At 68.4% G+C, this 57671-nt stretch carries 43 protein-coding genes (2 of these 43 only partly in view); 26 read left to right on the top strand and 17 right to left on the bottom strand.

All coding sequences use genetic code 11. The features are described from left to right. The 10 genes from BLT78_RS05240 to BLT78_RS05285 all read left to right on the top strand — a co-directional run. A protein-coding gene (locus BLT78_RS05240; RefSeq protein WP_090347950.1) for an MFS transporter crosses the window boundary here: on the top strand, window positions 1–85 show its end. Its footprint begins 1247 nt before the window's first position; 85 of the gene's 1332 nt are visible here — the last part of the coding sequence; its start codon lies beyond the left edge, outside the window; the stop codon is at window positions 83–85. Beyond that, on the top strand, window positions 82–741 hold the full coding sequence (locus tag BLT78_RS05245; protein ID WP_090347951.1) for a DsbA family oxidoreductase: 660 nt from the start codon (window positions 82–84) through the stop codon (window positions 739–741). Before BLT78_RS05240 ends, BLT78_RS05245 begins: the two co-directional genes overlap by 4 nt. Continuing rightward, complete coding sequence (locus BLT78_RS05250; RefSeq protein ID WP_090347952.1) at window positions 738–1067, top strand: Rieske (2Fe-2S) protein; 330 nt, start codon at window positions 738–740, stop codon at window positions 1065–1067. The genes BLT78_RS05245 and BLT78_RS05250 overlap by 4 nt, the downstream gene beginning before the upstream one ends. Further along, on the top strand, window positions 1064–2074 hold the full coding sequence (locus BLT78_RS05255; RefSeq protein WP_090347953.1) for a YeiH family protein: 1011 nt from the start codon (window positions 1064–1066) through the stop codon (window positions 2072–2074). The genes BLT78_RS05250 and BLT78_RS05255 overlap by 4 nt, the downstream gene beginning before the upstream one ends. Window positions 2075–2190: 116 nt before the next feature. Further along, window positions 2191–2886, top strand: coding sequence for a CoA transferase subunit A (locus tag BLT78_RS05260; RefSeq protein WP_090347954.1), 696 nt, complete (start codon window positions 2191–2193; stop codon window positions 2884–2886). 2 nt (window positions 2887–2888) lie between these two features. Then, entirely contained in the window at window positions 2889–3518 is a 630-nt protein-coding gene (locus tag BLT78_RS05265; RefSeq protein ID WP_090347955.1) for a CoA transferase subunit B, read from the top strand. 293 nt (window positions 3519–3811) lie between these two features. Continuing rightward, window positions 3812–4558 carry a hypothetical protein gene (locus tag BLT78_RS05270; RefSeq protein WP_090347956.1) on the top strand — a complete coding sequence of 249 codons (747 nt, stop codon included), beginning with the start codon at window positions 3812–3814 and terminating at the stop codon, window positions 4556–4558. Window positions 4559–4655: 97 nt separating this feature from the next. After that, window positions 4656–5867 carry a multidrug effflux MFS transporter gene (locus BLT78_RS05275; RefSeq protein WP_090347957.1) on the top strand — a complete coding sequence of 404 codons (1212 nt, stop codon included), beginning with the start codon at window positions 4656–4658 and terminating at the stop codon, window positions 5865–5867. Further along, a complete protein-coding gene (locus BLT78_RS05280; RefSeq protein WP_090347958.1) occupies window positions 5864–6700 on the top strand; it encodes an SDR family oxidoreductase in 837 nt (278 codons plus the stop codon). The genes BLT78_RS05275 and BLT78_RS05280 overlap by 4 nt, the downstream gene beginning before the upstream one ends. Before the next feature lie 109 nt (window positions 6701–6809). After that, on the top strand, window positions 6810–9314 hold the full coding sequence (locus tag BLT78_RS05285) for a bifunctional diguanylate cyclase/phosphodiesterase (RefSeq protein WP_090352155.1): 2505 nt from the start codon (window positions 6810–6812) through the stop codon (window positions 9312–9314). A 16-nt stretch (window positions 9315–9330) separates the two neighbouring features. Here the strand turns inward: BLT78_RS05285 and BLT78_RS05290 are convergent, their stop codons facing one another. Further along, window positions 9331–10344 carry an AraC family transcriptional regulator gene (locus tag BLT78_RS05290; RefSeq protein ID WP_090347959.1) on the bottom strand — a complete coding sequence of 338 codons (1014 nt, stop codon included), beginning with the start codon at window positions 10342–10344 and terminating at the stop codon, window positions 9331–9333. 281 nt (window positions 10345–10625) lie between these two features. Between BLT78_RS05290 and BLT78_RS05295 the strand changes: the two genes are divergently transcribed. From BLT78_RS05295 to BLT78_RS05330, 8 genes are all read left to right on the top strand, one after another. Then, window positions 10626–11231 carry an RBBP9/YdeN family alpha/beta hydrolase gene (locus BLT78_RS05295; RefSeq protein ID WP_090347960.1) on the top strand — a complete coding sequence of 202 codons (606 nt, stop codon included), beginning with the start codon at window positions 10626–10628 and terminating at the stop codon, window positions 11229–11231. Window positions 11232–11277: 46 nt separating this feature from the next. Continuing rightward, window positions 11278–13248 carry a DUF1302 domain-containing protein gene (locus BLT78_RS05300; RefSeq protein WP_090347961.1) on the top strand — a complete coding sequence of 657 codons (1971 nt, stop codon included), beginning with the start codon at window positions 11278–11280 and terminating at the stop codon, window positions 13246–13248. Between the two features lie 39 nt (window positions 13249–13287). Further along, window positions 13288–14646 (top strand): DUF1329 domain-containing protein, encoded by a 1359-nt coding sequence (locus tag BLT78_RS05305; protein ID WP_090347962.1) that lies wholly within the window; start codon window positions 13288–13290, stop codon window positions 14644–14646. A gap of 140 nt (window positions 14647–14786) precedes the next feature. Further along, window positions 14787–15863 (top strand): WD40/YVTN/BNR-like repeat-containing protein, encoded by a 1077-nt coding sequence (locus BLT78_RS05310; RefSeq protein ID WP_090347963.1) that lies wholly within the window; start codon window positions 14787–14789, stop codon window positions 15861–15863. A 29-nt stretch (window positions 15864–15892) separates the two neighbouring features. After that, window positions 15893–18451 carry an efflux RND transporter permease subunit gene (locus BLT78_RS05315; RefSeq protein WP_090347964.1) on the top strand — a complete coding sequence of 853 codons (2559 nt, stop codon included), beginning with the start codon at window positions 15893–15895 and terminating at the stop codon, window positions 18449–18451. A 74-nt stretch (window positions 18452–18525) separates the two neighbouring features. Further along, the gene (locus BLT78_RS05320) at window positions 18526–20304 is read left to right on the top strand and encodes an acyl-CoA dehydrogenase C-terminal domain-containing protein (protein ID WP_090347965.1); all 1779 of its coding nucleotides are present in this window, start codon (window positions 18526–18528) and stop codon (window positions 20302–20304) included. A 296-nt stretch (window positions 20305–20600) separates the two neighbouring features. Beyond that, complete coding sequence (locus tag BLT78_RS05325) at window positions 20601–22262, top strand: fatty acid--CoA ligase (protein WP_090347966.1); 1662 nt, start codon at window positions 20601–20603, stop codon at window positions 22260–22262. 257 nt (window positions 22263–22519) lie between these two features. Then, window positions 22520–23389 (top strand): cache domain-containing protein, encoded by an 870-nt coding sequence (locus tag BLT78_RS05330; RefSeq protein WP_231975712.1) that lies wholly within the window; start codon window positions 22520–22522, stop codon window positions 23387–23389. 456 nt (window positions 23390–23845) lie between these two features. On the opposite strand, the gene BLT78_RS05335 is transcribed toward BLT78_RS05330, so the two are convergent. From BLT78_RS05335 to BLT78_RS05390, 12 genes are all read right to left on the bottom strand, one after another. After that, window positions 23846–25285 carry an NAD(P)(+) transhydrogenase (Re/Si-specific) subunit beta gene (locus BLT78_RS05335; RefSeq protein ID WP_090347967.1) on the bottom strand — a complete coding sequence of 480 codons (1440 nt, stop codon included), beginning with the start codon at window positions 25283–25285 and terminating at the stop codon, window positions 23846–23848. A gap of 1 nt (window position 25286) precedes the next feature. Then, window positions 25287–25601: an NAD(P) transhydrogenase subunit alpha gene (locus BLT78_RS05340; RefSeq protein ID WP_041506114.1), complete on the bottom strand. Its 315-nt coding sequence runs from the start codon at window positions 25599–25601 to the stop codon at window positions 25287–25289. Between the two features lie 10 nt (window positions 25602–25611). Continuing rightward, entirely contained in the window at window positions 25612–26802 is a 1191-nt protein-coding gene (locus BLT78_RS05345) for a Re/Si-specific NAD(P)(+) transhydrogenase subunit alpha (protein WP_090347968.1), read from the bottom strand. A gap of 204 nt (window positions 26803–27006) precedes the next feature. Continuing rightward, window positions 27007–28731: an electron transfer flavoprotein-ubiquinone oxidoreductase gene (locus BLT78_RS05350; protein WP_408003093.1), complete on the bottom strand. Its 1725-nt coding sequence runs from the start codon at window positions 28729–28731 to the stop codon at window positions 27007–27009. Between the two features lie 75 nt (window positions 28732–28806). Next, window positions 28807–29742, bottom strand: a complete 936-nt coding sequence (locus BLT78_RS05355; RefSeq protein WP_090347970.1) for an electron transfer flavoprotein subunit alpha/FixB family protein — start codon at window positions 29740–29742, stop codon at window positions 28807–28809. A 1-nt stretch (window position 29743) separates the two neighbouring features. Then, window positions 29744–30493, bottom strand: a complete 750-nt coding sequence (locus BLT78_RS05360; RefSeq protein ID WP_090347971.1) for an electron transfer flavoprotein subunit beta/FixA family protein — start codon at window positions 30491–30493, stop codon at window positions 29744–29746. Between the two features lie 14 nt (window positions 30494–30507). Further along, window positions 30508–31695 carry an acetyl-CoA C-acyltransferase family protein gene (locus tag BLT78_RS05365; protein WP_090347972.1) on the bottom strand — a complete coding sequence of 396 codons (1188 nt, stop codon included), beginning with the start codon at window positions 31693–31695 and terminating at the stop codon, window positions 30508–30510. Between the two features lie 36 nt (window positions 31696–31731). After that, complete coding sequence (locus tag BLT78_RS05370) at window positions 31732–33843, bottom strand: 3-hydroxyacyl-CoA dehydrogenase NAD-binding domain-containing protein (RefSeq protein WP_090347973.1); 2112 nt, start codon at window positions 33841–33843, stop codon at window positions 31732–31734. A gap of 517 nt (window positions 33844–34360) precedes the next feature. Further along, window positions 34361–37027: a LuxR C-terminal-related transcriptional regulator gene (locus BLT78_RS05375; protein WP_090347974.1), complete on the bottom strand. Its 2667-nt coding sequence runs from the start codon at window positions 37025–37027 to the stop codon at window positions 34361–34363. 214 nt (window positions 37028–37241) lie between these two features. Beyond that, window positions 37242–39851, bottom strand: a complete 2610-nt coding sequence (gene acnB, locus BLT78_RS05380) for a bifunctional aconitate hydratase 2/2-methylisocitrate dehydratase (RefSeq protein WP_090347975.1) — start codon at window positions 39849–39851, stop codon at window positions 37242–37244. 172 nt (window positions 39852–40023) lie between these two features. Then, window positions 40024–41151 (bottom strand): bifunctional 2-methylcitrate synthase/citrate synthase, encoded by a 1128-nt coding sequence (gene prpC / locus BLT78_RS05385; RefSeq protein ID WP_090347976.1) that lies wholly within the window; start codon window positions 41149–41151, stop codon window positions 40024–40026. A gap of 284 nt (window positions 41152–41435) precedes the next feature. Then, window positions 41436–42344 carry a LysR substrate-binding domain-containing protein gene (locus tag BLT78_RS05390; protein ID WP_090347977.1) on the bottom strand — a complete coding sequence of 303 codons (909 nt, stop codon included), beginning with the start codon at window positions 42342–42344 and terminating at the stop codon, window positions 41436–41438. Between the two features lie 471 nt (window positions 42345–42815). On the opposite strand from BLT78_RS05390, the gene BLT78_RS05395 reads away from it, so the two are divergent. The 6 genes from BLT78_RS05395 (at window position 42816) to BLT78_RS05420 (ending at window position 53077) form a co-directional block, all read left to right on the top strand. After that, window positions 42816–44171: a DUF1329 domain-containing protein gene (locus BLT78_RS05395; RefSeq protein WP_090347978.1), complete on the top strand. Its 1356-nt coding sequence runs from the start codon at window positions 42816–42818 to the stop codon at window positions 44169–44171. Window positions 44172–44409: 238 nt separating this feature from the next. Continuing rightward, on the top strand, window positions 44410–46068 hold the full coding sequence (locus BLT78_RS05400; RefSeq protein WP_090347979.1) for a DUF1302 domain-containing protein: 1659 nt from the start codon (window positions 44410–44412) through the stop codon (window positions 46066–46068). A 32-nt stretch (window positions 46069–46100) separates the two neighbouring features. Beyond that, entirely contained in the window at window positions 46101–47456 is a 1356-nt protein-coding gene (locus BLT78_RS05405) for a DUF1329 domain-containing protein (RefSeq protein ID WP_090347980.1), read from the top strand. Window positions 47457–47607: 151 nt separating this feature from the next. After that, window positions 47608–48741, top strand: a complete 1134-nt coding sequence (locus BLT78_RS05410) for a WD40/YVTN/BNR-like repeat-containing protein (RefSeq protein WP_090347981.1) — start codon at window positions 47608–47610, stop codon at window positions 48739–48741. Next, window positions 48738–51137: an efflux RND transporter permease subunit gene (locus BLT78_RS05415; protein WP_090347982.1), complete on the top strand. Its 2400-nt coding sequence runs from the start codon at window positions 48738–48740 to the stop codon at window positions 51135–51137. The genes BLT78_RS05410 and BLT78_RS05415 overlap by 4 nt, the downstream gene beginning before the upstream one ends. Window positions 51138–51376: 239 nt before the next feature. Continuing rightward, window positions 51377–53077 carry a sigma-54-dependent Fis family transcriptional regulator gene (locus BLT78_RS05420; RefSeq protein ID WP_090347983.1) on the top strand — a complete coding sequence of 567 codons (1701 nt, stop codon included), beginning with the start codon at window positions 51377–51379 and terminating at the stop codon, window positions 53075–53077. A 37-nt stretch (window positions 53078–53114) separates the two neighbouring features. Here the strand turns inward: BLT78_RS05420 and BLT78_RS05425 are convergent, their stop codons facing one another. From BLT78_RS05425 to BLT78_RS05440, 4 genes are all read right to left on the bottom strand, one after another. Continuing rightward, complete coding sequence (locus BLT78_RS05425) at window positions 53115–53765, bottom strand: M23 family metallopeptidase (RefSeq protein WP_090347984.1); 651 nt, start codon at window positions 53763–53765, stop codon at window positions 53115–53117. A 355-nt stretch (window positions 53766–54120) separates the two neighbouring features. Then, window positions 54121–55023, bottom strand: a complete 903-nt coding sequence (locus BLT78_RS05430; protein ID WP_090347985.1) for a bestrophin family protein — start codon at window positions 55021–55023, stop codon at window positions 54121–54123. A 131-nt stretch (window positions 55024–55154) separates the two neighbouring features. Further along, window positions 55155–55565 carry a PaaI family thioesterase gene (locus BLT78_RS05435; RefSeq protein ID WP_090347986.1) on the bottom strand — a complete coding sequence of 137 codons (411 nt, stop codon included), beginning with the start codon at window positions 55563–55565 and terminating at the stop codon, window positions 55155–55157. Window positions 55566–55778: 213 nt separating this feature from the next. Continuing rightward, on the bottom strand, window positions 55779–56099 hold the full coding sequence (locus BLT78_RS05440; RefSeq protein ID WP_090347987.1) for a DUF2388 domain-containing protein: 321 nt from the start codon (window positions 56097–56099) through the stop codon (window positions 55779–55781). A gap of 540 nt (window positions 56100–56639) precedes the next feature. On the opposite strand from BLT78_RS05440, the gene BLT78_RS05445 reads away from it, so the two are divergent. Both BLT78_RS05445 and BLT78_RS05450 read left to right on the top strand, forming a co-directional pair. Then, on the top strand, window positions 56640–57569 hold the full coding sequence (locus tag BLT78_RS05445) for a catechol 2,3-dioxygenase (protein WP_090347988.1): 930 nt from the start codon (window positions 56640–56642) through the stop codon (window positions 57567–57569). Window positions 57570–57580: 11 nt separating this feature from the next. Beyond that, window positions 57581–57671, top strand: partial view of a phenol hydroxylase subunit gene (locus BLT78_RS05450; RefSeq protein ID WP_172830765.1) — the 5' end (the start) only. 215 nt of this gene lie beyond the right edge of the window; only the first 91 of its 306 coding nucleotides appear in the window; it begins with the start codon at window positions 57581–57583; its stop codon lies off the right edge, out of view.

Here is a 57671-nt window from a genome sequence, read left to right on the forward strand (position 1 = left end):
CTACTACCTGAACGACATGGCCCGCCTGAAGGGCGAGGGCGTCGAGGAAAGCGCCAGCGAAGCCGCGCTGGAGGCCCAGTCGTGAGCCAGCCGCTGCATATCGAGGTGTTCTTCGACTTCATCTGCCCCTGGTGCCTGATCGGCAAGCGCCAGCTGGAGCGCGCGCTGGCCCGTCTGCGCGCCACCCGGCCGGATGTGAAGGTCGAACTGGAGTGGCATGGCGTGCAGCTGCTGCCGGACCTGCCGGCCGCGGGCGTGCCGTTCGCCGAGTTCTACCTGCGCCGCCTCGGCAGCGAGCAGGCCGTGCGCCTGCGCCAGGCCCAGGTGCGCGAGGCAGCCAGCGCCGCCGGGGTGGACATCGACTTCGCGCGCATCCTGCGCATGCCCAACACCGCCGACGCCCACCGCCTGCTGCAGCGCGCCGCCGCCATCGGCACCGCGCAGAAGGTCGAGGACCTGCTCGAGTGCCTGTTCGCCGCCTACTTCCACAACGGCGAGGATCTGGGCGATCCCGCCACCCTGCTGGTGATTGCTGAAGACTGCGGCTTCGCCACGACGGACCTGGCCGACGCCCTGCGCGGCGACGGCGCTCCGTTCTTCGGCGAGGCGGCCGGCATGGCCGCCGGCGGCGTGCCGTGCTTCGTCTTCGACCGCCAGCTGACGGTATCCGGCGCGCAGTCGACCGAGGTGCTGCTCGGCGCCATGCACGCCGCGCTGGCGCGCCGGGAGCAGCCGGCATGACCCGCCACATCGAAGTGGCGGCCGCCAGGGTGCCGGCGCCCGGCGCGCGCGCGCTGATCGAATCGGACGGCAAGAGCCTGGCGCTGTTCAACGTCGCCGGCCAGTTCTACGCCATCGACGACGGCTGCCCGCACCAGGGGGCCTCGCTGTGCGGCGGGCGCCTGGACGGGCGGGTGATCCAGTGCTGCGCCCACGGCCTGCGCTTCGACCTGGCCAGCGGCTACCTGCTCAACTCGACCGCGCTCAAGGTCGCCCGCTATCCGGTCGAGGTGCAGGCAGACGGCCGGCTGTTCATCGTCATCGCTTCCGAGGAGTCCGCGCCATGAGCGCCATCGCTCTCGTTTCCATCCCCAGCCGCGTGCGCGAACTGGCGCCGGGCTTCACGGTCAGCCTGATCGTCGCCGCGGCGGCGACCTTCCTTTCCGAGCACTACGGCGCGCCGGTGATGCTGTTCGCCCTGCTGCTCGGCATGGCGCTCAACTTCCTGTCGGCGGACGGCAAGTGCAAGGTCGGCATCGAGTTCACCGCGCGCACCGTGCTGCGCATCGGCGTGTGCCTGCTGGGCATGCGCATCACCCTGGAGCAGATCGCCGGCCTCGGCTGGAAGCCGGTGGCGCTGGTGGTGATCCTGGTGGCGGTGACCATCAGCGTGTCGGTGGTGGCGGCCAGGGCGCTCGGCTTCCAGCGCCTGTTCGGCATGCTCACCGGTGGCGCCACCGCCATCTGTGGCGCCTCGGCGGCGCTGGCGCTGTCCGCCGCGCTGCCCAACCACCCGCAGAAGGAACGCGCCACCCTGTTCACCGTGATCGGCGTGTCGGCGCTGTCCACCGTGGCGATGATCCTCTACCCGATGATCGCCAACTGGTTCGGCCTGTCGCCGCAGGACGCCGGGGTGTTCCTCGGCGCCACCATCCACGACGTCGCCCAGGTGGTCGGTGCCGGCTACAGCATGTCCCCGGAGACCGGCGACACCGCCACCGTGGTCAAGCTGATGCGCGTCGCCATGCTGCTGCCGGTGATCGTCTGCGCGGCGATGATCACCCGCATGCAGGGCGCCGACCCAACCGGCAAGCGCCCGCCGCTGCTGCCCTGGTTCGCCGTCGGCTTCCTGATCCTCGCCTGCGTCAACAGCACCGGCTGGGTGCCGACGCTGGTGCAGGGCGGGGTCAACGAGCTGTCGCGCTGGTGCCTGGTGATCTCGATCAGCGCGCTGGGCATGAAGACCCAGCTCAAGGAGCTGGCCTCGGTGGGCATCAAGCCGATCCTGCTGATGGTGGGCGAGACCGCCTTCCTAGTCGCGCTGGTGCTGGCGCTGATGCACTGGGTCCTGTGATCGCAGGGACGTCGTAGGGGCGAATTCATTCGCCAGATTGCCTCGCCAAGGCGAATGAATTCGCCCCTACAGCGGACTCCCGGGCTGCGTGTAATCAACAAGAAAGAGACGATGCGATGAACAAGCTTTATCCCAACGCCCAGGCCGCCCTCGACGGGCTGGTCGCGGACGGCATCACCCTGGCGGTCGGCGGCTTCGGTCTGTGCGGCATCCCCGAGGCGCTGATCGCGGCACTGCGCGAGACCGGCAAGCAGGGCTTCACCATCATCAGCAACAACTGCGGGGTCGACGACTTCGGCCTCGGCCCGCTGCTGTTCAGCCGGCAGATCGCCCGGATGATTTCCTCCTACGTGGGCGGCAACAAGGAGTTCGAACGCCAGTACCTAGCCGGCGAGCTGGAGCTGGAGTTCACCCCGCAGGGCACCCTGGCCGAGAAGCTGCGCGCCGGCGGCGCCGGCATCCCGGCGTTCTTCACCCGCACCGGCTACGGCACCATCGTCGCCGAGGGCAAGGAGACCCGTCAGTTCGACGGCGAGTGGTACGTGATGGAGCGCGCGCTGACCGCCGACGTGGCGCTGATCAAGGGCGCCAAGGCCGACAAGGCCGGCAACCTGGTGTTCGACAAGACCGCGCGCAACTTCAATCCGCTGTGCGCCAAGGCCGGCAAGGTGTGCGTCGCCGAGGTGGAGGAGATCGTCGAGATCGGCGAGCTGGACCCCGACCAGATCCACCTGCCGGGCATCTACGTGCAGCGTCTGGTGCTCAACGCCAACCCGGAAAAACGCATCGAAGTCCGCACGGTGAGGAACTGAACATGGCCTGGACCCGCGAAGAAATGGCGCAGCGCGCCGCCCTGGAGCTGCAGGACGGCTTCTATGTCAACCTCGGCATCGGCCTGCCGACCCTGGTCGCCAACTACATCCCCGAAGGCATGGACGTCTGGCTGCAGAGCGAGAACGGCCTGCTCGGCATCGGCCCGTTCCCGACCGAGGCAGAGGTCGACCCCGACCTGATCAACGCCGGCAAGCAGACCGTCACCACCCTGCCGGGCAGCAGCTTCTTCGACAGCGCCGAGAGTTTCGCGATGATCCGCGGCGGCCACATCAACCTAGCCCTGCTCGGCGCCATGCAGGTGTCGGAAAAGGGCGACCTGGCCAACTGGATGATCCCCGGCAAGCTGGTCAAGGGCATGGGCGGGGCGATGGACCTGGTGGCCGGCGTGCGCCGCGTGGTGGTGCTGATGGAGCACACCGCGAAGAACGGCGACCACAAGATCCTCGCCCGCTGCGACCTGCCGCTGACCGGCGTCGGCGTGGTCGACCGCATCATCAGCGACCTGGCCGTGCTGGACGTCACCCCTGAGGGCCTCCGGCTGGTGGAGATGGCCCCGGGCGTCGACTTCGACGCGCTGCAGGCGGCGACCGGCTGCAGCATTTTGCGCTGAGCGCCCGAGCCACGCTTCACCCGTCTGGCCAGGCCGGGTATCGAGGGCTCGCGAGGCGAGCCCTGCTGCGTTACCACGGACGCCAAGGTGCCTGCTCGCCCCCGATCCTGCGCGAGCGGGAACGGGTCCCTGTGTCCTGCACCCCCTGCCACAGGGGGGGGGCAGGCAGTTCCGCGGCTGTTTTACTCGGCGTCCCCCGCGTTGGGCGCCGGTGCGCACAGGCACCCCGCCGGTCCATGGATCGGCCGCACGACCTGAGATAACAACAAGACAAGAGGGTTGGGATGATGCGAATGAAAGTGCTGTTTTGCGGGCTGCTGCTGCTCTGTTCGCCGCTCTGGGCCGACGAGCGCAGCGCCCTGCAGTTGAGCGAGCTGGACAGCCGCAGCCAGCTGCTCGGCGCCAGTGCCATGCTGTATTTCAACCCCAAGGATCGCACGCCCGATCCGCGCCTGCTCACCTCGGTATTCCAGCACCTGCAGATCCTCAAGACCGACGTGCAGCAGCTCGGTCAGCCGCCCGAGCTGGCCAGGCCGGTGCAGGCCATGCAGCAGGTGTTCAGCCAGCTCGAGGAGTTGCCGCCGGTGCGCCGCCAGGAGTATCCGCTGCTGGTGCGCCAGTTGCTGGTTCACCAGCAGGCGCTGCGCGAGGCGGCCGGCGCCGCCTATCTCCGCGAGCAGCGCGGGCTGCCGGGCGAGGCGTCGGCGCTGCTGTTCGGCGAGCAGAGCCGGGCGCTGGCCCGCTTCCTGTTCGACTACCAGTTGCGCCATTACCCGGTGACCGACAAGGAGCAGTGGCTGCTGTCCGCCGAGCAGCTGCAGACGCTCGACCAGGGCATCGAGGAGCGCTTCGGCCGGCTGCGCCAGCAGTACCCCGAGCACGCCGATGCCCTGGGCAAGCTGCATGGCAGCTACCAGTTCGTCCGCGTCCAGGTGCAGAAGGCCGACAAGCGCGCCAGCGGCGGCGCCGAGTTCTATCTCGGCCGCGCGGTCACCGACCTCGACGAGCTGGCGCTGGCCGTGGCGCAGCGCAGGCCCTGAGCGGGCAGGGCCCGCCGCCGGGAACCTGACCCGGCGGGCGAGGCGCTGCCGAGAGACCGGCCGACAGGCTGCCCGTTTCACCATGCCGATACTCCGTATGCCCAGCCCCTCCCTGTTCGTCCTGCTGGTCGCCAGCCTGGCCGCCCTCGGCCAGTTTGCCATCGCCACCTACCTGCCGGCGTTCGACGCCATCGGCGCGGACCTGGCGGCCAGTCCGGCGCAGGTGCAGCAGAGCCTGACCGCCTACCTGCTGCCGTTCGCCATGGCCATCCCCTGGCATGGCGCCATCTCCGACGCCGTCGGCCGCCGCGGCTTCATCCTCGGTGGCTTGCTGCTGTTCTGCGCCGGCTCGCTGCTCTGCGCGCTGGCGCCGAGCATCGACTGGCTGTTCGCCGGGCGCGTGCTGCAGGGGCTGTCCGCCGGGGTCGGCATCGTCGTCGGCCGCGCCATGCTGCGCGACCGCTTCGACGGCGTGCTGGCGCAGAAGCAGCTGGCCATGGTGGCCATCCTGTTTTCCCTGGCGCCGGCGCTGGCCCCGCTGTGCGGTGGCTGGCTGCTGCCGCTGGTCGGCTGGCGCGGCATCTTCATATTCCTCTGCCTGATCAGCGCGCTGCTCTGGCTGGGCTGCTGGCGCCACCTTGACGAGACCCTGGCGGCGGGGCGGCGCCAGTCGCTGCAGCCGCTGGCCCTGCTGCGCGGCTTCAACGAGCTGCTGCGCAGCGGTCGCTACCTGCTGGTGTGCCTGGCCAACGCCGGGGTGAACGCCGCCATCTACCTCTACGTACTGAGTGCGCCGACCTTCGTCACCCGCCATCTGGGCCTCGGCCCACAGTCGTTCGCCTGGCTGTTCCTGCCGATCGTCGCCGGCCTGCTGCTCGGCTCCTTCGCCGCCCACCGTATGGCCGGCCGCTTGCCGCCGGCACGCGGAGTGCTGATCGGCTACGCCGTGATGCTGGCAGCCGTCCTGCTCAACATCGGGGCTGCGCTGTGGCTGCCGGTCGGCGTGCCCTGGTCGTTGCTGGCGCTGCCGCCGTTCGCCATCGGCCTGATGCTGACCCAGCCCGGCCTGCAACTGCTGGCCCTCGACCGCTTTCCCGAGCGCCGCGGCCTGGCCTCCAGCGGCTACGTGACCCTCCAGCAGGCCGGCAACGCGCTGTCCGCGGCGCTGCTGGTGCCGCTGCTGCTCGGCAGCACGCTGAGCCTGGCGCTGGGCATGGCCGCGCTGGCCTGTCTGGCGCTGCTGGCCTTCGGCCTGGCGCAGGTCGGCGCCCGCGCGGAGCAACCGATTTCCAAGGAGCAAAACGCATGAAACCATTCGTACTGATCACCGGCGCCTCCTCGGGCATCGGTCTGGATTGTGCCCGCCTGCTGGTCGAGCAGGGCTACCGGGTGATAGGCACGGTGCGCCGCGAGGAGGATGGCCTGCGCCTTCGTGACATGCTCGGCGCGGACTTCACGCCGCTGCTGCTGGACGTCACCCACGCCGGGTCGCTGGGCGGCGCGGTGCGTCGGGTCGAGGCGCTGGTCGGCGCGGACGGGCTGGCGGCGCTGGTCAACAACGCCGGCATCGCCTCGCCCAACGGGCCGCTGCTGCTGCAGCCGCTGGAGGAGATCCGCGGCATGTTCGAGGTCAACCTGTTCGGCCTGCTCGCCGTCATCCAGGCCTTCGCGCCGCTGCTCGGTGCGCGCAAGGGCAGCGCGCGCCCGGGACGGCTGATCAACATCAGTTCGGTGTCCGGGCGGGTGGCCACGCCGCTGACCGGCGCCTATGCGGCCAGCAAGCACGCCCTGGAGGCGTTCAACGACACCCTGCGCATCGAGCTGGGCATCTACGGCATCGAGGTGGTGGCCATCGAGCCGGGGCCGATCCGCACGCCGATCTGGGGCAAGGCCAAGCCGGACCCGCGCTATGCGGGCACCGACTACGAGCCGGCGATCCACGCGCTGCTCGATCTGGCGGCGCAGAACGCGCGCAAGGGCGCGCAGGTGGAGCGGGTCAGCCAGGCCGTGCTGCACGGCCTGCGCACGCCGCGGCCGAAGCCGCGCTATCCGCTGCATCCCATGTGGCGTCTGGCCGCGCTGCTGCCGACGCGCTGGATCGACCGCATCCTGGCGCGCAAGATGGCGCTTCCGCGCCGCTAGTTCGGCCGCTGCACGAGCCGCTGCGGCCCTGGCCAGAGGAGGGCGGGGCGTGTGACTCTGCGCGGGCATGCGAGGGATGCGGCGTGCCCGGCGCCCGCTGGTACTCAAGATGGATCCTTCCCGTGCTCCCGATATCGCGAGGAGCCGGCGCGTCGCCGCGCTGACCTGTGCCATGGCCGTGCTGCTGATGCTGCTGGCCGCCTCGCTGCCGCCCTTCGCGCTTTTCGAGCAGCGCCCGCAGGACCACCTCTCGGTGCACCTGCTGCTGGAAACCTTCTCGGTGCTAGTCGCGCTGATGGTGGTGGCGATGGCCCTGCACACCCTCGACGCGGCCGACGAGGGCATGGCCCGGGTGCTGGTGTTCGGCTTCGTCGTGGTCGCCGGCATGGACATGCTGCATGCGCTGGTCTACGACGGCATGCCCTCGCTGCTCGCGGACGGCAGTACGCCCAAGGCCATCTTCTTCTGGCTGTGCGGGCGCGCCTTCGAGGTGCTGACCATGCTGCTGTTCGCCGCCCGGGTCAGCCTGCCCGGCGGGCGCCGGTGCTGGTTGCTGAGCGGCGTGGCAGCGGTGCTGGCGTTGTTCCTGGTCGGGACCTACGCCATCGACCGGCTGCCGGCGACCTTCGTCCCCGGACTCGGGGTGACGGAGTTCAAGGCGCGTCTCGAGTACCTGCTGTGCGCGGCCAACCTGGCGCTGGCGCTCTGGCTGTTCGTCGGCAGCCGCAGCGAGCCGCGGCCGCGCGGGCTGTGGTTCGCCACCTCATGCTTCGTGATGGGCATCGGCGAGCTGGCCTTCACCAGCTACCAGGCGCCTTCGGAGTTCCTCAATGTCTTCGGTCATCTGTACAAGGTGGCCGCCTACGCCTTCATCTACCGGGCGACCTTCCTCTACGGCGTGCGCGAGCCCTACGCGCGGCTCGAAGAGTCGCTGCGCGAGCTCGGCGAGCTGAAGTCGGTGCTCGATGCCCATGCGATCGTCGCCTTCACCGACGCACGCGGGATCATCACCCGGGTCAACGAGAAGTCCTGCGCGGTATCCCAGTACACCCGCAGCGAGCTGATCGGCAACTCGTTCCGGCTGGTCAACTCGGGCCATCACCCGCGCACCTTCTTCCGCGAGCTGTGGCGCACCATCAGCCGCGGCGAGGTGTGGAGCGGGGAAATCTGCAACCGGGCCAAGGACGGCTCGCTGTACTGGTTGCAGACCACCATCGTGCCGTGCCTCGGCAAGGATGGCGTGCCCGAGCAGTACATCGCCATCCGCGCCGACATCACCCGGCGCAAGCAGGCCGAGGCGGCCGCGCAACGCCTGGCCCTGCACGATGTGCTCACCGGCCTGCCGAACCGCAGCCTGGTGGCCGAGCGCCTGACCCAGGCGCTCCAGCGGGCGGCGCGGCGGGGCAGCCACGGGGCCGTGCTGCACATCGACCTCGACCACTTCAAGGAGGTCAACGACACCCTGGGGCATGCCCAGGGCGACGAGCTGCTGCGCCAGGTCGCCGGGCGGATGCTGCGGGCCCTGCGGCAGATCGATAGCGTGGCGCGTCTGGGCGGCGACGAATTCCTGGTGATGCTCGAGGACATCGGCCCGGACCGCGACAGCGCGATGGCCCATGCCGGCGATTCCGGCGAGAAGATCCGCCTGGCGCTGGCCCAGCCCTACCAACTGCTCGGCCAGCAGCTGGGCATCACGGCGAGCGTCGGCGTGGTGCTGTTCAACCAGAGCGACGAGCAGCCGGACGAGCTGATCAGGCAGGCCGAGATGGCCCTCTACCGGGCCAAGGGCGCCGGCCGCGACCAGCTGTGCTTCTTCGATCCCTCGCTGCAGGCCGAGGTCACCGCCCGCGCGCAGTTGCTGCGCGATCTGCGCCTGGCCCAGGAGCGCGGCGAGCTGCTCCTGTTCTACCAGCCGGTGGTGGATGCCCGGCGCCGCATCCTCGGCGTGGAAGCACTGCTGCGCTGGCAGCATCCCCAGCGCGGCCTGGTCTCACCGGCGCTGTTCATTCCCCTGGCCGAGCAGAGCGGGCTGATCCTGTCGATCGGCCAGTGGGTGCTGGACAGCGCCTGCCGGCAGCTCGCCGCCTGGGCCGACGAGCCGCGGCGGCGGGAGTGGACGGTCGCGGTGAACGTCAGCGCCCGGCAGTTCGCCCAGGGCGACTTCGTCTGCCGGGTCGAACAGGCGCTGCGCCACAGCGGCGCCAGCGCCGACCGCCTGCGCCTGGAGCTGACCGAAAGCATGCTGCACGACAACCTGGAAACCACCATCGGCAAGATGGAGCTGCTCCGCCGCCTGGGCGTGCGCTTCGCGCTGGACGACTTCGGCACCGGCTATTCGTCGCTGAACTACCTCAAGCGCCTGCCGCTGGACCAGCTGAAGATCGACAAGTCGTTCGTCGAGGGGGTGCAGAGCAGCAGCGATGCCGCCATCGCCCGCACCATCCTCACCCTGGCCGACAGTCTGGGTGTCGGCGTGGTCGCGGAGGGCGTGGAAACCGCCGCGCAGATGGCGTTCCTGCTGGAGAACGGCTGTGCCGCGTTCCAGGGCTACCTGTTCAGCCGGCCGGTGCCCGCCGAGGCGTTGCCCGACAGCCTGGCGCTGGCCCCGGCCTGAGCGCCGGGGCGGGCCCTCACTTGCGCGGCACGATGCCGTGCTGCGCGCGCCAGGTCGCCGGCGGCATGCCGAACTGGGCGATGAACCAGCGGGTGAAGGAGCTGGGCATCGAGTAGCCGAGCATGTCGGCGATGCGTCCCAGCGAATAGCCGGGGTTCTCCAGGTAGCGGATCACCAGGTCGCGGCGCACGCCGTTGATCAGCTCGCTGAAGCTGGCGCCGCCTTCCTCCAGGCGGCGCTGCAGGGTGCGCACGTTCATGCCCTGGGTCTGGGCGATCTGCTCGATTGTGGCGCGGCCCATCGGCAGCAGCAGGTAGATGGTCTTGCGCACGTCGAACACCAGCGAGCTCTCGCCCGCGCTCTGCAGCGAATCCAGGTAACGCCGGGCGTGGCGCGCCATGGCTTCGTTGGCCAGCGGGTTGGCGGCGTCCAGGTCGGCGGCCGGGCAGACGATGCCGTTGAACTCGCTGCCGAACTCCAGCTTGCAGCCGAAGATGCGCCGGTGCACGGTCAGGTCGGCCGGCGCCTCGTGGGTGAAGTTGACGCTGATCGGGTGCCAGTGCGCGCCGAGCAGGGCGGCGCAGAAGCGGTGCATCACCGCGACCGCCAGCTCGCTGGCCTGGCGGCTGCGCGTCGGCTCGTCGGTGATCACCTCCTCGCGGATGATCACCGTCTTGCCCGCCTCCTCGATGAAGATCGCCAGCGAGTCGTTGAGCAGGTGGCGGTACTGCACGATCACCTGCAGGGCGTCGCGCAGGGTGCGCTGGTGACTGAGCAGCAGGCTGACCTCGCCGAAGTCCGACAGCTGGCGCAGTTCGGCCATGCGCAGGCCGAACGACTCGCAGCCGCTGACCCGCGCCGATTCCTCGAGCAGGTTGACGGCGGCCGTGACCGGGATGCGGTGCTGGGGATCGTCGAGCTGGCTGGGGCTGAGGCCGACCTGGTTGAGCAGGGCGTGGGCGTTGAGGCCCAGATGGCGGGCGACTTCCTGGTAGTTGGTGAGCACGGCGGCTCGGGCGAGGGCGGTCATCTTGTTGTTTCCATGTTTTGCAAATGGCGTCCCGCTGCGCTGGCGGGGACTGCACTTATAGCCTTCGCGTCGCCAAATGAAAAGCCGGGATCGCTCTGCGGCGCGAGTTTCGGGCCGTCGGCGGGGCCGAGAAGGCGAGTTTTTCACTCGGATATTTCGCTGTCACCAAATGAAAAGTGGCTGTCGCGGAATGTAAAGCGGGGCGGGGGAGCGCTCTTTACTGTTGATCTCAAGCAATCGGCTGTCTGGCCGACCTGACTATCGAGAGCAAGGGTGCTGACGTGGAAAAACTGCAAACCGCCGCAACCGTCCTGATCGTTCCCGGGCTGCGCGACCATGTGGCCGAGCACTGGCAGACGCTGCTGGAGGCTCGCCTGGCCAAGGTGCGCTCGGTGCCGCCGCTGGAGACCGACAAGCTCAGCTGCGCCGCGCGGGTCGAGGCGATCCAGCGCGAGCTGGCGCAGATCGACGGTCCGGTGATCCTGGTGGCGCACAGCGCCGGGGTGCTGATGGTGGCGCACTGGGCGGCCCGCTACCGCCATGCCATCAAGGGCGCGCTGCTGGCCGCGCCGCCGGATCTCGAGGCGCAGTGGCCGCAGGGCTACCCGACCCCGGAAACCCTGCGCGCCAACGGCTGGGACCCGCTGCCGAGCGGCCCGCTGCCGTTCCCCAGCATCGTCGCCGCCAGCAGCAACGACCACCTGGCCAGCTTCGAGGCCGTGGCCCGCCTGGCCGACCAGTGGGGCAGCGAGCTGGTCGATTGCGGCGCCGTCGGCCACCTCAATCCTGCCGCCGGCTACGGTCCCTGGCCGCAGGCCGAGGAGTTCGTGGCGGCGCTGGACCGCCGGCAGACATTACAGCCGGCTGCCCAGGTCGCCGCGCTCTGAAAGCGATTCATCGTCAACAACAATAAAAACAAGCGGAGTCAACGCAATGCATAACAAGCAAACTCTCGGTACAACCCCGCTGCGGCGCAGCCTGCTGGCCACCGCCATCATGCTGGCCTCGCTGCCGGCCGCCCAGGCCATCGAGCTCGATCTCGGCAGCGAGGACTGGACCGCCCGTTTCGACAACACGGTCAAGTACAACTACGGGGTGCGTGCCGAGAGCGCCGACAAGCGCATGCTGGGCACGCCGAACAGCAACGACGGCGACTACAACTTCCGCCGCTCCGGCACCAACATCACCAATCGGGTCGACCTGCTGTCCGAACTGGACGTGATCTACCGGCAGTCGATGGGCTTCCGCGTCAGCGCCGCCGCCTGGTACGACAAGGCCTACGACAACACCGGCTCCAACTCCAATCCGTTCGTCAACGGCAACGGCGCGGTCAGCGGCATGATCGGCCAGCATTTCGCGGTCGGCCCGTTCGCCAGCAATGATGGCAACGTGTTCGGCAGCAGCCACCTGAGCAACTACGCCCAGCGCTACTACAGCGGCCCGTCCGGCGAGATTCTCGACGCCTTCGTGTTCTACAGCACCGAGCTGGGCGAGGAGTCGCTGCTCAGCTTCAAGGCCGGCCAGCACAACGTGTTCTGGGGCGAGACCATCCTCAACCCGGTGCACTCGGTGAGCTACGGCCAGTCCGGCCTGGACCTGGCCAAGCTGGCCGCCTCTCCGGGCACCGAGGCCAAGGAGCTGTTCGTTCCGCGCAACCAGCTGTCGATGTCCTTCACCGTCAATCCGGAACTGACCATCGGCGCCCAGTACTTCCTCGAGTGGGACGCCGCCCGCCTGCCGGAAGCTGGCACCTACTACGCCGGCTCCGACGTGGTGGGCGAGGGCGCGCAGTCCTTCCTGCTCGGCCATACCGCAGTGCCCGCCGGCCTGCTCGGCCCGAATGCGCTGACCAGCGTGCGCCGCGGCAAGGACCAGACGCCCGGCGACCGTGGCGACTGGGGCGTGATGGCCAAGTGGTCGCCGGAATGGCTGGACGGCACCCTCGGCGCCTACTACCGGCAGACTTCCGACATCCTGCCGCAGGCCGTGCTCGACGCCGGCTCGCTGACCCTGACCCAGGGCAGCTGCGTGGTGGCGCCGGGCGGCGTGGTGAACCCTGGCGCAACCGGTCTGTGCCGCCTGGTCGATTCGCTGGCCGGCACCAGCTACCAGTTCGCCTACGGCGACAAGATCGACATCTTCGGCCTCAGCCTGTCCAAGGAGATCGCCGGGGTCAGCGTCGGCAGCGACCTGAACATCCGCCACAACATGCCGCTGGCCAGCATCCCGGCCATCTACAGCCCGCTGCTGGTGAACGGCGCCGGCGCCGCGCTGCCGCCGCGCAGCGCGGGTACCGGCGTGGTGGCCAGCCTGCCCGGCGAAGGCGACAGCATGAGCGCCCGCGGCGACACCCTGCACTGGACCCTCAACGGCCTGATGACCATCGGCGACACCCCGCTGTTCGACTCCGCCAGCCTGCTGGCCGAGCTGTACTACAGCAACCTGCTGGAACTCGATAGCGAGAACGAGGCGCTGTACAAGGGCAAGAGCACCTACCGCGGCATCGACAAGCCGACCCGCGACAACTGGGGCCTGGCGGTCAACTTCACGCCGACCTGGTACCAGGTGTTCCCCGGCATCGACCTGAGCGCGCCGATGTCCATCAACATGGGCCTCGACGGCGTGTCGCCGGTCCAGGCCGGCGGTGCGGAAGACACCGGCAACTACTCCGTTGGCCTGTCCGCGGCCATCTACAACCAGTACTTCGTCGACCTGAAATACGTCGACGCCTTCGGCGAAGCCGAGAAGTGCAACGACGGTGCCACCGACGGCGCCACCCCCAACGCTCTCGATGGAACCGAACGCTACACCTGCTACGGCGGCGGTTATGCGTCCTTCTCTGGTGGCGGAGCCACCACCGAGGATCGCGGTGCGGTCTACCTGACCCTCAAAACCACTTTCTGATCGGCAACTTGCTTAGGCTCTGAGCTGGAGAACAATAAGATGAAATTCGCACGCACCTTGCTGGCAGCTTCGCTTGCGCTGGCGGCTTCCGGATCGGCTCTGGCAGCGGTATCGGCCCAGGAGGCCGCCAAGCTGGGCTCCACCCTGACCGTCATCGGCGCCGAGATGGCCGCCAATGCCGACGGTTCCATCCCCGCCTACCAGGGCGGCCTGACCACCGCGCCGGCCGGCTTCAAGGCGGGCGACACCGTGCGCCCCGACCCGTTCGCCGACGAGAAGCCGATCCTGGTGATCGACGGCAAGAACGTCGCCCAGTACAAGGACCAGCTGACCGCCGTCACCGCCGAGCTGGCCACCCGCTTCCCGAGCTTCCGCATCGAGGTCTACCCGAGCCACCGTACCGCCGCGCTGCCCAAGGCGCTGCTCGACAACACCCTGAAGAACGCCACCGGGGCCAAGTCGCTGGAGAACGGCACGGCGATCGAGAACGTCCTGCCGGGCGTGCCCTTCCCGATTCCGCAGAACGGCGCGGAAGCCATGTGGAACCACCTGCTGCGCTACCAGGGCGTCGCCTACAGCACCAAGTACGACTCCTGGAACGTCGACGCCGCCGGCAAGGCGACCCTGGCCACCACCGGCATGGCGTTCAACGGCTTCCCGATCTACGAGGACCTGAACAAGGTCATCGACGCCAAGGACACCTACTTCCAGACCAAGCTGTACTACAGCGGTCCGGCCCGTCGCGCCGGCGAGTCGCTGATGCTCAAGGACTCGGCCAACCCGCTGGCCCAGCCGCGCCGCGCCTGGCAGTACCTGCCCGGCCAGCGCCGCGTGAAGCTGGCGCCGAGCCTGGCCTACGACACGCCGAACCCGGGCACCTCCGGCTCCGGCACCTACGACGACATCTATGTCTTCAACGGCGCGCTGGACCGCTACGACTGGAAGCTGCTGGGCAAGAAGGAAATGTACGTGCCGTACAACACCTACGAGCTCACCTACGCCAAGGAGGCCAACCAGCTGACCACGCCGAACCATCTGAATCCGGACATGGTGCGCTGGGAGAAGCACCGCGTGTGGGTGGTGGAAGGCACCCTCAAGGGCGACGCCCGCCACATCTACCACAAGCGTCGCTTCTACCTCGACGAGGACACCTGGAACGCCCTGGCTTCCGACCAGTATGACGCGCGCGGCCAGCTGTATCGCGGCTCCTACAGCTTCTTCACCCAGAGCTACGACGTGGAAACCCCCAACACCGCTCCGCACGTGATCTACGACCTGATCGCCGGCACCTACAACGTCAACGGCGTGGTCGGTCCGTACGGCGGCATCAAGTACATCGAGCCGCTCTCCAAGGCCCAGTGGTCGCCGGAGTCGCTGGCCGGTGCCGGTATCCGCTGATCAAGGATGAGCAACAGGCCGCCACTTCGCGTGCCCTCCCGGGCCGCCGGGTGGCGGCCGGGAGCTTTCCGGCTCCCGATGACGTGATTCCGGGTGGCACCCTGCTGCGGCCCGGTACGGTTTCCCAAGAGGACGCGGTAATGGGTTCCTTCAAGAAGTGTGCGCTGCTGGCGCTGGGTATCGCGCTGGGTTCCTCGCTGCTGGGCACCGCCCAGGCGAACACCTTCGTGGATGTGCTGGACCTGCCGGCCCGGCCGAGCGAGCTGGCGGCACGCAGTCCGCTGCGCGACGTGGCGCGCGCCGGCGAGCGGCTGGTGGCGGTCGGCCAGCGCGGGCACATTCTCTATTCCGACGATGCCGGCAAGCGCTGGCAGCAGGCCGGCGTGCCGGTGAGTTCCGACCTCAACGCCGTGCATTTTCCCACTCCGCAGCAGGGCTGGGCGGTGGGCAACGACGGCGTGGTGCTGCACAGCAGCGACGGCGGCGCCAGCTGGGTCAGGCAGCTCGACGGCCGGCAGATCGGCGCGCTGGTGCTGGCCCACTACCAGGCGCTGGCCAGCGCCGAGCCGGACAACGAGACCTGGGCGCAGTTCGTCGCCGAGGGCGAGCGCCTGGTCGCCGAGGGCGCCGACAAGCCGTTCCTCGACGTCTGGTTCGCCGACGCCCGGCGCGGCTACGCGGTCGGCGTGTTCAACCTGATCCTGCGGACCGAGGACGGCGGCCAGAGCTGGGTGCCGCTGCAGGATCGCACCGACAACCCGCAGAGCCTGCACCTCAACGCCATCGCCGCGGTCGGCGACGAGCTGTACCTCGCCGGCGAGCAGGGCCTGCTGCTCAAGTGGGATGCCGCGCAGCAGCGCTTCGCGGCGCTGCCGTCGCCGTACCAGGGCACCTGGTTCGGCGTGGTCGGCAAGCCCGGCGAAGTGTTCGCCTACGGCCTGCGCGGGCACGTGTTCCGCAGCAGCGACGGCGGGCAGAACTGGAGCCAGGTGGACACCGGCCTGCCGGTGAGCATCACCGCCGGCACCCTGGATGCGCGCGGCGACGTCTGGCTGTTCAGCCTGGCCGGCCACGCCCTGCGCGGGCGCGGCGATGGCGCCGGCGTCGCGCTGGTGCCGCAGCAGAACCTGGCGCCGGTGACCGCGGCGGCGAGCGCCGGCGGCGCCGGCCTGGTGCTGGTCGGTGAACGTGGCGTGCGTGCGCTGCCCGTCGAATAACGATAAGAAGACAGAGCGAGTACCCAGACATGGGCAAAATCAAGCAAGACACCATGCCGGTGATCCGCGACTTGCGTGAGTTCGACCCGCGCACCGGCAATCTGCTGGAACGGCTGGTGTTCAACTACCGGCCGCTGTTCATGCTGATCATGCTGCTGGTCACCGCGGTGCTCGGCTACATGGCGGCGACCCGTCTGGAGCTGCGCCCCAGCTTCGACAAGATGATTCCGCAGAGCCAGCCGTACATCCAGAACTTCCTGGAGAACCGCAAGTCGCTGCGCGGCCTCGGCAACTCGGTGCGCGTGGTGGTGGAGAACACCCAGGGCGACATCTTCGACCCCGAGTACCTCGAGGTGCTCAAGCAGGTCAACGACGAGCTGTTCCTCGCCGAGGGCGTCGACCGCGCCTGGATGAAGTCGCTGTGGAGCCCGGCGGTGCGCTGGACCGAGGTCACCGAGGAAGGCTTCCAGGGCGGCCCGGTGATGCCCGACAACTATGCGGGCACCCCGGCCGACATCGAGCAGCTGCGGCAGAACATCAACCGCGCCGGCATCGTCGGCAGCCTGGTGGCCAGCGACTTCAAGTCGACCATGCTGGTGGTGCCGCTGCTCGACCAGGACTCGGCCACAGGCCACGGCCTCGACTACCACCAGTTCTCGCGGATGCTCGAGGAGAAACTGCGCGTCAAGTACGAGTTCGCCGGCGCCGCCAAGGCGGCGGCGAGCGGCGAGGAGGGCAGCGGCAAGTACAAGATCCGCGTGATCGGCTTCGCCAAGCTGATGGGCGACCTGATCGACGGCCTGATCCAGGTGATGCTGTTCTTCGCCATGGCGGTGGTCACCTCGCTGGTGATCATCTACCTGTACACCCGCTGCGTGCGTAGCACCCTGCTGGTGGTCGGCTGCTCGCTGGCCGCCGTGGTCTGGCAGCTGGGCATCGTCGCCTGGATGGGCTACGCCATCGACCCCTATTCGATCCTGGTGCCGTTCCTGATCTTCGCCATCGGCGTGTCCCACGCGGCGCAGAAGATGAACGGCATCATGCAGGACATCGGCCGCGGCACCCACAAGCAGGTCGCCGCGCGCTACACCTTCCGCCGGCTGTTCGTCGCCGGGGTCACCGCGCTGCTGGCCGACGCGGTGGGCTTCGCTGTGCTGATGCTGATCGACATCCCGGTGATCCAGGACCTGGCGATCACCGCCAGCATCGGCGTGGCCGTGCTGATCTTCACCTCGCTGCTGCTGATGCCGGTGGCGCTGTCCTACATCGGCGTCGGCCGCAAGGCCGCCGAGCGCGCCCTGCGCATCGACTCGCGCGCCGCCCAGCATCGCGGCTTCGGCAGGCTGTGGGACCTGCTCGACCTGTTCACCACCCGCAAGTGGGCGACCGGCGCGGTACTGGTGGCGACGCTGATGGGCGTGGGCGGCTTCCTGGTCAGCCTGCAGCTGAAGATCGGCGACCTCGACAGCGGCGCGCCGGAGCTGCGCGAGGATTCGCGCTACAACCGCGACAATGCCTACATCACCAGCCACTACGCGCTGTCCAGCGACCTGTTCGCGGTGATGATCAAGACCGCGCCGGAAGGCTGCCTGAACTACCAGACCCTGGTCCTCGCCGACCGCCTGGCCTGGGAGCTGCAGCAGCATCCGCAGGTGCAGACCACGGTGTCGTTGGTCAACGCGGTGCGCCAGATCACCGCCGGCACCTTCGAGGGCAACCCGAAGCTGAACAGCATCCAGCGCAACCAGGACATGCTCAATTACGCCGCGCAGCAGGCCTCGGTCAACGCGCCGGAGCTGTTCAACACAGACTGCTCGGTGATGCCGGTGATCGCCTACCTCAAGGACCACAAGGCCGAGACGCTGGATGAAGTGGTGGCCATCGCCGACCGCTTCGCCCGCGAGAACAGCACGCCGGAGCGCCAGTTCCTGCTCGCCGCAGGCTCAGCCGGCATCGAGGCGGCGACCAACATCGTGGTGCGCGAGGCCAACCGCACCATGCTGCTGTTCGTCTACCTGGCGGTGACCGTCTTCTGCCTGTTCACCTTCCGCAGCTGGCGGGCGACCCTGGTGGCGCTGCTGCCGCTGGTGCTGACCTCGGTGCTGTGCGAGGCGCTGATGGTGGCGATGGGCATCGGCGTCAAGGTGGCGACCCTGCCGGTGATCGCCCTCGGCGTCGGCATCGGCGTCGACTACGCCTTGTACCTGCTCAGCGTGCAGCTGCACTACCAGCGCCAGGGCATGAGCCTGTCCGACGCCTACGAGAACGCCGTGGCCTTCACCGGGCGGGTGGTCGGCCTGGTCGGCATCACCCTGGCCGCCGGCGTGGTGGGCTGGGCCTGGTCGCCGATCAAGTTCCAGGCCGACATGGGCATCCTGCTGACCTTCATGTTCCTGTGGAACATGCTCGGCGCGCTGATCCTGATCCCGGCGCTGTCCTACTTCCTGCTGCCGGACAAGCGCAGCGGGGCGGTGGCGGCCAAGGGGGTGGAGAGTGCTTCCACCCCGGCCGAGGCTCAGGTCAACCCGCAAATCCACCCCGGGTTCGAAGCGTGCGCCGAGGGTGGCTTGCTAAAAAATCAGCGGTGAATGGCCGAATCGCGATTCGCTCACCGCGCAAGCAACGGCTACGACAACAACACGAATTAGGCTGAGAGTTTCCAATGTCTGACTACAAAGCGCCCCTCCGTGACATGGACTTCGTGCTCAATGAAGTCTTCGAGGTTTCCAAACTCTGGGCCGAGCTGCCGGCGCTGGCCGAGGTCGTCGACATCGACACCGCGCGCGCCATCCTCGAGGAGGCCGGCAAGGTCACCGCCGGGGTGATCGCCCCGCTGAACCGCAGCGGCGACGAGGAAGGCTGCTCCTGGCACGACGGCGAGGTGCAGACCCCGGCCGGTTTCCCCGCGGCCTGGAACACCTACGCCGAAGGCGGCTGGGTCGGCGTCGGCGGCGCGCCGGAGTTCGGCGGCATGGGCATGCCCAAGGTGCTCGGCGCCCAGGTCGAGGAGATGGTCAACTCGGCCAACCTGTCCTTCGCCCTGTACCCGATGCTGACCGCCGGCGCCTGCCTGGCGATCCTCAACCACGCCAGCGAGGAGCTCAAGGCGCAGTACCTGCCGGCCATGTACGAAGGTCGCTGGGCCGGCTCCATGTGCCTGACCGAGCCGCACGCCGGCACCGACCTCGGCATCATCCGCACCAAGGCCGAGCCGCAGGCCGACGGCAGCTACAAGGTCAGCGGCACCAAGATCTTCATCACCGGCGGCGAGCAGGATCTGTCCGAGAACATCATCCACCTGGTGCTGGCCAAGCTGCCGGACGCCCCGGCCGGTCCCAGGGGCATCTCGCTGTTCCTGGTGCCCAAGGTGCTGGTCAACGCCGACGGCTCGCTGGGCGAGCGCAACGCGGTCGCCTGCGGCTCCATCGAGCACAAGATGGGCATCAAGGCCTCGGCCACCTGCGTGATGAACTTCGACGGCGCCACCGGCTACCTGGTCGGCGAAGTGAACAAGGGCCTCAACGCCATGTTCACCATGATGAACTACGAGCGCCTGGGCGTCGGCATCCAGGGCCTGGCCCTCGGCGAGCGTTCCTACCAGAACGCCGTCGAGTACGCCCGCGAGCGCATCCAGAGCCGCGCGCCGACCGGCGCGGTGGCCAAGGACAAGGCGGCCGACCCGATCATCGTGCATCCGGACGTGCGCCGCATGCTGCTGACCATGAAGGCGCTGAACGAGGGCGGCCGCGCCTTCTCCAGCTTCGTCGCCGTGCAGCTCGACATCGCCAAGTACAGCGAGGACGCCGCTGCCCGCCAGCGCGCCGAGGAACTGGTCGCCCTGCTGACCCCGGTGGCCAAGGCCTTCCTCACCGACATGGGCCTGGAAACCACCATCCACGGCCAGCAGGTGTTCGGCGGCCACGGCTACATCCGCGAGTGGGGCCAGGAACAGCTGATCCGCGACTGCCGCATCACCCAGATCTACGAAGGTACCAACGGCATCCAGTCGCTGGACCTGATGGGCCGCAAGGTGGTCGCCAGCGGCGGCAGCTACTACCGCCACCTGTCCGCGGAGATCAACGCCTTCGTCGCCGGCGCCGACGCCGCGCTGGCCGAGTTCACCGGCCCGCTGAAGGCCGCCGTGGACAACCTCGGCGAGCTGACCGCCTGGGTGATCGACCGGGCGCAGGGCAACCCCAACGAGATCGGCGCCGCCTCGGTCGAGTACCTGCACGCCTTCGGCTACACCGTGTACGCCTACCTGTGGGCGCGCATGGCCGCCGTGGCGCTGGCCAGGCAGGGCGACGATGGCTTCTACGCCAGCAAGCTCGGCACCGCGCGCTTCTACTTCGCCCGCATCCTGCCGCGCATCCACTCGCTGAGCGCCTCGGTCAAGGCCGGCAGCGCGAGCCTGTACCTGCTGGACGCCGAGCAGTTCTGATCGTCGGCAGTCGCCACGCTGCCGTCGCCGGGAGCGTGGCGCAACCTTCCCCCAGGCACTTCCTTCCACGTTTTCCGCGCCACGGCGGTGGCTCGCGCACGCCCGTAGCGGCGCAGGCTGTCATCAAATGAAAAACGTGTGACGTGGAATGTGAAGCGCTCGAGGGGAGGGGTAATTAGTGTTCGTGGCATGGGGGGGAACGGGGCTGCGCGGATGACCGCCGCGGCCCGGGCGCGAGCCGCTCCCCTGCGTGCAGCGAAGCGAATTTTCAGAATGGCTAAGTTGGGAAAACAACCATGGCGAAGACAAAAACAATTCCGCCGGCGCAAGGTGCCTACGACTACCAACTGCTGATCAAGCGCCTGCTGCTGTCCGGCGTGCGCTACCAGCCGGACCAGGAAATCGTCTATTCCGACAAGCTGCGCTACAGCTACCGCACCCTCAACGAGCGCATCCAGCGCCTGGCCAATGCGCTGAGCGCGGCCGGCATCAAGGCCGGCGACACCGTGGCCCTGCTCGACTGGGACAGCCACCGCTCGCTGGAATGCTTCTTCGCCGTGCCGATGCTCGGCGCGGTGCTGCACACGGTGAACGTGCGCCTGTCGCCGGAGCAGATCGTCTACACCATGAACCATGCCGAGGACGACATCGTCCTGGTGCATGACGACTTCCTGCCGCTCATGGAGCAGGTCCACGGCGAGCTGCGCACCGTGAAGGGCTACGTGCAGCTCACCGAGAGCGCCGCCAAGCCGACCGGGCTGCCGGTGCTGGGCGAGTACGAGACGCTGCTGGCCGGCGCCGCCAGCCACTTCGAGTTCCCCGACTTCGACGAGAACTCGGTGGCGACCATGTTCTACACCACCGGCACCACCGGCAATCCGAAGGGCGTGTACTTCACCCATCGCCAGCTGGTGCTGCACACCCTCAACGAGCTGGGCACCTTCGCCGGCTGGGAGGGCCAGCCGCTGCTGCGTTCGAACGACGTGTACATGCCGATCACGCCGATGTTCCACGTGCACGCCTGGGGTGTGCCCTACGTGGCCACGGCGATGGGCGTCAAGCAGGTCTACCCCGGCCGCTACGAGCCGAACCAGCTGGTCCGCCTGTTCCGCGAGGAGGGGGTGACCTTCTCCCACTGCGTGCCGACCATCCTGCAGATGATGCTGGACTGCGAGCTGGGCAAGCAGACCGACTTCACCGGCTGGAAGATGCTGCTCGGCGGCAGCGCGCTGACCCTCGGCCTGGCGCGCCAGGCCAGCCAGCAGGGCATGCTCATCCATGCCGGCTACGGCATGTCCGAGACCTGCCCGCTGCTGACCCTGACCCACCTGCGCGCCGAGGATCTGGCCCTGCCGATGGACGCGCAGTTGCCGGAGCGGATCAAGACCGGCGTGCCGATCCCGCTGGTCGACCTGCGTATCGTCGACGGCGCCGGCAACGACGTGGCGCACGACGGCGTGGCGCTGGGCGAGATCGTGGTGCGCGCGCCCTGGCTGACCCAGGGCTACCTGAAGGAGCCCGAGAAGGGCGCCGAGCTGTGGGACGGCGGCTGGCTGCACACCGGCGACATGGCTTCCATCGACGCGCGCGGCGTGGTGGAGATCAAGGACCGCATCAAGGACGTGATCAAGACCGGCGGCGAGTGGATCAGCTCGCTGGAGCTGGAGAGCCTGATCAGCCAGCACGCGGCGGTCGCCTCGGTCGCCGTGGTCGGCATTCCCGATGCGCAGTGGGGCGAGCGGCCGCTGGCCCTGGTGGTCTGCGCGCCGGGCGCGAGCCTCGACCAGCGGGCCATCGAGCTGCACCTGCAGCAGTTCGTCGACAGCGGGCACATCAACAAGTGGGCGATTCCGCGGCAGATCCGCTTCGTCGCCGACATCCCCAAGACCAGCGTCGGCAAGATCAACAAGAAGCTGATCCGCGAGACCGAGCTGGCCGGCAGCGCGTGCGCTGGCTGAGCGATAGCCGGGTGACGGTCGCGGGCGGCATTGCCGCCCGGGGCCGGGCCCAGGCAGGGGCGAGCGCCTGAGACCGGTTGGACCGGCGACAGGCTTTCCTCCTCGTTCGGCGGAGGCGTTTCCAGCGAGAACCAGGGATGTCCCTGGTTTTCGCGTTCGCGCGCAAGCGTGGCAGCCGGCGCGGGCCGGCAGGGCGGCGGCGTCGGGCGCCGTCGCGGGTTTTACAGAAACGGGCAACTGGGCAACGAGGGGGTTACATGACTGATCTGTTCCGTGTGGGAGCCCTGCTGGGCGTGCTGGCTCTGCCGGCCATGGTGTGTGCGGCGCAGGAGCCGGCGGCCGCGCAGGCGTCGCGTTACGCCGCCGACGAGCAGGCGGCCAGGGCGCTGCTCGACAAGGCGGTCGCCTACTACCGCGAGGAGGGCGACAAGGCGCTGGCGGCATTCAGCCGCAAGGGGCCGTTCACCGTCGGCAACCTGTACGTGTTCGTGGTCGACGCCCAGGGCACCCTGGTGGCCAGCGGCGGGCCGTCGCTGCTGCTGGTGGGCCAGGACATCGGCGTGGCGGTCGGCGACGAGGCGCGCGCCCGGCTGATGAGCCAGGCGGCGCAGGAAGGGCAGGTCGGCGAGATCGAGTACCCGTTCAGCGACTGGAGCCTCGGCGGCGTGGTCGCCCGCAAGCACACCTTCTTCCAGCGCGTCGGCGGGCACATCCTCGCGGTCGGCTACTACATGGCCCGTGCCGAGTCCGCCCAGGCCCGGCAGCTGCTCGACCAGGCCGCCCAGGCGCTGGCCAGCCAGCCGGAGCAGGCCATCGCGGCGATCAACGCCCACGACAAGCGCTACCTGCAGGACGACCTGTACGTCTACGTCGTCGATCTGGCGAGCAAGCGCTTCGTCGCCCACGGCTTCAACCCGCGCCTGGTGGGCAGCGACTTCAGCGCGCTGACCGCGCCGGACGGCAAGGGCATCGGCCAGGCCATGCTCGACATCGCCGCGCAGCAGGGACAGGGCGAATACGATTACCTGTGGCCCAACCCGGTCACCCAGAACCACGAAGCCAAGCGTGCCTACATCCGCAAGGTCGGCAACTACATGGTGGCGGTGGGCTACTACCTGCCGGAGTGACGGCGCGCGCAGCGCTGCCAAGAGGGTAGAAAGAGACAGGGCCACCGAAGTGGCCCTGCTGGTGCGAGCGGCATCGAAGACACCGCGGCCGACAAAAATTTGCTTCGACACCGCTCGTACATGGTCGCCAGCGCAGGCTCGGCCTCGCTGGGTCAGGCGAACTGGATTGCCCCGGGCTGGCAGGCTTGCGCCAGCGCTGGGCAGCGGACGTGCAGCTCGCCGGGCGGCGAGACCTTCCGCCGCCGCAGCCGTGGTCGGCCAGCGGCGCCTGCACGTCGGAATCGACCATAGCAACTTCGCTTTCGCCGCAGAACAGGCGTGCCGCCTTGCCGTCGCGACTGAATACGCCGATGCCGCTCCCATACACGTGGCGCTCGGCCGTGGCCCCGCTCCCGGCCGGCCAGAGCCGTTCCAGGAGGGGATCGCCCGCCGGTGTCCGCCGGCGGGCGATCTTCGTCAGACTTCGACCGCCTTGACCATGTCCTCGACCACCTTCTTGGCGTCGCCGAACACCATCATGGTCTTGTCCATGTAGAACAGCTCGTTGTCCAGGCCGGCATAGCCGCTGGCCATCGAGCGCTTGTTGACGATCACGGTACGCGCCTTGTAGGCGTCGAGGATCGGCATACCGGCGATCGGCGACTTCGGATCGGTCTTCGCCGCCGGGTTGACCACGTCGTTGGCGCCGAGCACCAGCACCACGTCGGCCTGGCCGAACTCGGGGTTGATGTCCTCCATCTCGTGCACCTGCTCGTAGGGCACCTCGGCCTCGGCCAGCAGCACGTTCATGTGCCCCGGCATGCGCCCGGCCACCGGGTGGATGGCGTACTTCACCGTCACCCCGCGGTGGGTCAGCTTCTCGGTCAGCTCCATCAGCGCGTGCTGGGCACGGGCCACGGCGAGACCATAGCCGGGGACGATGATCACGCTGTCGGCGTTGCCGAGCAGGAAGGCGGCGTCGTCGGCCGAGCCGGACTTCACCGGGCGCTGCTCCTGGCCGCCGGTCACGGCGGCGCCGGCTTCGGCGCCGAAGCCGCCGAGGATCACGTTGAAGAACGAGCGGTTCATCGCCTTGCACATGATGTAGGAGAGGATCGCGCCGCTCGAACCGACCAAGGAGCCGGCGACGATCAGCATCGAGTTGTTCAGCGAGAAGCCGATGCCGGCGGCTGCCCAGCCCGAGTAGCTGTTGAGCATCGACACCACCACCGGCATGTCGGCGCCGCCGATCGGGATGATGATCAGCACGCCGATGACGAAGGCCAGCGCCACCAGCACGGCGAAGGCGGTCAGGTCACCGCTGAAGGTGAAGGCCAGGCCGAGGCCGACGATGGCCAGGCCGAAGGCCAGGTTCAGCCAGTGCTGGCCGGCGAAGGTCACCGGCGCACCCTGGAACAGGCGGAACTTGTACTTGCCCGACAGCTTGCCGAAGGCGATCACCGAGCCGGAGAAGGTGATGGCGCCGATGGCCGCGCCGAGGAACAGCTCCAGGCGGTTGCCGGCCGGGATCGGCTCGCCGAGGGCGGCGACGATGCCCAGCGACTGCGGCTCGACCACGGCCGCCACGGCGATGAATACCGCGGCCAGGCCGATCATGCTGTGCATGAAGGCGACCAGCTCGGGCATCTTGGTCATCTCCACGCGCTTGGCCATGATGGTGCCGGCCGTGCCGCCGAGCAGCAGGCCGAGGACCACGTAGCCGATGCCGGCGCCTTCGCCCATCTGCGCGCCGAGCTTGTAGATCAGGCCGACGGTGGTGAGCACGGCGATGGCCATGCCGACCATGCCGAACAGGTTGCCCCGGCGCGAGCTGGTCGGGTGCGAGAGGCCCTTGAGCGCCTGGATGAAGCAGACGGACGCCACCAGGTAGAGGGCGGTGATCAGGTTCATGCTCATCTCAGTGCGCCTCCGCCTTGGCCGGCTTGTCTTTCTTCTTGAACATTTCCAGCATGCGCCGGGTGACCAGGAAGCCGCCGAACACGTTGACCGCGGCCAGCGCCACGGCCAGGGTGCCCATGGTCTTGCCCAGGCCGGTTTCGGTCAGCGCGGCGGCCAGCATGGCGCCGACGATGACGATGGCGGAAATGGCGTTGGTCACCGCCATCAGCGGGGTGTGCAGGGCGGGGGTGACGTTCCACACCACGTGGTAGCCGACGTAGATCGCCAGCACGAAGATGATCAGGTTGTAGAGACCGTCGGAGATCGGGTCCATGGCAGTGTCCTTAGGCGGTGGCTTTGGGGGCGGAAGCGGCGGAAGCAGCAGGAGTCGCGGGGGCCGAGGGAGCGGCAGCGCCGCCATTGACCCGCACCAGTTGGCCGCCCTCGCACATCAGGCAGGCGGCGACGATGTCGTCTTCGCGGTTGAGCTGGAACTTGCCGTCCTTGTCGAGGACCAGCTTGAGGAAATCCAGCAGGTTGCGCGCGTAGAGGGCCGAGGCGTCGGCCGGCACCAGCGCCGGCAGGTTGGTATGGCCGACCAGGGTCACGCCGTGCTTGACCACCACCTCGCCGGGCACGGTCAGCGGGCAGTTGCCGCCCTGGGCGGCGGCCAGGTCGATGACCACCGAGCCGGGCTTCATCGCCGCCACCGTGGCCTCGTGCAGCAGGGTCGGCGCCAGACGGCCGGGGATCAGCGCGGTGGTGATGACGATGTCGGCCTGCCTGGCGCGCTCGTGCACGGCCTTGGCCTGGCGCTCCATCCAGGATTTCGGCATCGGCCGCGCGTAGCCGCCGACGCCCTGGGCGCACTCGCGCTCTTCATCCGTTTCGTAGGGCACGTCGACGAACTTGGCGCCGAGCGATTCCACCTGCTCCTTGACCGCCGGACGCACGTCCGAGGCCTCGATCACCGCGCCCAGGCGCTTGGCGGTGGCGATCGCCTGCAGGCCGGCGACGCCGGCGCCGAGCACCAGCACGCGGGCGGCCTTCACCGTACCGGCGGCGGTCATCAGCATCGGCATGAAGCGCGGGTAGTGGTTGGCGGCGAGCATCACCGCCTTGTAGCCGGCGATGTTGGCCTGCGACGACAGCACGTCGAGGCTCTGCGCGCGCGAGGTGCGCGGCGCGGCCTCGAGGGCGAAGGCGGTGATGCCGCGGTCGGTCATGCGCACCAGGTTGGCGGTGTCGAACGGGTTGAGCATGCCGACCAGCACGGCGCCGGGCTGCATCAGCGCCAGCTCGTCAGCACTGGGCGCGACGACCTTGAGCACCAGGCCAGCGCCGAAGGCTTCGGCGGCCGAGCCGATGCGCGCACCGGCGGCGACATAGGCGTCGTCGGGGACGCTGGCAGCAATACCGGCGCCGGACTGGACGACGACCTGATGGCCCTGGCCGACGAGTTTCTTCACCGTTTCCGGCGTGGCGGCCACGCGGGTTTCGCCGGCGTGGGTTTCGCGGGGGACTCCAACCTGCATTTCATCTCCTAAAGGTAGGTCAAGCAGCGCGCCCGACCGCCTGGCAGTTGGCAAGGCGCGCGCGGCAAGTGCCTCCCGCTCCGCGAGCGGTTCGGGAGGATGGGGGCGATGGCTGGCAGGTTATTGAATAACTGCCGGCGCTATCGATGCAGCGTTGAAAACGACCTCGGCTGCTTCGCTGGCGCGTTTCAACGGCCCGTCGGATCACATGTTGGGATAGGTGGGTCCGCCGGTTCCCTCCGGAGTCACCCAGGTGATGTTCTGCGCCGGGTCCTTGATGTCGCAGGTCTTGCAGTGCACGCAGTTCTGCGCGTTGATCTGGAACTTCTTCTCGCCGTTTTCCTGGGTGACGATCTCGTACACCCCGGCCGGGCAGTAGCGCTGCGCCGGCTCGTCGTACAGCGGCAGGTTCTTCGCCAGCGGGATCGAGGCGTCGGCCAGCCTCAGGTGGCAGGGCTGGTCTTCCTCGTGGTTGGTGTTGGAGAGGAACACCGAGGACAGCTTGTCGAAGCTGAGCTTGCCGTCCGGCTTGGGATAGTCGATGCGCTGGGACTGGGCGGCCGGCTTCAGGCAGGCATGGTCCGGCTTATTGTCGTGCAGGGTGAGCGGGATCTTGCCGCCGAACAGGTTCTGGTCGACGAAGTTGAACGCGCCGCCGAGGATGGCGCCGAACTTGTGGATTGCCGCGCCGAAGTTGCGGCTGCGGAACAGCTCGTCGTACAGCCAGCTGTCCTCGAAGGCCTTGACGTACTCGTGCAGCTCGTCGCCGCCCTCGCGACCGGCGGCCAGCGCCTCGACGATCGCCTCGGCGGCCAGCATGCCGGACTTCATCGCGGTGTGGCTGCCCTTGATCTTGGCGAAGTTGAGGGTGCCGGCGTCGCAGCCGATCAGCGCGCCGCCGGGGAAGACCAGCTTGGGCAGCGAGTTGAGGCCGCCCTTGCAGATCGCGCGGGCGCCGTAGGCGATGCGCTTGCCGCCCTCCAGGTACTGCCTGATCACCGGGTGGTGCTTGTAGCGCTGGAACTCGTCGAACGGCGACAGGTAGGGGTTGCTGTAGGACAGGTCGACGATCAGGCCGACCACCACCTGGTGGTTTTCCAGGTGGTAGAGGAAGGAGCCGCCCGGGTTGTCGTCGTTCAGCGGCCAGCCGGCGGTGTGCACCACCAGGCCCGGCTCGTGTTTGGCCGGATCGATCTCCCACAGTTCCTTGATGCCGATGCCGTAGTGCTGGGCGTCGGCCTTGGCGTCCAACTGGTACTTCGCGATCAGCTGCTTGCCGATATGGCCGCGGCAGCCCTCGGCGAACAGGGTGTACCTGGCGCGCAGCTCCATGCCCGGGGTGTACAGGCCTTCCTTGGGGTTGCCCTCGTGATCGACGCCGAGATCGCCGGTGACGATGCCGCGCACCACGCCCTTGTCGTCGATCAGCGCTTCCTGGGCGGCGAAGCCCGGGTAGATCTCGACGCCGAGGTTCTCGGCCTGTTGGGCCAGCCAGCGGCACAGGTTGCCGAGGGAGATGATGTAGTTGCCTTCGTTGTGCATGGTCCTGGGCACGGCGAAGTCGGGGATCTTGCTGGCGGCGGAGTCGTTCTTCAGCAGATAGATGTCGTCGCGCTTGACCGGGGTGTTGAGCGGCGCGCCGAGGGCCTGCCAGTCGGGGAACAGTTCATCGAGCGCGCGTGGCTCGAACACCGCGCCGGAGAGGATGTGGGCGCCGACTTCGGAGCCTTTCTCCACCACGCAGACGCTGAGCTCCTGGCCGGCTTCGGCGGCCTTCTGCTTCAGACGGCAGGCGGCGGACAGGCCGGCAGGGCCCGCTCCGACGATGACCACGTCGAATTCCATGTATTCGCGTTGCATGTGTTGTTGTCCTCGCAACTCTTCGCGGCAGGGGCAGGCAAAAAAAAGGGCAACCCCGGGGTTGCCCATGCCCTCAATGTCCTCTGCCTGTACCTGGGGGCCAATGCGCTGCTCGCGCAACGGGGTGTGGAATCAGCCGAGCTGTCAGCCGAGCTGGGCGCTCAGCTCGGGAATGGCCTCGAACAGGTCGGCGACCAGGCCGTAGTCGGCGACCTGGAAGATCGGCGCCTCCTCGTCCTTGTTGATCGCCACGATCACCCTGGAGTCCTTCATGCCGGCCAGATGCTGGATCGCCCCGGAAATGCCGACGGCGACGTACAGCTGCGGCGCAACGATCTTGCCGGTCTGCCCCACCTGCAGGTCGTTGGGCACGAAGCCGGCGTCGACGGCGGCGCGCGAGGCACCCACGGCGGCGCCGAGCTTGTCGGCCAGGCCGTAGAGCAGGGCGAAGTTGTCGCCGTTCTGCATGCCGCGCCCGCCGGAGATCACCACCTTGGCGGCGGTCAGCTCGGGGCGTTCGGACTTGGCCAGCTCCTCACCGACGAAGCTGGACACGCCGGCATCGCAGGATGCGCCGACGGCTTCGATGCTCGCGCTGCCGCCCTCGGCGGCCACCGCGTCGAAGCCGGTGCCGCGCACGGTGATCACCTTGACCGCCGCACTCGACTGCACGGTGGCGATGGCGTTGCCGGCGTAGATCGGCCGCTGGAAGGTGTCGGCGGAAACCACCTTGACGATCTCGGAGATCTGCTCGACGTCGAGCAGCGCGGCGACGCGCGGCAGGTAGTTCTTGCCGTTGGTGGTGGCCGGCGCCAGCACGTGGCTGTAGCCGCTCCGCGCCAGCTCGACGATCAGCGGCGCGAGGTTTTCCGGCAACTGGTGGGCGTAGGCCGGGGCGTCGGCGCGCAGCACCTTGGCCACGCCGGCGACCTGGGCCGCGGCTTCGGCGACCGCGCCGCAGCCTTGGCCGGCGACCAGCACATGGATGTCGCCACCGATCTGGCTGGCGGCGGCCACGGTATTGAGGGTGGCGGCAGCCAGGGCACTGTTGTTGTGTTCAGCGATTACCAGGATTGCCATCTCAGATCACCTTCGCTTCGTTCTGCAGTTTCTCGACCAGCTCGGCCACCGACTTGACCTTGATCCCGGCGCTGCGCGCGGCCGGGGCCTCGACCTTGAGCACCTTGACGCTGGAGGCGGTGGACACGCCGAGAGCATCCGGAGTCAGTACGTCGAGCGGCTTCTTCTTGGCCTTCATGATGTTGGGCAGCGAGGCGTAGCGCGGCTCGTTGAGGCGCAGGTCGGTGGTGACGATGGCCGGCAGTTTCAGTGAAACGGTCTGCAGACCGCCGTCGATCTCGCGGGTGACGTTGACCTTGTCGCCGGCCACCTCGACCTTGGAGGCGAAGGTGCCCTGGGCGAAGCCGGTCAGCGCGGCGAGCATCTGCCCGGTCTGGTTGTTGTCGCTGTCGATGGCCTGCTTGCCGGTGATCACCAGCTGCGGCTGTTCCTTGTCGACCACCGCCTTGAGCAGCTTGGCGACGGCCAGCGAGCCCAGCTCGTCATTGGCCTCGACCAGCACGGCGCGGTCGGCGCCGAGGGCCAGGGCGGTGCGCAGTTGCTCCTGGGCGGCGCTCGGACCGACCGAGACCACGACGACCTCAGAGGCGATGCCCTTTTCCTTGAGGCGTACCGCTTCTTCCACGGCGATCTCGCAGAAGGGGTTCATGGCCATCTTGACGTTGGCCAGGTCGACGCCGGAATTGTCCGCCTTGACCCGGACCTTGACGTTGTAGTCGACCACGCGCTTTACCGCGACCAGTACTTTCATGTCGGTTTCCTCTCTCAGATGCGCTCGAAGACCGCGGCGATGCCCTGGCCGCCGCCGATGCACATGGTCACCAGGGCGTAGCGGCCGCCGGTGCGCTCGAGCTCGTAGAGGGCCTTGAGGGTGATGATGGTGCCGGTGGCGCCGATCGGGTGGCCGAGGGAGATGCCCGAGCCGTTGGGGTTGACCTTGGCCGGGTCGAGGCCGAGTACCTGGGTGACGGCGCAGGCCTGGGCGGCGAACGCCTCGTTGGCCTCGACCACGTCGATGTCGGCGATGGCGAGACCGGCGCGCTCCAGGGCCAGCTTGGAAGCCGGGACCGGGCCGATGCCCATGTGCATCGGGTCGACGCCGGCCAGGGCGTAGGACAGCATGCGCGCCATCGGCTTGAGGCCGCGGCGCTCGGCGGTGGCGCGCTCCATCAGCACCACGGCGGCGGCGCCGTCGTTGAGGCTGGAGGCGTTGCCCGGGGTCACGGTGCCGTCGTTGCGCTCGAAGGCCGGCTTGAGCTTGCTCAGCTCCTCGATGGTCACGTTGTCGCGCACGTGCTCGTCGGTGTCGAACACCACCTCGCCACGGCGGGTCTTCAGGGTGATCGGCAGGATCTGCTCCTTGAAGCGGCCCTCGGCGATGGCCTGGGCGGCGCGGCGGTGCGATTCCACCGCCAGCTCGTCCTGCGCCTCGCGGGAGATGGCGTAGGTGCGGCGCACGTTCTCGGCGGTGATGCCCATGTGCACCTTGTGCATCGGGTCGGTCAGCGCGCCGATCAGCATGTCGGTCATGCCGGTGTCGCCCATGCGCGCGCCGAAGCGCATCGCCGAGGAGGAGTAGGGCGCGCGGCTCATCATGTCGACGCCGCCGGCCAGGGCGATGTCGGCGTCGCCGAGCAGGATGCCCTGGGCGGCGGTGACGATGGCCTGCAGGCCCGAGCCGCACAGGCGGTTGACGGTCAGCGCGGTGGAGTTCTCGCTGACGCCGCTCTTCAGGGCGACCACGCGGGAGATGTACATGTCGGCCGGTTCGGTGTGGATGACGTTGCCGAACACCACCTGGTCGACCTCGTTGCCGCCGACCTCGGCGCGCTGCAGGGCCTCGCGGGCAACCATGGCGCCCAGGTCGCCGGGGGCGAAGTCCTTGAGGCTGCCGCCGAAATCGCCGATTGCCGTACGGACGCCGCTGACGATCACTACTTCACGCTGATTCATGGGGGATATCCTTGTTTTTATGCAGAAAATGGCTGGTTAGTCTTTGCTGATGCGGGTCTTGCCGGCGGCGACCAGTTGCTCGAGCAGGGCCGCGGGCTGGAACCACTGCTCGCCGTAGGCGCCGAGCTGCGCGCGGTACTGGCGGATGCCGGCCAGCACGCGCTCGAGGCCGAGGTGCTCGGCGTAGTGCAGCGGGCCGCCCAGCCAGGTGGGGAAGCCGTAGCCGCAGGTCCATACCAGGTCGATGTCGCCGGCGCGCAGGGCGATGCCTTCGTCGAGGATCTGGATGCCTTCGTTGATCAGCATGAACAGGCAGCGATCGTGGATTTCCTGGTCGCTGATCGCGCGGCGCTGGATACCCAGCTCGGCTGCCAGGCGCTCGGCCATGGCCAGCACTTCCGGGTCGTCCTGCCGCTCGCGGCCTTCGTAGATGTACATGCCGCGGCCGGTCTTCTGGCCCAGACGGCCGAGGGCGTAGAGCTCGTCGGCCAGGCGGTAGTAGCTGGGGTCGCTGGCCAGCGCCTCGCGCAGCGGCGTGCGGATCAGGTAGCCGACGTCGATGCCGACCAGGTCGTACATGCTCAGCACACCCATGGCCAGGCCGAGGTCGGTCAGCACGCGGTCGATCTGCGCCGGGGTGGCGCCTTCCAGCAGCAGGCGGTGCGCCTCGCGGGCGTAGGGCTCGAGCATGCGGTTGCCGATGAAGCCGTAGCACACCCCGGAAACCACCGGCAGCTTGCCGATCTGCTTGCCCAGCTTGAGCGCGGTGGCCAGCACGTCGAGGGCGGTCTCCTTGCCGCGCACCACTTCCAGCAGGCGCATGACGTTGGCCGGGCTGAAGAAGTGCAGGCCGATCACGTCCTGCGGGCGGCGGGTGAAGGCGGCGATCCGGTCGACGTCGAGGGTCGAGGTGTTGGTGGCGAGGATGGCGCCGGGCTTGCACACCTCGTCGAGGGTGGCGAACACCTGGCGCTTGACCTCCATGCTCTCGAACACCGCCTCGATCACCAGGTCGGCGTCGGCCAGGTCGGCGTAGTCGAGGGTGCCGGCCAGCAGGGCCATGCGCTGCTCGACCTGGTCCTGGGTCAGCTTGCCGCGCTTGGCGGTGATCTCGTAGTTCTTGCGGATCTGCGCCAGGCCGCGGTCCAGCGCCTCGCGCTTCTGCTCGAGCAGCACCACCGGCATGCCGATGTTGGCGAAGTTCATGGCGATGCCGCCGCCCATGGTGCCGGCGCCGATCACCGCGACCTTGCGGATGGTGCGCAGCGGCAGGGAGGCGTCGATGCCCGGCACCTTGCCGGCCTCGCGCTCGGCGAAGAACAGGTGGCGCAGGGCCTTGGACTGCGGCGAGTCCATGGCTTCCATGAACAGCTCCTGCTCGCGGGCCAGGCCCACTGCCTGCGGCTGCTCGCAGGCGATGCGCACCGCCTCCAGCGCCAGGTGCGGGGCGAGCTGGCCCTTCCACTGGGCGCTCTTTTTGGCGGTGTAGTCGACGAAGAAGTTGTCCGGCAGGGCGACGCCCGGCTCCGCATGCGGGTAGGCCGGCTGGGCCGGGGCGCCCGCCTGCAGCAGTTCGCGGGCGTAGGCGCGGGCGGCGTCGAGCAGGTCGTCGGCCGAGGCGGCCAGGCGCTCGACCAGGCCCAGCTCGAGGGCGCGTTCGGCGCGCAGCGGCTGGCCGGAGAGGATGGTTTCCAGCGCGGCTTCGGCGCCGATCAGGCGCGGCAGGCGCTGGGTGCCGCCGGCACCGGGCAACAGGCCGAGGGTGATTTCCGGCAGGCCCAGGCGCGCCTTCGGCTCGCCGATGCGGTAGCCGCAGGCCAGGGCCAGCTCCAGGCCACCGCCCAGGGCCAGGCCGCCGATGGCGGCGACCATCGGCTTGCGGCTGGCGGCCAGCTCGATGAGCAGCTCGGGCAGGCACGGGCTGGCGGTGAAGTCGGCGCCGCCGAACTCGGCGATGTCGGCGCCGGCGCAGAACGGCAGACCGCGACCGTAGACGACCATGGCCTTGACCGCCGGATCGGCGCTGGCCTGGCGGAAGGCGGCCTGCAGCTCCTGGCGCAGGGTGAGACCGAGGGCATTGACCGGGGCGCGCGACAGGCCGATCAGGGCCAGCTCGTTGTCCAGGGAATAGTCGATCAGGGAGTACATGGCAGACCTCTGTCGGGTTGGCCGGCCCGCATGGCAGGCGGGCTGGCTGAGTAGAAAAAACCGCCTGGGAGGGTTGAGGCGGCCGGGCAAGGCCCCGGCGGAGGGTGACCAGGACCGCCGGAGCTGTTCAGGCTCTCAGGCCCGGTAAACGTGGTCGGGAATATCCATCGGGATGGCGCCGGACTCGTGACGCGAACGCACGAGGCAGACGGCAGGCCGGCATGGCGACGGCCGGATGGCGATGCGGCGCACAGGTGCGGAGTTGGCTGGCATGCGGTTCCCCTCGTTGTTGTTGTGCAGGGAGATCGGATGCCTGAATTTTTAGCAAGCCGCCCGCGCGGCGCGCTTCGAACCGCGGGTGGATTTGCGGGTGGAGTAGGGTGGAAGAGCGGGTGGAACTTGGGACGGCAGGTTGGCGGGCCGCTGGTGGGCAGCGCGATTAGCGTAGGAGCCAGCTTGCCGGCGATGCTCCTCCGGGCAAGCATCGCCGGCAAGCCGGCTCCAGGGGCCTCAGGCCTCAGTCGAGCAGACGCAACTCGCGCGCGGCACGCAGCGCGGCGTCGCGGTCGGTGACGTCGAGCTTGCGGAACAGGTTGTTGATGTGGGTCTTCACCGTGCTCAGGCTGACGAACAGGCCGTCGGCGAGCTGCTGGTTGCTCTGCCCGCGCGCCATGCGCCGCAGCACGTCCAGTTCGCGGCGGGTCAGCGGTTCGAGCAGCGCCTGGGCGGCGCCTTCGCCGCCGCTGCCGAGGCCGGCCAGCAGTGCGGCGAGCTGCTCGCGGGGCGGCAGCGGGCGCTCCAGGCCAGCCTGGCGCCGGGTCTGCGGCTGCAGCAGCTGGCGGAATAGCTCGTTCAGCTCGCGGCCCTCGTGGTGCAGCAGCTGGGTGAAACCATGGGTTGCGGCCAGTTGCAGGGCCTCGTCGAGGCAGGCGAGGGCGGCGTTCTGTTCGCCACGGTCACGCTGCAGCGCAGCTTCGAGCAGCCACAGGTCGAGCTGCAGGCGACGGTTGTGCTCGGCCTCGGCCTGTTCGCGCAGGTTGGTGAGGATCTGCCGGGCCATTCCTGGCTGGCCGAGGTGACGCTGCACCCAGGCGTAGGCCAACCATTCGTCCGGTGTCAGGTCCTCGCCATACTGGCGCTGGCACCAGTGCCACTCCTCGAGCCAGGCGAGGATGAAGTCCTGGTCACGCTCGCGCACCGCCAGGCGCGCACGCCAGGCGCCGGCCAGGCGGTACAGCGCGAACTGGCGGAACTGGCGGGCCAGGCGGCGCGCTTCGTCCCAGCGGGCCTGCGCCTTGCCGGCATCGCCCGTGGCGTCGCACAGGCAGGCCTGGTGATGCAGCACGCGGACCAGGGCGGCGGAGTGGGGAAAGCCCAACGCCAGGGTTTCCGCCTTGGCCAGGCGTTGCCTGGCTTGTTCCAGATGCCCTTGCTGAACGAACACCAGCCCCAGGCCGAGGTGGTGGAACAGTTCGTAGAAGTTGCGCGAGGCGGTGGCCGGCGACTTGCGCTCCAGGGCCAGAAAGCGGCGCAGGGCCGCCTCGCTGTCGCCCTCGGCCAGTTCGATCTGCCCCAGCAGCAAATGGGGAATGTTGGCGAAGCCGCTGAAACCGAACTCATCGAGCTCGCTCAGTGCCTGCTCCACGTCCTGGCGGGCGGCGGCGAGCTGGCCCAGGTGGAACAGGCAGCGGGAGCGGTTGAAACGCAGCACCGAGGCGGCGGCATTGCGCTGTGGGTAGCGCTGCAGTGCCTGGCCGGCCAGCTCCATGCCGTGGCGCAGGTTGCCGCCGAGCAGCGCCAGCAGGGTGCGCAGGTAGGCGATGGTCTGTTGCACCCGCTCGGGATTGCGCGTCACGCCCTGGCGCTGCAGCAGTTGCAGGCGCTGGATGCAGGCCTGGGTGCGGGCGATGTCGTTGGTGACCATGACGATGGAGGCTTCGCTGATCGCCAGGGTGAAATGGTCGTTGCCGGTCTGGCCGTTGACCTCGACCTGGTTGAGCAGGTCGACCAGCGCGTTGACCTGGCCGTCGCGCAGCAGGTCGAAGGTGTGCCGCTCGGCAGTGGCGAGCACGGCGTTGAAGTCGCGGGCGCGGCCGTACTGGTGGATGGCTTCCGAATAGCGGCGCTGTTCGAGCAGCCAGCTCGCCGCTTGCTGGTGCAGCTGCTGGAGCAGCTGCGGGGCGCGCTGCTGCAGGCGCTGGTAGAGCACCTCGCGCAGCACGGTGTGGTAGCGGTATTCGGCGCGCGCGCCGGGGCGCTGCTCGATGAACAGGTCGCGGCGCAGTGCCTGGCTGATCAGCGGGCGGCTGTCGGCATGGCCGCCGAGCAGGTTGGCCAGCGCCGGCTCGAAGGTCTGCACCACCGAGGTGCGCTCCATGAAGTCGAGCAGCTCGGCGGGCAGCCCGGCCAGCACTTCCTCACCGAGGAAATCGACCACGTAGGTGTAGGCCTGGCGGGTCACCCCGCGCAGCAGTTCGGGCTGGGTGCCGGTCGGCGCCAGCTCGCGGTGGGCGGTGAACCAGAACAGCAGACCGGTGATCCAGCCCTCGCTGCCGGCGCGCAGCTGGTAGAGCGCGTCGGAGTCCAGCCTGGCGCCACGCAGGCTGGCCAGCTGGCGGATTTCCTCGCTGTCCACGCCCAGCTCGCGGGCGTCGATGATTGCCAGGCGCTCGTCGCGGCGCAGGTGGTTGATGGCCAGCTCCGGGGCACCCTCGCTGGCGGCCAGCACCTGCAGGCCGGGCGGGCCGTAGCGCAGCAGCTGGTCGAGATAGCGGCGGGCGCGCTCGGCGCGCAGCAGGTGCAGGTCGTCGAGGATCAGGGTGAAGCCGTCGCTCTGCTGTTCCAGGCGCTGCAGCACCGCGCCCCACAGGCGGGGCTCGTCGGCGGGCATCAGGCCGTGTTCGGGGGCGGGCAGGCCGAGGGCGGCGCCCAGGTGCAGCAGCAGGTGCAGCGGCTGGTTGTCGGTGCGGTCCAGGCGATACCAGGCCCAGGGCGTCTGCAGGCTGGCGGCGTACTGGGCGAGCAGGGTGGTCTTGCCATAGCCGAGCGGGGCGCTGAGCAGGATCAGCCGGCAGCCGCGCGTGGCGGCGTCCTGCAGGTGCTGGAGCAGACGCGGACGGGGCAGAGCCTTGTCGGGCAGGGGCAGTGGGCGGAGTTGGCTCGGATTGACGAGGGGGGAAGCCATCGGAGGCCTTCTGTTGTTGTTCACGGCGTGGTTGCCCGTGAAGGTAGCAGATCGCGGCCGTGGGGGCTCTATTCTGGGGAATGCGCCCAGGGTAGTCGCATATCTGCAGGGGCGAATTCATTCGCCGGTGCGGCTCGGTGAGGCGAATGGATTCGCCTCACCGAGGGGATCGCCTTGACGCTGCCCCGCCTGGCGCGCCAGGCGGGGCAGACGCTTAGACCGCTACGGCCGGGATCACCGCCGTGGCGGCAGTTTCACGGTACTCGGCGATCTGGTCGAAGGACAGGTAGCGGTAGATGTCGGCAGCCATGCTGTCGATGTTCTTCGCGTACGCCATGTACTCCTCGACGGTCGGCAGCTTGCCGAGGATGGAGGCCACCGCCGCCAGCTCGGCCGAGGCCAGGAACACGTTGGTCGCGTCGCCCAGGCGGTTCGGGAAGTTACGGGTCGAGGTGGAAACCACGGTGGAACCGGTCTGTACGCGCGCCTGGTTACCCATGCACAGCGAGCAGCCCGGCATTTCCATGCGCGCGCCAGCCTTGCCGTAGATGCCGTAGTAGCCTTCCTCGGTCAGCTGGTGGGCGTCCATCTTGGTCGGCGGCGCCAGCCACAGACGGGTCGGGATGCCACCCTTGACCTTGTCCAGCAGCTTGCCGGCCGCGCGGAAGTGACCGATGTTGGTCATGCACGAACCGATGAACACCTCGTCGATCTTCTGACCGGCAACGGTGGACAGCAGGCGGGCGTCGTCCGGATCGTTCGGCGCGCAGAGGACCGGCTCCTTGACGTCGGCCAGATCGATCTCGATCACGGCGGCGTATTCGGCGTCCTTGTCGGCTTCCAGCAGCTGCGGCTTGGCCAGCCAGGCTTCCATGGCCTGGGCACGACGCTCCAGGGTACGGGCATCGCCGTAACCTTCGCCGATCATCCAGCGCAGCATGGTGATGTTGGACTTCAGGTACTCGGCGATGGCGTCTTCCGGCAGCTTGATGGTGCAACCGGCAGCCGAACGCTCGGCGGAGGCGTCGGACAGCTCGAACGCTTGTTCGACGGTCAGGCCGCTGAGGCCTTCGATCTCGAGGATGCGGCCGGAGAAGATGTTCTTCTTGCCCTTCTTCTCGACGGTCAGCAGGCCCTGCTGGATGGCGTAGTAGGGGATGGCATGCACCAGGTCACGCAGGGTGATGCCGGGCTGCAGCTTGCCCTTGAAGCGCACCAGCACGGATTCCGGCATGTCCAGCGGCATCACGCCGGTGGCGGCGGCGAAGGCGACCAGGCCGGAACCGGCCGGGAAGGAGATGCCGATCGGGAAGCGGGTGTGCGAGTCGCCACCGGTGCCGACGGTGTCCGGCAGCAGCATGCGGTTCAGCCAGCTGTGGATGATGCCGTCGCCCGGACGCAGGGACACGCCGCTGCGGTTCATGATGAAGTCCGGCAGGGTGTGGTGGGTCTTGACGTCGATCGGCTTCGGATAGGCAGCGGTGTGGCAGAAGGACTGCATCACCAGGTCGGCGGAGAAGCCCAGGCAGGCCAGGTCCTTCAGCTCGTCGCGGGTCATCGGGCCGGTGGTGTCCTGGGAACCGACGGTGGTCATCTTCGGCTCGCAGTAGGTGCCCGGGCGCACGCCCTGGCCTTCCGGCAGACCGCAGGCGCGGCCGACCATCTTCTGGGCGAGGGTGAAGCCCTTGCCGCTGTCGGCCGGCGCTTCCGGCTTCTTGAACAGGGTGGACGGCGCCAGGCCCAGCTCGGCGCGGGCCTTCTCGGTCAGGCCGCGGCCGATGATCAGCGGGATACGGCCGCCGGCACGGACTTCGTCGAGCAGCACGTCGGTCTTCAGCGCGAAGGTGGTGACCAGCTCGTCGCTGCCGTTACGGCGTACTTCGCCCTTGACCGGGTAGACGTCGATGACGTCGCCCATGGCCAGGTTGGTGCAGTCGAATTCGATCGGCAGGGCGCCGGCGTCTTCCATGGTGTTGTAGAAGATCGGGGCGATCTTGGTGCCGAAGCAGAAGCCACCGGCGCGCTTGTTCGGCACGAACGGGATGTCGTCGCCGAAGAACCACAGCACCGAGTTGGTGGCGGACTTGCGCGAGGAGCCGGTACCGACCACGTCACCGACGTAGGCGACCGGGAAGCCCTTGGCCTTGGCGGCTTCGATCTGCTGCAGCGGGCCGACGGCGCCCGGCTGGACCGGCTCGATGCCGTCGCGGGCCATCTTCAGCATGGCCAGGGCGTGCAGCGGGATGTCGGGGCGCGACCAGGCGTCCGGAGCGGGGGACAGGTCGTCGGTGTTGGTTTCGCCCGGGACCTTGAACACGGTCAGGGTGACTTTTTCCGGCACGGCCGGCTTGGCCAGGAACCACTCGCCGTCGGCCCAGGACTGCAGCACGGCCTTGGCGGCGGCGTTGCCCTTCTTGGCGCGCTCGGCGACGTCGTGGAAGGCGTCGAACATCAGCAGGGTGTGCTTGAGCTGCTCGGCGGCGGCGTTGGCCAGCTCGGCGTTGTCCAGCAGCTCGACCAGGGTGGCGATGTTGTAGCCGCCCTGCATGGTGCCCAGCAGCTCGACGGCGCGGGTCTTGGTCAGCAGCGGGGAGGCGACTTCGCCCTTGGCCAGGGCGGTCAGGAAGCCGGCCTTGACGTAGGCAGCTTCGTCCACGCCAGCCGGAACACGGTTGGTGATCAGGTCAACCAGGAATTCTTCTTCGCCGGCCGGCGGATTCTTCAGCAGCTCGACCAGCGCGGCGGTCTGCTCGGCGTTCAGGGCCAGGGGCGGCAAGCCCTGCTGGGCGCGTTCTTCCAGGTGTTGGCGATAGCTTGCGAGCAAGGGGATATCTCCAGTCATGTCGATGGGGAGAGGCATACAAGGAGGGCGTTTGCGCCACGGCGGAAACGCACCGGGGAAAACGGCGGGCAAAAGAATGGGAGCAGTACCGGGAAAGCGAGGGTGACCAGCCTCTTTCCCGGTACTGCTCCCATATCGGGACCGCTACCGCTGTTTAACGCTGGGCCAGGGCCGGCACGGCGCGCGGTTCGACGCCGGTGTACTCGGCGCTCGGGCGGATGATGCGGTTGTTGGCGCGCTGCTCGAACACGTGGGAGGCCCAGCCGGTGACCCGCGAGCAGACGAAGATCGGGGTGAACAGCTTGGTCGGGATGCCCATGAAGTTGTAGGCGGACGCGTGGTAGAAGTCGGCGTTGGGGAACAGCTTCTTCTGCTCCCACATCACCTGGTCGATCGCCTCGGAGACCGGGAAGATCACCGTGTCGCCGACTTCCTCGGCGAGTTGCTTCGACCAGACCTTGATCACCTCGTTGCGCGGGTCGGACACGCTGTAGATGGCGTGGCCGAAGCCCATGATCTTGTCCTTGCGCGCCAGCATGGCCAGGGTGCCGTCGATGGCTTCCTGCGGCGAGGCGAACTTCTCGATCATCTCCATCGCCGCCTCGTTGGCACCGCCGTGCAGCGGGCCGCGCAGCGAGCCGATGGCGCCGGTGATGCAGGAGTACAGGTCGGACAGGGTCGAGGCGCAGACGCGGGCGGTGAAGGTCGAGGCGTTGAACTCGTGCTCGGCGTAGAGGATCAGCGACACGTTCATCACCTTGCGGTGCAGTTCGCTGGGCTTCTTGCCGTGCAGCAGGGCGAGGAAGTGGCCGCCGAGGTCGGCCTCGCCGGTGACGCAGTCGATGCGCACGCCCTGGTGGGAGAAGCGGTACCAGTAGCACATGATCGCCGGGAAGGCGGCCAGCAGGCGGTCGGCGATGTCGCGCTGCTGCGCGAAGCTGGCTTCCGGCTCCAGGTTGCCGAGCATCGAGCAACCAGTGCGCATCACGTCCATCGGATGGGCGTCGGCCGGGATGCGTTCGAGCACTTCCTTGAGCGCCTGGGGCAGGTCGCGCAGGGCGGACAGACGCTGCTGGTAGGCGTCGAGCTGGGCGGCGGTGGGCAGTTCGCCGTAGAGCAGCAGGTAGGCGACTTCCTCGAACAGGCAGTCCTTGGCCAGCTCGCGCACGTCGTAGCCGCGGTAGGTCAGGCCGGCGCCTTCCTTGCCGACGGTGGACAGGGCAGTCTGTCCGGCGATCTGGCCACGCAGGCCGGCGCCACTGAGCACTTTCGCTTCAGCCATGGCGTTCTCCTCTTGCATTCTTCTGGTTGTCGCCGAGGTACCGCGGGGCAGCTTCCGGAACGGGATCCGGCCCGGACGGGCGCTGGCAGACGCTCGCCTGCGGCAAGGCAGCAGGTGCGGCCCTCGTGCGTTGGGTTTGTCATCGGAGCTGGAGCCGATTTTTAGCAGCCGGCCCGGGGCACCTGCGTCCAGCCTCGGGTGGATTTTCGGGTGGAAATGGGTGGAGCGCAGGGTGGAGGCCGCATGGCAGAGCGCCGCGCGCCTGCTGCGGTCGCTGATGGCTATCAGGCGCCGGCCGAAGCCGGCCGATCATGGAAATCGCGGACCACGGCGAGGAAGGCGGCGAGGATCGGCGAGTGGTCCTCGGCGCGGTAGATGCAGCTGAGGTCGATGCGCGCGTTGTCCGGCAGGCCGCTGAGCGGGCGGTAGACCACCCCCGGCAACGCCAGCACGGCGGTTGACTGCGACACCAGGCAGGCGCCGAAGCCGCGGGCGACCAGCGCCACGGCGGTGACGGTGTCGCCGACCTCCTGGGCGATCTGCGGGACGAAGCCGGCCTGCTGGCAGAAGCCGAGCACCATGTCCATGAAGCTCGGCCGGCTGCCGCTGGGGAACAGGATCAGCGGGTGTTCGGCGAGCGCCTGGAACGGCACCACGCCCTCACTGGCCAGTGGGTGGTCCGCGCTCACCGCCAGCAGCAGCGACTCGGTGGTGACCAGCTCGGAGGCGATGTCCGGCAACGGCGCGAGCATGCGGTTGAAGCCGGCGTCGATGCGCCGCTGGCGCAGGGCCTCGATCTGCTCGTGCTTGTTCATGCTGTGCAGGACCACACGGACGTCCGGATAGGCGCCGCGGAAGCGCTCCAGCAGGCGGGGGATGATGTCGAGGATCGCCGAGCCGAATATGCCGACGTCGAGCCTGCCGAGCTTGCCCTGGCCGGCGCGCTGGGTGCGTTCGGTGGCCTGCTCGACCAGCGCGCGGATGTTGCGCGCCTCGTCGAGCAGCATCTCGCCGGCCGGGGTCAGCTCCATGCCGCGCGGGGTGCGGGTGAACAGCAGCACGCCGAGCTCTTCCTCGAGCTGCTGGATCTGCCGGGTCAGCGGCGGCTGGGAAATGTGCAGGCGCGCGGCGGCCCGGCCGATGTTCTGTTCTTCGGCGACGGCGATGAAGTAACGGAGATGGCGCAGATCCATGGGGCAGCCTTGTCGGAGCGATTCGGCCGCGCGATACCTTTGTGGTAGCGGCGGCGGTTTTTTATGGTATTGGACGCCTGGGCATCCGGCCAATAGATTGCCTGCGCACTCGGCCGGCCAAGTTACGGTCAGGTGTGGCAATCAAAATACACAAGGAAACGGAATTTACAATAACAACAACGATTTCGGTCGTGGATGGCACCGGAGCGCGGCGGCGGGAAACTTTGCGCCCGCGGATTATCCAGCGCGGAGGGCATTTACCGCGTGCGGATAATTGCCTGCCAGTTTCGATTGTTCAATCACCCGGTCAATTAATGGCTGTCCCGCTTATTGTCGGGCGGCCCCGCAGGGATATTGCCCGGAGAATTGTCCGAACAAACTTGCGCAATTGCCTTCGATTGCCCGGCGAAGTTGGTTTCGCCGGGCGCTGCGCCATTCCCGGTCGCAAGTCCCCGATTCGAGGATGTTTCGATGTACCGGAAAACCACACTGGGAATGGCCCTGGCGGTCGCCGTGCTGGGCTCGCCGGCCGTGCAGGCGGCGGTGAGCGCGGAGGAGGCGGCCAGGCTGACCGATGGCACCCTGACGCCGTTGGGCGGCGAGCGCGCCGGCAACGCCGACGGCAGCATTCCCGCCTGGCAGGGTGGGCTGACCCAGGCGCCGTCGGGGCCGATGCTCGGCGATATTCCCGTCGATCTGTTCCCCGGCGAGCAGCCGCTGTACCGGGTCAGCGCCGCCAACATGGCCGCCTATGACGCGCTGCTCTCCGACGGCACCCGCGAGCTGCTGCGCAAGTACCCGGACAGCTTCCACCTCGACGTCTATCCCACCCATCGCACCGCCGCGGCGCCGCAGGCGGTGTACGCCAATGTCGCCCAGAACGCCGTGCGCTGCGGTATCCGAGACGGCTGGGACACCATCAAGGGCTGCATCGGCGGCATCCCCTTCCCGATTCCCGGACAGGGCGTCGAGGTGATGTGGAACCACCTGCTGCGCGTCGAGGCGCCGTCGATCGAGTACCGCTTCAGGAACATCGTCGGCAGCGCCGACGGCAGCCATACCCTGGCCACGCGCAACGAGATCGCCTTCCAGTATCCGCCGTACTACCAGGACGCCCGTCCCGAGGACTGGTCGGGCGAGTACGCCATGTTCCGCTACCTGACCGTCGAGCCGCCGTACAAGTCCGGCGAGGCGCTGGTCGCCCGCGACAGCATCAACGGCAAGTATCCGCGCCAGGCCTGGCAGTACCTGGTCGGCCAGCGCCGGGTGCGCCGCGCGCCGACGGTGTCCTACGACACGCCGGACTTCGTGTCCTCCGGCGCCAACTATTTCGACGAGGTGCAGGGCTTCTTCGGCGCGCTGGACCGCTACGACTGGCGCCTGGTCGGCAAGCGCGAGCTGCTGATTCCCTACAACACCAACGGTCTGCTGGCGGTCAGCGCCGACGCGGCGCTGGACCGGCACCACCTCGATCCCGACCACCTGCGCTGGGAGAAGCACCGCGTCTGGGAGGTGGAAGCCAGCCTGGCCCAGGGGCGCCGCCACGCGGTGCCCAAGCGCCGCTACTACATCGACGAGGACAGCTGGGCGATTGCCCTGGTCGACGGCTACGACAAGGACGGACGTCTGTGGCGCACCACCCAGGGGATTCCCTACGTGGTGCCGGCCATCCCGGCCACCCTGCTGCGCACCGCCGTGGTGTTCAACCTCGAGGGCGGCACCATGAGCGTGGTGCAGATGCTCAACGGCGAGGATTTCCGCGTGGTGCCGCCCAAGCCGGAGAGCTATTTCACCGGCGCGGCGGTGGCCGGCGACGGCGTGCGCTGAGCCGCGCCCGGGGCCGTCTGGCGCGCCCGCCGCAGCGCTGGCGGGGCGTCATGCGGTCGCGCGTATGTCAATACCTTTTGGGTATTGGCTAAGGCTTGAATCGGTATTGGACGGTAAGTCTCGCCGGCAATAGCTTGTAAACCGACACCGCTGGAAGGCGGGGCGGGCACCGGGGAAGTGGGTGCGCGCAACAGCCGAACGAAATTGACAACAACAATAAGATTTCGAGGATCAAGACATGGGCAACAGCACCAGTCTGCCGAAGTTCCACCTGAAGAAGCTGTTTTTCGCGGTCGCTGGAGCGGTTGCAGGCTTGTCGGCAACCAGTTCCGCCTTCGCTTTCCAGATCGATTCGGGCAATCCCGATCTGCGCATGTCCTGGGACAACACGGTCAAGTACAGCGCGGCCTGGCGTACCAGCGACGTGGATTCCGACATCGCCGACGATTCCCTCGGAGTTCAGGCCAACACCAACGATGGCGACCAGAACTTCGACAAGGGGCTTATCTCCAACCGTCTCGACCTGCTCTCCGAGTTCGACCTGCGCTACAAGCGCAACTACGGCCTGCGCCTGAGCGGTGCGGCCTGGTACGACGACGTCTACAACAAGTCCAACGACAACCCCGGCGACCTGGGTGGCGCGCTGGTCAACTCCCGCTCCGCCGACTACGACGAATTCACCGACGACACCGAGAAGCTGCACGGGCGCAAGGCCGAACTGCTGGACGCCTTCGTCTACGGCAGCTTCGCCCCGGCGAACATGAATCTCAACGCCAAGGCCGGCCGCTTCACCCAGCTGTACGGCGAGAGCCTGTTCTTCGGCTCCAACGGCATCGCCGCGGCGCAGACCTCGCTGGACCTGATCAAGGCGCTGTCGGTGCCCAACTCGCAGTTCAAGGAGATCCTCCGTCCGGTCGGCCAGGTCGCCGGCCAACTGCAGATCAACTCCGACGTGTCCATCGGCGCCTACTACCAGCTGGAGTGGCGCAAGAGCCGCCTGCCGGCCGCCGGCAGCTACTTCAGCTTCGCCGACTTCGTCGACGAGGGTGGCGAGTCGCTGATCCTCGGCCCGGGCGTCACCGCGCTGCGCGCCGACGACATCGAGGCCCGCGATTCGGGGCAGGGTGGCGTGCAGCTGAAGTTCAAGTCCGGCGACACCGAATACGGCATCTACGCGGCGCAGTTCCACGACAAGATGCCGCAGTTCTACCTGTACCCGGACACCATGCGCTACGAGATGGTGTATGCCGAGGACATCCGCACCGTCGGCTTCAGCTTCAGCACCCTCGTCGGCGAGACCAACGTCGCCGGGGAACTGTCGTTCCGCGACGACATGCCGCTGGTGGCCCGCGGCAACACGGTGATCGTGCCCTCCAGCCTCGGCGCCGACGGTGGTGACGATGCCGCCTTCCCGAAAGGCCGCACCCTGCATGCCAACCTGTCGGCGATCACCGTGCTGGAGGCCAGCCCGCTGTGGCACGGCGCGTCATTCATCGGCGAATTCGCCTTCAACCGCCGCCTGAGCGTCACCGACAACAAGGACCAGCTCGATCCGGAGGCCACCCGCGACGCCGGCGCGCTGCAGTTCATCTTCACCCCCGAGTACTTCCAGGTCATGCCGGGTGTCGACCTGCAGGTGCCGATCGGCGTGAGCTACGGCCTGTTCGGCCGCTCCTCGGTCAACGGCGCGCTGTTCCCCGCCAACCACGGCGGCAACATCAGCCTCGGCCTCAAGGCCGAGTACCAGAAGACCTGGCAGGCCAGCCTCGGCTTCACCCACTACTACGGTCCGGACGGCTCGGTGATCAAGTACGACACCGCGGTGCCCGAACTCTCCTACGACAACTTCCACGGCGACCGCGACTTCGTGTCGTTCTCCGTGCAACGCACCTTCTGAGTTCATCTCCCCCTTAGTCGAGGAATATAAAAATGCACAAGAAAACGGCTTTGTGGGCAGCGCTGGCTGCCGTATTGATGGGCGCGCAGGGTGCACAGGCCGCGGTGAGCGCCGAAGAGGCTGCGGCGCTGGGCAAGACCCTCAACCCGCTGGGTGGCGAGCTGGCCGGCAACAAGGACGGCAGCATCCCGGCGTGGAGCGGCGCCAAGGATGTGGCGACCTCCGGTGCCAAGGTCGGCGACATCCCGGTGCAACCCTTCCCGGGCGAGAAGCCGCTGGCGCAGATCACTGCGCAGAACCTTGCGCAGTACGCCGACAAGCTCTCCGAGGGCACCCAGGCGCTGCTGAAGAAGTATCCGGACAGCTTCCGTGTCGACGTCTACCCGACCCACCGTACCGCCGCTGCGCCGCAGTACGTGTACGACAACACCGCCAAGAACGCCACCCAGTGCCAGCTCAAGGACGGCGGCAAGTCGCTCGAGGGCTGTTACGGCGGCGTGCCGTTCCCGATCCCCAAGGCTGGTATCGAGGTGATCTGGAACCACCTGCTGCGCGTCGAGAACGAGGCCACCGAGGTGGCCAACTTCAAGAACATCGTGCTGACCGCCGATGGCTCGCGCACCCTGGCGACCATGAACGACCAGTCCAACCAGTACCCGTACTACTACAAGGATGGCTCGGCGGGCACCTGGAGCGGCGAGTACTTCCTGCAGCGCTTCAGCACCATCGCCCCGCCGTTCAAGGCCGGCGAGTCGCTGGTGTTCCGCGACAGCATCGACGTCGCGCAGTCGCGCCAGGCCTGGCAGTACCTGGTCGGCCAGCGCCGCGTGCGCCGCGCGCCGACCGTGGCCTACGACACCCCCGACTTCGTCGCCTCCGGCGCCAACTACTTCGACGAGGTGATGGGCCTGATGGGCCATATCGACCGCTACGACTGGAAGCTGGTGGGCAAGAAGGAGCTGTACGTCCCCTACAACGCCAACGAAGTGGTCACCGCCAAGCTCGACGAGGCCTACGGTCAGCACCACCTCAACCCCGACAAGGTGCGCTGGGAGCTGCACCGCGTCTGGGAAGTGGAGGCCAACGTCTCTGCCGGCAAGCGCCATGCAGTGCCCAAGCGCAAGTTCTACATCGACGAGGACTCCTGGATGGTCCTGCTGATGGACGGCTACGACAGCGAAGGCAAGCTGTGGCGCACCACCCAGATCACCCCGTTCGTACTGCCGTCCACGCCGATGCTGGCGCTCAAGCCGGCGCACATCTTCAACCTGCAGGCCAACACCATGAGCACCACCCAGTCGCTCAACGAGGCGGTCTACAAGGTGGTCGAGCGTCAGCCGGAGACGCACTTCACGGGTGATGCGGTCGCCGCCGAAGGCGTGCGCTGAGTCCGCGCCTCAGGTCGCAGTCCCGGCACCTTCGCCCCGGGCGGGGTGCCGGAGTTTCCTCTCATGACTCTCCCGCCCGCAGGTGCCCCCAGCCAGGCGCCCCTGCTCGATGGTGCCTGTGGAGGCGGGGGGTCGGATTCGAGTACGCATCATGCACGCGCCCTATCCGCTCCATCGCCGGACAGCCCTCGCTGCCGTCATGCTCTCCCTGGTCTGCCTGGCAGGCCCCTCCCAAGCCGCAGGCGGCGCCAAGGTGCCCGACCTGCTCGATCTCCCCGCCCGCGAGAGCGTGCGGGCCCAGCACAGCCTGCAACTGGCGGTGACCCGCGCCGGCGACCGCCTGGTCGCTGTGGGCGAGCGCGGCGCCGTGCTGCTCTCCGACGACGCCGGGCGCAGCTGGCGCCAGGCCAGCAGCGTGCCGGTCAGCGTGGCGCTCACCGACGTGCACTTCGTCTCCGCCAGCCACGGCTGGGCCGTCGGCCACAGCGGCGTGGTGCTGGCCAGCCGCGACGGCGGCGAGACCTGGCAGCGCCAGCTCGACGGCAGCCAGGCCGCAGAGCTGATCCGCGACGACGCCAAGCGCCGCGTCGAGGCCGGCGAGGAGGGCGCGGCCGCCGCGCTGCGCAGCGCCGAATACCTGGTCAGCGACGGCCCGGACAAGCCGTTCCTCGGCGTGCGCTTCCGCGACGAGCTGCGCGGCTACGTGGTCGGCGCCTACGGCATCGCCCTGCAGACCAGCGACGGCGGCAAGAGCTGGCAGTCTCTGGTCGGGCAGATTCCCAATCCGCGCGGCAAGCACCTCTACCAGATCCAGATCGACGGCAATGCGCTGCTGATCGCCGGTGAGCAGGGCGCGCTGTTCCGCTCCGTCGACGCCGGCGCCAGCTTCGCCGAGCTCCGCACGCCCTACGCCGGCACCTTCTTCGGCGCCCTGCAGCTGCCGGGCGAAGCCCTGCTGGCCTACGGCCTGCGCGGCAATGCCTGGCGCAGCGTCGACGGCGGGGTGAGCTGGCAGCGCGTCGAGCTCGACCAGCCGCTGACCTTGAGCGCCGGCCGCCAGCTGCGCGACGGTTCGCTGCTGCTCGCCGACGAGAGCGGCCGCCTGCTGCGCAGCACCGACGGCGGCCAGCACTTCGCCGCCCTGGCGGTGCAGCCGGGCACCGGCCTCACCGGCATCGCCGAGGCCGCCGACGGTGCCCTGATTCTTTCCGGCGCGCGCGGGCTGTCCCGCGTCGAGCCGGATGCTGTCGCTTCACGGGTTCAGGTTTCGGGAGTCCAACAATGAGCCACGTCCAGTCCATCCCCGCCGAGGCGGTCATCGCCGACCTGAGCGAGTTCGACCGGCGCTCCGGCACCCTCGCCGAGCGGCTGCTGTTCAACAACCGCCTGGCGATCGTCGCCTTCTGTCTGGTCACCACCCTGCTGCTCGGCTACCAGGCGCTCGGCCTGTCGCTGAATGCGGCGTTCGAGAAGATGATCCCCACCGGCCACCCGTACATCGCCAACTTCCTGGAAAACCGCAAGCAGCTGGCCGGCATGGGCAACACCCTGCGCATCGCGGTGGAGGCGAAGGAGGGCAGCATCTTCGACGCCGAGTACCTCGACACCGTGCGCAAGCTCAATGACGAGGTGTTCCTGCTGCCCGGCGTCGACCGCCCGTACATGAAGTCGCTGTGGGCTCCGGCGGTACGCTGGACCGGGGTGACCGAGGACGGCCTGGACGGCGGCCCGGTGATCCCCGACGACTACGATGGCTCGCCCGAGAGCCTCGAGCAGGTGCGCATCAACGTCGAGCGCTCCGGCGAGATCGGCCAGCTGGTGGCGGCCAACTACCGCTCGAGCATCGTCCTGGTGCCGCTGCAGGAGCGCATCGCCGAGACCGGCGAACGCATCGACTATCACGCGCTGTCGCAGCGCATCGAGGAACTGCGCGGCAAGTACGAGTCGGACAAGGTCGCCATCCACGTCACCGGCTTCGCCAAGGTGGTCGGCGACCTGATCGATGGCCTGCGTCAGGTGCTGCTGTTCTTCGCCGCCGCCATCGTCATCTGCACCGCGGTGCTCTACTGGTACACCCGCTGCCTGCGCAGCACCCTGCTGGTGGTGGCCTGCTCGATGATCGCGGTGGTCTGGCTGCTCGGCCTGCTGCCGACCCTCGGCTACGAGCTGGACCCCTACTCGGTACTGGTACCCTTCCTGGTGTTCGCCATCGGCATGAGCCACGGCGCGCAGAAGATGAACGGCATCATGCAGGACATCGGACGTGGCACCCACCGCCTGGTGGCGGCGCGCTACACCTTCCGCCGCCTGTTCCTCGCCGGGATGACCGCGCTGCTGGCCGACGCCGTGGGCTTCGCGGTGCTGATGGTGATCGACATCCAGGTGATCCAGGACCTGGCCATCACCGCCAGCATCGGCGTCGCCGTGCTGATCTTCACCAACCTGGTGCTGCTGCCGATCCTCTTGTCCTACACCGGCGTCAGCCCGGTCGCCGCCCAGCGCAGCCTCAAGGCCGAGCTGCAGGAAGCCAACGACACCGAGCACAGGAAGCACCCGTTCTGGGCCTTCCTCGACCTGTTCACCCGCACGCCGTGGGCGGGGCTGGCGGTGGCGCTGGGCCTGGCGATGGGCGTGTTCGGCCTGATGGTCAGCTTCCAGCTGAAGATCGGCGACACCGACCCGGGCGCCCCGGAGCTGCGCGCCGACTCGCGCTACAACCAGGACAACGCCTTCATGGTCGCCAACTACGCGGCGAGCAGCGACGTCTACATCGTCATGATCAAGACCCCGCAGTACGCCTGCGCCCACTACAGCACCCTGCGCACGGTGGACGCCCTGGAGCGCGAACTGCAGCAGCTGCCGGGGGTGGAGACCACCAGCTCGCTGGCTGGCCTGGCCAAGGTGGCCAACGCCGGGATGAACGAGGGCAGCCTCAAGTGGTTCGAGATGCCGCGTTCGCAGGACATGCTCAACGCCATCATCACCCGCGCCCCGCGCGAGATGTTCAACCAGAACTGCGACCTGCTGACCGTCTACGCCTACCTCAAGGACCACAAGGCCGACACCCTGACCAGCGTGGTCAACACCGTGGAAGCCTTCGCCGCGCAGTACGGCAGCGAGGAGATCCGCATCCTCAACGCCGCCGGCAACGCCGGCATCGAGGCCGCTACCAACATCGTGGTGAAGAAGGCCAACGTGCAGATGCTGCTGCTGGTCTACGCGGCGGTGATCGTGCTGGCCTTCGTCACCTTCCGCTCCTGGCGCGCGGTGATCTGCGCGGTGGTGCCGCTGATGATCACCTCGGTGCTCTGCGAGGCGCTGATGGTCTGGCTGAACATCGGCGTCAAGGTCGCCACCCTGCCGGTGATCGCTCTCGGCGTCGGCATCGGCGTGGACTACGCGCTGTACGTGATGACCGTGACCCTGGCGCGGCTGAAGGAGGGCATGAGCCTGTCCGAGGCCTACTACAAGGCGCTGATCTTCACCGGCAAGGTGGTGGTGCTGACCGGCATCACTCTGGGCATCGCGGTGGCCACCTGGGCCTGGTCGCCGATCAAGTTCCAGGCCGACATGGGCATCCTGCTCGCCTTCATGTTCGTCTGGAACATGCTCGGCGCGCTGATCCTGCTGCCGGCGCTGGCGCACTTCCTGTTGCGGCCGAAGCAGGCGGTGGCGGCCTGAACTGCAGGGGCGAATTCATTCGCCGGAATGTCTCGCACCGGCGAGTGAGTTCGCCCCGACAGGGCCAGGTCACGCTGGTCTGACCAAGCGCTAGTGGTATCCGGGCGGCCGATGACTTAAGTTACCGGCCGCCTGTTCCGTTTCCAGACGGGGCAATCACGACAAAGCCGGCCAAGAGCCGGGCAGGGGGCGCCACGACAGCCCGTGCCCGTTCGCGAGCCGGTAGGGGGACGACCGATATGGCAGTACAACGCTCGCTCGAGCGCTTCAACCTGCGCTCGCGGCTGCGCTTCAACATCGACGCTGGGCAGATCTGGCTGGACGAGAGCCGCATGCTGCTGCTCCACGCCAAGGCCCTCGGCGCCCTGCGCCGCGAGCTGATCGACTCGCTCGGCGCCAAGCGGGCCAACGGCCTGCTGTTCCGCATGGGCTTCGCCGCCGGCCAGGAGGACGCCGAGCGCGCCTCCAAGCTGCTCGGCGAGGGCGACAACTACGACGTGTTCCAGATCGGCCCCGAGCTGCACGCCTTCGAGGGCCTGGTCAAATCGACCATCACCGAGGCGGATATCGACTGGGAGCAGGGCACCTTCTTCGGCGAAGTGGTCTGCGAGAACTCCTGGGAAGCCGAATCCCACCTGCAGCAATACGGCATCGGCGAGGACACCGCCTGCTGGACGCTGTCCGGCTACGCCTCGGGCTATGTCACCCGTTTCTTCCGCCGCTTCATCGTGTTCCGCGAGACCCAGTGCACCTGCCGCGGCGACCACCAGTGCATCATGGTCGGCAAGCCGGTGGAGGCCTGGGGCGACGACGCCTATCTCGAATACTGCCGGCCGGCGGAGATGGACACCGTTTACCAGGATCTGGCCCAGGAGCTCTGGCAGCTGCGCGGCCGCCAGCGCGAGCAGATGCCGAGCGGCAAGCTGGTCGGCGGCTCGCCGGCGTTCCGCACCGCCTTCGACCTCTTGAGCAAGGCCGCGCGCAGCCCGATCACCGTGCTGCTGCTCGGCGAGACCGGGGTCGGCAAGGAAGTGTTCGCCCAGTGGCTGCACGAGAACAGCGACCGCGCCGGCCAGCCGTTCGTGGCGGTCAATTGCGCGGCCATCCCCAACGACCTGATCGAGTCGGAGCTGTTCGGCGTGCAGAAGGGTGCCTTCACCGGCGCCCAGCAATCCCGGCCCGGCCGCTTCGAGCGCGCCGACGGCGGCACCCTGTTCCTCGACGAGCTGGGCGATCTGTCACCTTCCGCCCAAGTGAAACTGCTGCGCGTGCTGCAGACCGGCGAGGTCGAGCGCCTCGGCGACGACAAGACGCGCAAGGTCAACGTGCGCCTGGTGGCGGCGACCAACGTCAACCTGCAGCAGGCCATCGCCGAGGGGCGCTTCCGCGCCGACCTCTACTACCGCCTGGCCACCTACCCGGTGGCCATCCCGCCGCTGCGCGAGCGCAAGTCGGACATCCCGATCCTGGTCGGTGCGCTGCTGGAGAAGTACGCGCCGGCCTACAACAAGACCCTGCACGGCCTCACCGACCGCGCCATGCAGGCGCTGATGGCCTACAACTGGCCTGGCAACGTGCGCGAGCTGGAGAACCTGGTCGAGCGCGCCGTGCTGCTGGCGCCCTCCGGCGGGCAGATCGAGCTGGAGCACCTGTTCGCCGGTAGCGCGCCGGCCACGCCGCAGGGAGTTCCCGTCGATGGCCGGGGCCAGGTCGGCAACGCCGAGGAGCTGCGCCGCGAGCAGCTCTACGACAGCCTGCTGGACGACGGCTTCGATCTGCAGGCCCACGAGAACCGCCTGCTCGAACTGGCCGTGCGCCGCGCCAACGGCAACCTGACCCACGCCGCGCGCCTGCTCGGCATCACCCGCCGGCAGCTGGCGTATCGCTTGAAGCAGGCCACGGGCGAGGCGTCGGCCTGCCAACAGGAGGCCGGCGGCTGATCGTCATACGCCTTACGGTCCGCGCAAGCGGCTGCGCTCAGCGGTTCGCGTCATCCAGGAAAGGGAACGGATTCACCGCCTCGCCTTGCCACCACTTCTTTTCGGGACCCAGGCGGAAGATCGCGAAGTGCAGGTGGGGGGCACCGGGCGGGGCGTTGCCCGTCACGCCGACATAGCCGAGCAGGTCGCCGCGCTCGAGCTGCATGCCTTCGTGCAAGCCAGGCGCATAGGCGTCGAGGTGCGCGTAGTAGTAGGCGAACCGCTCCTCGGGGTCGAACTGGTAGACCGTCCGTCCGCCGGGTACGCTGTCGAACAGCTTGGCGACGCGTCCGGGGCCGGCGGCGATGACCGGTGTGCGCAGGGGCGCCGCGATATCGATCGCGGCATGGCGGTGCGCGCCGCGCCGCTCGTCGAAGGAGTCGCGCAGGCTGGCGCGGGACACCCCGGCGACCGGGATGATCAAGCGGGCAGCGACGAGCAGTCGCGCATACTCCGGCATGCTCGGGGCGGCGGGAGGGGCCGTTGCGGTACAAGCTCCGGCTGCGCCCACGGCGGCAGCGCGGTTCGCGCTGAATGCCGCCAGGCCCGCGGCAGCCTGAGTCGCGGCGACGGCCAGCAGCAGCGCGCCCAGCGCCGCTGCGCATTGGCGGGCCAGCACATGGGGTACGAGCGCGAACGATGCAGGCATGGCTGATCTGCCCGCGCCACCCGTTCATCCCTGGAGTGGGGCGCGAGGCTCAGCGAGCGGTGGCGCCGTCCGGCTGGGCGAGCATGGCGGCGTCTTGTGCCGCGATCTTGCCGGCCAGTGCCGAGGCAACGGGCAGTCTGCAGCGCATGGCGATGACCCTCTGATGGCCAAGACGGCCTGTAGAGTTGGAGTGCCCTGGCGGGCTGGAATTCCCGATGGCTGGTGCCGCTGGTCGGTGTCGCGGACTGCTCCGCCTGCGGTGGGCGCGGTACGCAAAGTCGGGATCGGGCGTTTCGTGTTGCCCGGCGAATGGAACAGCCAGCGTGCCGGGGGGACGCGCTGCCGAGCGTTCCTGCTACAGCAGCACCCCGTCCACCGGTTCCAGCGGCAGCGGCGCCGGTTCGTCGAGCAGTTCGAGGACGGCAATCTCGATGCTTCGGCAGATGGCGTCCAGCGCCAGATCGTTCGGCTGGGTATCGAACGGGTCGGCGATCTGGTCGCCCAGGGCATCCAGGCCGAAGAAGGTGTAGGCCAGGATGCACACGGCGATGGGCGTGAACCAGCCGAGGCTGCCGACCAGGCAGAACGGCAGCAGCACGCAGTAGATGTGCACCACCCGGTGCAGCATCAGGATGTACGGGTAGGGGATGGGCGTGTTGCGGATGCGCTCGCAACCGCCCAGCACATAGGACAGCCGGGTCAGCTGCTGATCCAGCTCAACCTTCAGCACATCGCTGGCGCCGCTCGCCGTGGCCTGGGCCATGAAGCGGCGGGCGATCTGGCCGAGCAGGGCATTGGGGGTGGCCGGCTCGACGTCGCCTTCGCCGAGATAGCGACGTGCTTCGGCGTCGAGCGGTTCGCCGCGCAGGCTGGCCTTGAGCGCGTGGCTGAAGCCGATCAGCGGCGTCACCAGGGCGAGGCGCTGCTCGCGGGACAGGCCGGGCAGCAGGGCCAGGCTCTGGCGGGCGAGGTTGCGCGAGACGATCAGCAACTCGCCCCACAGCGTGCGCGCCTCCCAGAAGCGCTGGTAGGCCACGTTGTTGCGGAAGGCGAGGAAGATCGCCAGGGTCAGCCCCCAGAGCGTGAAGGGCGTGGCGGTCAGCAGCAACTGGTGGCCCTCGAGCATGCCCTCGGCCGCCACCACCCCTGAGCTGATCAGTACGGTGAACAGCACCTTGCGCCAGATGGCCGGGATGATCGAGCCCTTGAGGGAAAACAGCAGGGTCCAGAGGGAGGGGCGTTGCGGGTAGATGATCATCGGCGTCGGGGACTGCTCGGGTAAAAGGGGACACGGCGGGGCGGTTCAGGCGGCTCGTCGCGGACCAGCTGCCCGGCGAAAGGGCACGGAAGGCCCGTTCACCGGTTGATGTGCACGGATGCGACTTTCCGTCATTCCCGGCGCGGCGGCAGTGCGTAGGTGCCGACCACGTGTGCCACCGCGTCCTCGGAGCCTTCCGAATACAGGTACACCTCGCCGACCACCAGCGTCCGGCCGACCTTGATCAGCTTGCACACGCCGACGATGTTCTTCTCTCCCGACGGCTTGCGCAGGAAGTTGGCGGTCAGGCTGGTGGTCACCGCCATCGGTACCATGCCGATCTCGCCGAGGATCGCCACGTACAGGGCGACATCGGCGATGCTCATCAGCACCGGCCCGGATACCGTGCCGCCGGGGCGCAGCTCGTCGTGGCCGACCGGGTGCCAGACCGTGGCGCCGCCGTCGCCGACCTTCTCCACCATGCACTTGGTCTGCGGGAACTCGGTGGCGATGAATGCGGCGATTTCTGCTTTGCTGGCCATGACGCTCCTCCCTGAAAAAGATTGGTAGCCGAAGCTACTACAGGGCGACAGGCGCGGCCAGCGAGCCGGGCGCTGAACTGCAGGGTGATGGGGAGGGCGGTGCGCACGGCGTGACCAAAACGTACAGTGGGCACGCCGGTGCCGCGCGCGCGGCTGTCCGCCGTCTACCCGGCGGGGCAGACGGTTGCGGACAGGATGGTGGTAGCAGGGGGCTCAGCGCGCGGCGGCGTCGCCGGGCTGGGCGAGGATCGCGGCAGCCAGTTCCTGGTCGGTTGCCTGCAGGCCCGGATGCTCGCGGCGGATCTGCTCGAGCGCGGCCTCCAGGTAGGCACCGCGGATGGTGCCGCCGCTGGCGATGAAGCTGCTGGCGTCATCCTTCGCCGCGACGACGATCTTGTCGTCCTTGAAGGTGGAATACAGCGAAGCGGAAATCCCCGCCGAGGTGGCGGCGTCCTTCACGCCGATGCCGCCGGCCACTGCCGAGGCGGTGGCGAGGCTCAGCGCAAGCGAGGCGAACAGCAGTGTGTAACGCATGGCGATAACCCTCTTGCGGCCGAACGGGCCTATTCGATTAGAGCCGCAAGGGCGGCCGTAATTCCCCTCCTCCCGGCGCGATCCGACCGGGGGCACGTGCTGCCAGCCTGCCGGTACCGGTGATATGACCAAAAGGAACAGTCGCGGCTGAGGCGCCGGGCTGCAGTGGCTGGCGCCGGGAATGCCCCGGGCAAGTTGCGCATCCAGCGCCGCGCGTCGACGTCCGCCAGCCGCGGTTGCCGCTTTTCTCGACGCCGCCGGCCGTGGATACGCCGGCAATCCCTCTGCGCTGGGCGCTTTTTTGTGCGCTGCACCTTTACGTTTTTGTAAGGCGAAACCGGTCGCAGGACAAAAACGTCAGGCCGGATGTTCGTTCCGGCCACCCGGATCTTATAAAAAATCCTTTTGAATCAACGAGTTGTCGAAGTTGGCATCGCCCCTGCAATGTCTCTGGCGTCGATAGCAATACCGCCTGCCCGGACTGCCACATGAACCGGACAGGCAACCCAACCGCATCAAGCCAAATAACGGAGACAACAAATGGCGATGACAGGTGTGCTGCGACCGGGCCATGCCCAGGTGCGCGTGCTGAATCTCGAGGAAAGCGTCCGCTTCTACCGCGACGTGCTGGGCCTGGTGGAAACCGGCCGCGACGCGCAGGGTCGCGTCTACTTCAAGTGCTGGGACGAGCGCGACCACCACAGCTACGTGATCCGCGAGGCCGACAGCGCCGGGATCGACTTCTTCGGCTTCAAGGTGCTCGACAAGGCCACCCTCGAGCAGCTCGACGCCGACCTCCAGGCCTACGGCCTGACCACCACCCGCATCCCCGCTGGCGATCTGCTGGAAACCGGCGAGCGCGTGCGCTTCGAGCTGCCCTCCGGCCACCTGATCGAGCTGTACGCCGAGAAGACCTCCATCGGCAACGGCGCCGGCCTGGTCAACCCGGCACCCTGGACCCAGGCGCGCGAGCACGGCATCGGCCCGGTGCGCCTCGATCACACCCTGCTGTACGGGCCGAACGTCGCCGAAGTGCAGAAGATCTTCACCGAGGTGCTGGGCTTCTACCTGGTCGAGCGGGTGCTCACCCCCGATGGCCAGGGCAACGCCGCGATCTGGCTGTCCTGCTCGCACAAGGTCCACGACATCGCCTTCGCCGAATACCCGGAGCCGGGCAAGCTGCACCACTGCTCGTTCCTGATGGAGAGCTGGGAGCAGGTGCTGCGCGCCGGCGACATCATGTCGATGAACGCGGTCAACGTCGACATCGGCCCGACCCGCCACGGCGTCACCCGCGGCTGCACCATCTACGCCTGGGACCCCTCCGGCAACCGCTTCGAGACCTTCATGGGCGGCTACCAGCCGTACCCGGACTACGAGCCGATCACCTGGACCTTCGACAACTTCGGCCAGGGCCTCGACTACCCGCAGCGCAAGCTGCACGAAACCTTCCTCACCGTGGTGACCTGAGGAGCGCGGCCATGAACCGTCCCGAGCAACTGGTGGAAATGCTGCCGGCCGACCTCGACACCCGGCGGCGCTGGGTTCGCGTCACCGGCGAGCGCGCCGGCG

Source organism: Pseudomonas oryzae (assembly GCF_900104805.1).
GTDB lineage: Bacteria > Pseudomonadota > Gammaproteobacteria > Pseudomonadales > Pseudomonadaceae > Geopseudomonas > Geopseudomonas oryzae.

Bases quoted from the DNA above. Each gene is read 5' to 3' on its own strand.
- BLT78_RS05250 (WP_090347952.1), top strand. From the start codon at position 738: ATGACCCGCCACATCGAAGTGGCGGCCGCCAGGGTGCCGGCGCCCGGC.
- BLT78_RS05255 (WP_090347953.1), top strand. From the start codon at position 1,064: ATGAGCGCCATCGCTCTCGTTTCCATCCCCAGCCGCGTGCGCGAACTG.
- BLT78_RS05260 (WP_090347954.1), top strand. From the start codon at position 2,191: ATGAACAAGCTTTATCCCAACGCCCAGGCCGCCCTCGACGGGCTGGTC.
- BLT78_RS05265 (WP_090347955.1), top strand. From the start codon at position 2,889: ATGGCCTGGACCCGCGAAGAAATGGCGCAGCGCGCCGCCCTGGAGCTG.
- BLT78_RS05270 (WP_090347956.1), top strand. From the start codon at position 3,812: ATGAAAGTGCTGTTTTGCGGGCTGCTGCTGCTCTGTTCGCCGCTCTGG.
- BLT78_RS05275 (WP_090347957.1), top strand. From the start codon at position 4,656: ATGCCCAGCCCCTCCCTGTTCGTCCTGCTGGTCGCCAGCCTGGCCGCC.
- BLT78_RS05280 (WP_090347958.1), top strand. From the start codon at position 5,864: ATGAAACCATTCGTACTGATCACCGGCGCCTCCTCGGGCATCGGTCTG.
- BLT78_RS05285 (WP_090352155.1), top strand. From the start codon at position 6,810: ATGGATCCTTCCCGTGCTCCCGATATCGCGAGGAGCCGGCGCGTCGCC.
- BLT78_RS05290 (WP_090347959.1), bottom strand. From the start codon at position 10,344: ATGACCGCCCTCGCCCGAGCCGCCGTGCTCACCAACTACCAGGAAGTC.
- BLT78_RS05300 (WP_090347961.1), top strand. From the start codon at position 11,278: ATGCATAACAAGCAAACTCTCGGTACAACCCCGCTGCGGCGCAGCCTG.
- BLT78_RS05305 (WP_090347962.1), top strand. From the start codon at position 13,288: ATGAAATTCGCACGCACCTTGCTGGCAGCTTCGCTTGCGCTGGCGGCT.
- BLT78_RS05310 (WP_090347963.1), top strand. From the start codon at position 14,787: ATGGGTTCCTTCAAGAAGTGTGCGCTGCTGGCGCTGGGTATCGCGCTG.
- BLT78_RS05315 (WP_090347964.1), top strand. From the start codon at position 15,893: ATGGGCAAAATCAAGCAAGACACCATGCCGGTGATCCGCGACTTGCGT.
- BLT78_RS05320 (WP_090347965.1), top strand. From the start codon at position 18,526: ATGTCTGACTACAAAGCGCCCCTCCGTGACATGGACTTCGTGCTCAAT.
- BLT78_RS05325 (WP_090347966.1), top strand. From the start codon at position 20,601: ATGGCGAAGACAAAAACAATTCCGCCGGCGCAAGGTGCCTACGACTAC.
- BLT78_RS05330 (WP_231975712.1), top strand. From the start codon at position 22,520: ATGACTGATCTGTTCCGTGTGGGAGCCCTGCTGGGCGTGCTGGCTCTG.
- BLT78_RS05335 (WP_090347967.1), bottom strand. From the start codon at position 25,285: ATGAGCATGAACCTGATCACCGCCCTCTACCTGGTGGCGTCCGTCTGC.
- BLT78_RS05340 (WP_041506114.1), bottom strand. From the start codon at position 25,601: ATGGACCCGATCTCCGACGGTCTCTACAACCTGATCATCTTCGTGCTG.
- BLT78_RS05345 (WP_090347968.1), bottom strand. From the start codon at position 26,802: ATGCAGGTTGGAGTCCCCCGCGAAACCCACGCCGGCGAAACCCGCGTG.
- BLT78_RS05350 (WP_408003093.1), bottom strand. From the start codon at position 28,731: ATGGGCAACCCCGGGGTTGCCCTTTTTTTTGCCTGCCCCTGCCGCGAA.
- BLT78_RS05355 (WP_090347970.1), bottom strand. From the start codon at position 29,742: ATGGCAATCCTGGTAATCGCTGAACACAACAACAGTGCCCTGGCTGCC.
- BLT78_RS05360 (WP_090347971.1), bottom strand. From the start codon at position 30,493: ATGAAAGTACTGGTCGCGGTAAAGCGCGTGGTCGACTACAACGTCAAG.
- BLT78_RS05365 (WP_090347972.1), bottom strand. From the start codon at position 31,695: ATGAATCAGCGTGAAGTAGTGATCGTCAGCGGCGTCCGTACGGCAATC.
- BLT78_RS05370 (WP_090347973.1), bottom strand. From the start codon at position 33,843: ATGTACTCCCTGATCGACTATTCCCTGGACAACGAGCTGGCCCTGATC.
- BLT78_RS05375 (WP_090347974.1), bottom strand. From the start codon at position 37,027: ATGGCTTCCCCCCTCGTCAATCCGAGCCAACTCCGCCCACTGCCCCTG.
- prpC (WP_090347976.1), bottom strand. From the start codon at position 41,151: ATGGCTGAAGCGAAAGTGCTCAGTGGCGCCGGCCTGCGTGGCCAGATC.
- BLT78_RS05390 (WP_090347977.1), bottom strand. From the start codon at position 42,344: ATGGATCTGCGCCATCTCCGTTACTTCATCGCCGTCGCCGAAGAACAG.
- BLT78_RS05395 (WP_090347978.1), top strand. From the start codon at position 42,816: ATGTACCGGAAAACCACACTGGGAATGGCCCTGGCGGTCGCCGTGCTG.
- BLT78_RS05400 (WP_090347979.1), top strand. From the start codon at position 44,410: ATGGGCAACAGCACCAGTCTGCCGAAGTTCCACCTGAAGAAGCTGTTT.
- BLT78_RS05405 (WP_090347980.1), top strand. From the start codon at position 46,101: ATGCACAAGAAAACGGCTTTGTGGGCAGCGCTGGCTGCCGTATTGATG.
- BLT78_RS05410 (WP_090347981.1), top strand. From the start codon at position 47,608: ATGCACGCGCCCTATCCGCTCCATCGCCGGACAGCCCTCGCTGCCGTC.
- BLT78_RS05415 (WP_090347982.1), top strand. From the start codon at position 48,738: ATGAGCCACGTCCAGTCCATCCCCGCCGAGGCGGTCATCGCCGACCTG.
- BLT78_RS05420 (WP_090347983.1), top strand. From the start codon at position 51,377: ATGGCAGTACAACGCTCGCTCGAGCGCTTCAACCTGCGCTCGCGGCTG.
- BLT78_RS05425 (WP_090347984.1), bottom strand. From the start codon at position 53,765: ATGCCTGCATCGTTCGCGCTCGTACCCCATGTGCTGGCCCGCCAATGC.
- BLT78_RS05430 (WP_090347985.1), bottom strand. From the start codon at position 55,023: ATGATCATCTACCCGCAACGCCCCTCCCTCTGGACCCTGCTGTTTTCC.
- BLT78_RS05435 (WP_090347986.1), bottom strand. From the start codon at position 55,565: ATGGCCAGCAAAGCAGAAATCGCCGCATTCATCGCCACCGAGTTCCCG.
- BLT78_RS05440 (WP_090347987.1), bottom strand. From the start codon at position 56,099: ATGCGTTACACACTGCTGTTCGCCTCGCTTGCGCTGAGCCTCGCCACC.
- BLT78_RS05445 (WP_090347988.1), top strand. From the start codon at position 56,640: ATGGCGATGACAGGTGTGCTGCGACCGGGCCATGCCCAGGTGCGCGTG.